Below are 57,671 nucleotides of genomic sequence, written 5' to 3' on the forward strand. Positions count from 1 at the left end.
GCTTCGCCGTGCGAGCGCGGTCATGGTTCCGTGAGTTCCGCGAAATCGCGCTGATGTGTGTCGTCTATAACATCAAACGCCTCGTCAAACAGTGAATTCCAACGCCTTACAGCGATTCAACACGGCCCAATTAATCGAACGGCAGAAGAACTCATCAAGGGTGTTCGAGGGCGAATTTTTATCTTACCAAGTTAACCACGCAAAGGCGGTGTTTTCTGATCTGTTGGTTACCTTTTTCTGCGTCCGCAGGGAGCATTCTGACCTTCGTCGAACATTAGCTCGTCATATTAGAGTCCAGGATATTATCGTTCAGACTATTATAGTTTTGCCTCTAAAACTCGAAACACGTATGTATCTCCCACCACGACTGGGTGTATGGACCAGTTCGTCAATCGGCTCGATGAACTCGATCGGTTGCAGGCCCTCTACGAGAGTGAGGCTGCAGAGCTCGCCATTATCTATGGGCGCCGTCAAATCGGCAAGAGCGAACTTGTCCGCCAATCGATTGCCGACCGCGACAATGCTGTGTACTATCAGGCAGTCCAGGGAACAGCGACGACACAGCTCAGGCGATTCGTCGAAGCAGCAGCGACGACCTATCCAGACATCACGGCCGTCAAAGAGGAATGGGAACCGCTCTTGACGTACCTCACCGACAGAGACGCTATCATCGTCATCGACGAATTCCCGTACCTCATCGAATCGAACGAGGGACTTCCGTCGGTCATTCAACACCTGTGGGATACGGCTGTCGACGAGAGTCAGGCAACGCTCGTACTCACAGGCTCTGCAATCGGTATGATTCATACGCACGTCCTCGATGTCGGTGCGCCACTCTACGGCCGGGTATCCCAGACACCGAATGGCCGCCTCGAACTCACCCAGCTGCCGTTTCGCTCCATCCAGGAGTTCGTGCCGACGTACGATCCCGAAGAACGGGTGTTCGTCCATGGCGTCTTCGGCGGCACACCCCGATATCTCAGCCCACTCGATTCATCACAGAACCTCGGAGAGAACATCACACGGCTGCTGTGCGACCCGGATGGCCCACTCCACGACGAGCCCGAAACCGTCCTCCAGATGGAACTCAACGAGGTGAACACGTATTTTTCTGTTCTAGAGTCGATGGCCAGCGGGAACCGCAGTCGGAATGAAATCGCTCAGGGAGCCGGCATCGAGAGCACCAACACGTCGTACTACTTCGACCGGCTGGAAACGCTCCAGATCATCGAGAAACACCATCCAGCACTCGCCGACCCGGCACGCAGCAAGCGGACGCGATACCAGATTCGGGACCCCGTGTTCCGGTTTTACTTCCGGTATCTCTACGGCCGCGGGGGACAGTACGAACTCTACGGCGAGAACGCCTACGCGGATCTTATCGAACCGGAATTGCCCGACTTCGTCAGCGAAACGTTCGAATCGCTCTGTCACCAGGCGGTGCCGGCGCTCTATGCAGACTATCAGCTCACGCAGGTGCCACGCCAGTGGTGGTACAAGGGCCGAGAGGTAGATGTCGTCGCCCCAACTGACGAGTCAACGCTGATCGTTGGCGAAGCGAAGTTCACCAGTACACCCCTCGGCTATGATGTGCTTTCGAATCTCGAAGATGACGTGGAGCACATCGACTGGACACCCAAGGGAGGTGATGAGCCGACCTATGAATTCGCCCTGTTCAGTCGTTCTGGCTTCAAACGCTCCGTTGAGGAAGCTGCAGACGAACGTGATGACCTCCGTCTCTTCGATCTCTCCGATATTGTTGCCATCCTCGAGGGTGACTGATTCGAATCTTGAATCGAAAGGGCATATCATTTAGGCCGCTCTCGAGATAGCGTTCGCAGACGATTTGTTGGAGGATGAAGTCCAATTAAACGTCGAGCCGTTCGTTGATCGCGCCCAAGAGAACGGTCTCGGTATCGACGAACAGGAGGTGTGGGATGTGATCGACGAGCGGGCAGATGAGGACGAAGAGCCGGCAACGTACAGTTGGGTCCATCTCAACAAGTTCCGCAAATTCGAACGCCACGATCGATGCTTCCCGTGGACAACTGAGGACGAGCTTCGAACTGAGGTTGACGAACTCCCGGCCCCGACGCCACGTCCGGAATGGGAAGAGCGTGAGGACCAGTAAATTATCCAGTCCTACTCGCTTGGCGGTACAGCGGTAGCGATGCGAAAGCCCCCCTAAGGGTGTCTGGACACTGAAATACGAAATCGGTAGAAGCTGTAAGTTAACCCACAGCTAACCGGTTCCGGAGTGCTTAATCCGAAACGATGAGTAGCCCTCAGCATGACGCCCACGCCATCTGATGCCGACGACCCGCTATCCTGGGCGCGCGAGCACACCCCCATCCTCCGGTCGTTCCAGGATGAGTACGGCGAGACACGACCGCTCGAGGATTACACCGTGGCGTTCGCCTCCCACCTCGAACCGAAGTCCGGCGTCGCCATCGAGACGCTCCGGGCCGCCGGCGCGGAGGTCCTCTTCACGCCGAGTGAACCACAGAGTACTCACGGGCCGGTCGTCAAGGAACTCGACGCTCGCGACGGCATCACTGCCTTCGCGTGGGAGGGGATGACCGACGAGGAGTTCGACGCGGCCCAGCACGACCTGCTCGAACGCGAACCCGACTTCATCCTTGATGACGGCTGTGAGCTCATCGCCAAGGTCCACGCCGACCACCGCGACGTGGCCGCCGACGTGATCGGCGGTGGCGAGCAGACCACCGCCGGCATCACCCGTCTTGAGGCGATGGAGGACGAAGGCGTCCTCGAGTTCCCGGTCTACGGTGTCAACGACACCCCGATGAAGCATTTCTTCGACAACGTCCACGGGACGGGCGAGTCTTCGCTCACGAATATCGCCATCACGACCAACGCCATCATCTCGGGCAAAGACGTCGTGGTCTGTGGCTACGGCTACTGTGGCCGCGGCATCGCCCGGAAGGCCCGTGGAATGGGTGCCCAGACAATCGTCACCGAGGTCGACCCACGGAAGGCACTCCAGGCCCACATGGACGGCCACCGCGTTATGTCGATGGCCGAGGCAACCGAGGTAGGCGACTTGTTCATCACCGCGACGGGTAACCGTGAGGTGATGCGGAAAGAGCACTTCGAGGCTATGCAAGACGGCGCGACGCTGGCGAACTCCGGGCACTTCGACGTGGAGATCGCCCTCGACGACCTCGAAGCGATGGCCGAGGAGGTAACCACGCCGAAGGAGGGCGTCACGCAGTATCAGATGTCCGACGGCCGCCGACTGAACCTGCTGGCGGAGGGTCGGCTGGTCAACCTCACCGGCCCGTACAGCCAGGGGCACCCGGCAGAGGTCATCGACACCACCCATGCCATGATGTTCATCGCGGCCCACGACATGCTCGCGGGCGACGGCGATGCCCTGACGCCGGGACTGTACAACATCCCGGACCGGCTGGACCGCGCAGTCGCTGAGCGGAAGTTGGAGACGCTCGGCGTCAGCATCGACGAGATGACCGAGAGCCAGCGGGCGTACGGGAAAGAGTGGGAGCATCCGGACAGCAGTTTCTGACCGGCACGCCTTCAGACGGTCCCCTTGCCCAACACGTACCGCGCGAGGACCGAGCCGACGAGCATGAGGCTACCGACACCGACTGCGACCCAGTCGCTTCCGGCCAGCGACTGCCGACCGTAGAAGGTGCGCTCCGCCTGGGTGTCGAACCCGCGTGCCTCAAGCGCCATCGCCTGTGTTTGGACGTTCCGGATAGCGGTCATGAACACGGGAATGAGCAGTGGGATGTAGTTGCGGATGCGCTGGAGTGGCGACCCGGAGCTGAGGTCGTGGCCGCGTGCCTCCTGCGCTTGCCGGACCGTCCCGGTCGCACCGAGCAGGGTCGGGAACAACCGTAGAGCCGTCCCGACGGCGAAACAGAAGGCGAATGGGACACCCAAACTGCGGAGGCCGGCGACCAGCTCCTCGTTGGAGGTGACTGTCACGAACAGCAGACCGGTGACGATGAACGAGGCGAACCGCGTGCTCCGCCCGAGCGCGACGAGAAACTCGTTGCGGGTCAACTCAACCACAGGTGTTGAGAGCCAGATGGGCCCACCCGCAGGCGTGAACAGCGGCCAGACGACGAGGCCGACTACGAAGACGGCAACAACGATGAACCGCACGCGTCGGAAGTTGCTCCACCCACCGAGCGCGACGAGCGTCCCAAAGGCCACAACCAGTGGGATACCGACGAACGCGGGATGATCGAAGACGAGCGCGACGGCGAACAGCCCCGCCGCGAGGGCGATTTTGGCCCGCGGCGCGAGGCGGTGGAACACGGAGTCGCCGTGGACGTATAGCGAGGATGCAGCGCTCACGCCGATCCACCTCCCGGACCGGTCGTCGTCATCGGTTCGTCGGCGAGCCCCGCAACCAGTTCGTCAACCGACAGCGCCGGGAGGGCGTCAGTCTGGCCCGCATCGGCGGCCAGCCGGTTCGAGAGTGCCACCGGCTGAGGTGGCCGAAGATCCCACTCGGCCAGGGCATCCTCGTCGGCGAACAGTTCGCGGGTCGGTTCATCCGCAACCTTCCGACCGTCGCTCATCACAACGGTCCGGGGCGCATATGTCGCCACCGTCGACATGCTGTGGGTGACCATGACGACGGTGACGCCGTCCTCGCGGTTGAGGTCGGCCACAAGGTCCATGAACGTCGCCTGCTGTTCGGCGTCCAGCCCCGTCGTCGGCTCGTCGAAAATGATGGCGTCCGGGTCGGTGGCCAACACCGAGGCCAGCGCGACCCGCTGGCGCTGGCCCTTCGAGAGGGTGAACGGATCCGCGTCCTCTAGCCCATCGAGTTCGACCGTCTCGATGGCCCCAGCAACGCGGCGGTCAAGTTCGTCGCCCGTCAACTCGAAGTTCTCGGGGCCGAAGGCGACCTCTTCCTCGACTGTCGCGGCGAATATCTGGTGATCCGGGTTCTGGAAGACGTAGCCGACACTGCGGCCAACCTCGGACATGTCTAGCTCGCGGATGTCTCGCCCATTCCAGCGGGCTACCCCCTCGTCCGGGTCAAGCAGGCCATTGAGGTGCTTAGCGAGAGTGGTCTTACCGCTCCCGTTGTGGCCGACAATGGCGACGGCCTCTCCCTCTTTGACCGTGAGATCCACGCCGTCGACGGCCCGGACCGTCTCGCCATCAGCGTCGTACTCGTGGGCAACCTCCTCCAGTTCAAACAGCGGACGTCCGAGATCGGTGGCGGTGCCCGCAGGCACACCTGGATTGCGACCGCCACGCTTGCCGGGCGGCGTCCAGGTCAGGTCTGCCCTATTGACGGTCTCAACAGCCCCGTCAACGGCTAGCGGCAGGTCTTCCCCCTCGAAGCCGAGGCGGTCGAACGCCGCGACCAGCGGTGGAACGGCGACCCGGGACTCCCGGAGCGCCTCGACGTTTCGGAACACTTCCTCGGCCGGCCCGGCGTGGGCTGCCCGGCCGCCTTTGAGGAGGACCACGTGGTCGGCGAGGAGAGCCTCTTCGATCTTGTGTGTGACGAGGACGATGCTGTCGGGACCCTCCCAGTCGCCAACTGAGGTATCCGCCGTCGCCGCCTCGGCCAGCCGGCCCACAACCGAGAGTACGTCGCGGCTTCCGGCCGGATCGAGGTCGCTCGTCGGCTCATCCAGTATGAGCAGGTCCGGGTACATGGCGAGGACGCCAGCGAACACAAGCCGCTGTTTTTGTCCCCCGGAGAGCGAGTCCGGTTCCCGTGTGCGACCGAGGTCACCGAGCCCAGCGACCGACAGCGAGTCGTCGATTCGCCGGCCGATGTTCTCAGGCGGCACCGCGAGGTTCTCTGGCCCGAACGCGACTTCCGTCTCAACGCTCGTGCCGAACAGCTGTGACTCGTAGTCCTGGATGACCATCCCCACATCGCGGGCCATCTCGCTGACGCGGCTGGTGGTCGGATCGCGGTCGAGAACCCGGACGTCTCCGTCGAACGCACCATCAATGAAGTCGGGAATGATGCCGTTAAACGTGCGGAGCAGGGTCGACTTACCGCCGCCGCTCGCGCCCATGACGACCGTGAACGACTCGTCGGGCACCTCGAGATCCACCCCACGCAGGACGAACCCCTCGCGGGCGTCAGGGTCGGCATGGTCGTCGCCGACGGCGTCAGTGTCGTCCTGTCTGTCATACGAGAAGACGACCTCTCTGAGACGGGCGACGAGGCCGTCGTCAGACTGGGGGGAGTCCATTCAAGATAGAGTTGATGGGCTGGTGATTTCGGCGTTTCGACTCGACTATCTGATGTCGGCACCCTTCAGCTGAGCTGGCAGTCCCTGGTTGCCGATGACGACGAAGACGACGAGCAACAGGAGGCCGACGCCGCCTAGCGCCATCTGCATGGTCGACTGCGGCGAGAAGACATAGATGCCCAGCGCCAGCCATGTCAGCGAAACCACAAGGATGCCCAAAGCCGCGACGACCGGCTGTGAGAAGCTCGTTTCCTCCAAGTCTTCCTCGCGCATCACGTCGGGATACAGCAGTCCCATATCCTTGATGCGCGGATACGTCAGGTACAGTAGCGGGGGGCCGAGCACCGCAGCGGCGAGGCTGTTGTTGATCATGATCGTCGGCCCGAGGACGGTGAAGGGCACCAGGCCGAGCAGGTCGACGCCCCAAGCGATGATAACTGCACACGCCGCCGAGGCGGCGACGGCAGTGACGACGTATTCGATGACCTGCTGGACTGAGCGCATATTCGGCTCCTCGCCGCTGGAGAGCGGACCCAGGTTGCCCCACAGCTTGTAGCCCACGAGGCCGAAGAAGAAGTTCCCGAGGAAGCCAAAGACACTCCCCGGTCCCAGCGTGCCACCGAAGACATCGCCGATGAGGTTCCCGATGGCCGCACCCCAGGCCGCCGCCGGGCCGAACATAATACCGAAAATAACCGGGAACACGTTCGCCGGCCGGATGCTCGTGATGCCCGGGATGACCGTGAATAGTTTGAACGGGAGCAGGACTGCTGCGTATATCGCCGCAACTACCGCAACGAGCAGTATCATCCGCGTGTCACGCCACATCGCGAACAGTTCACGCATATCGATAGAATCCTTATCAGGTATATATAAAACTGACTCCATTCACCACGACAGACGGGCTGAGCCTCGCACTGTTCGTTAGCCGGGTGTGCCGGTGCCGCTTCCGACGGATGTCCCCGAGGGCTGGCGATTGGTTGGGGGTAACATGTCGTCATCGCTGAGCTCCTCCCAATCGAAGGCGGGGACAAGGATGTCGAATTTGGGGGAGACGACGACGGGCTCAATAGCAGTAGTCGTTTGGTGGTCGAGGTCGATTCGATGTGGCTCGGCGACGTAGAGCTCCGGTGGCGCCGCGAGTCCAAGTCTCTGTGGTGGCTCATACGTGAGCTCGGTGCCAGCCGCAAGATAGAGCTCGTGCCGACCGTAATCGATGACAACCACACGCTCCTCGCCGTCGGCTCGTCGCACCGCCGCGACCAACGTCTCACCCGACCACGGCCCGACCGCGTCAAGATCCGCCGCGCGGGTGACGTGAATGTTGTGCCGCGAGCGGGGATCAAGGATGTCGTCGCTTTTCCTGAGCCGTCTCAGATGGCTACCTACCCGGCTCATATCCCCATGTATTGGTGTCGATTCGCATATATTCTCTCCCCGTGTGTTGGGCCGGAATGCGTAAGATGGAGAAACAGCGATCCAACTTAACCAACATACAGAGCTAGTTACTATCATATGTTGGTTAACAACAGGCGTTCTGTTTCCTATAAACAACAAGGAGAATACCTGCGCCTTTAGGCGCGGGATGAATCCGACACTCCGACTGACAACCCCACGACGACACTCCAACCGGATATTCAACGTCCTGTCGCCGATTTTAATACTCAAAAACTCATAATGGCTTATGAACACAGTACGATGATGGAGACGACCCGCACCTACGTCGCCCGAATCACGAACCACCAACAGGTTCGTGGCGACCTCGACCAGTGCGGGTTCGCAGCATCCAAACTGTGGAACGTCGGACGCTACTACGCCCACCAGCGGTGGGACGAAGACGACGAGATACCCGACGAGGCCGAGTTGAAATCGGAGTTGAAAGACCACGAACGCTACAGTGACCTGCATTCGCAGTCAAGTCAGCGAGTTCTCGAAGAACTTGCTGAAGCGTTCACCGGCTGGTACAACTCCAACGACGGCAACAATCCACCCGGCTACCGGAAACACGGCGACGACCACCCGCGCTCCACCGTCACGTGGAAGAAACGAGCAATCAAGCACGACGACAAACACGGCCAACTCCGCCTCTCGAAAGGTTTCAACCTGAAAGAATCGCGGTCTGACTTCATCCTCGCCGAATATGAAACCCGCCCCGACGTCGAAGTCGAAAACATCCAGCAGGTGCGTGCCGTCTGGAACGGTGACGAGTGGGAACTCCACCTCGTCTGCAAAAAAGAGATTTCAGTCGAAGATGCACCGGGTGACAACACGGCGGGGATCGATCTCGGAATCAGCAACTACCTCGCCATCGACTACGAAGACGGCCCCTCGGAGCTGTATCCGGGGAACGTGCTGAAAGAGGACAAACACTACTTCACCCGCGAGGAGTACCAGACCGAGGGCGAGAATGGCCTGTCACGGCGTGCACGGAAGGCCCGACAGAAACTCTCCCGACGCAAGGACCACTTCCTCCACACCCTCTCGAAGCACATCGTCCAGCGGTGTGTGGAAGAAGGCGTGGAGAAGATAGCGGTTGGCGACCTCAGCGACATCCGCGAAGACGAGAACGGTGACTCGCGGAACTGGGGTGCGTCGGGGAACAAGAAACTCCACGGCTGGGAGTGTGACCGGTTCACTCGCTTGCTCGAATACAAGGCAGAGGAACACGGCATCATCGTCGATCGTGTGGACGAGGAGAACACGAGTAAGACGTGTTCGTGTTGCGGGCAGATTCGTGACTCGAATCGCGTGGAACGCGGTCTGTACGTCTGTTCGTCATGCGGGACGACGATGAACGCGGACGTGAACGGTGCGGTGAACATCCGCCGAAGGATAACTCAGAGTCCCCCGACGGGGGATATGAGTAACGGCTGGTTGGCACAGCCCGGAGTCTTCCTGTTCGACCGCGAGAGCGGGTCGTTCAACACGAGAGAACAGGGAGACTGCAAACCATAATATCCCAACGCTCGGGATTCCTCCGGCTTCAGCCGGAGGAGGATGTCAATCGTACTCTTTAGTCCGTGACGATGCGATATCTTATTAACCAACAAATCCATGCTAGTTCGGACACTGTTGGTTAACACGAGGCTGACCCCAAATGACTCCCAAACCACCGACACCGCCGGCAGATCTCTCGACGGAGATGGTTGACACCCTCAACAGCTACTCGCCTGAACAGCTCCGGTACGTCGCCCGCTATGCCGAGGCGTTAGCAGCGCACAAAGCTCGCGGCGGCCGTCCCGATGAAGAATCAACTGCCGACGAGAACGATGCCCAATCTGATGATCTTCCAGACGAAGTTCCGTCGAAAGCGACGATCACGATCAAGGAGATCAATGACAACCGCTACTACTACTGGCAGTGGAGGGATGGTGACAAAGTGAGGTCAAAGTACAAAGCTCCAGTAAGTCCCGATGACTGACATCCTCTCCCGGCCAAAGCGCGGGTACTCTTCTCGTTGGCTCTGTTGGCATCCTATCCTTCAGACATTTCTCCCGTGAAACAACCGGTCGCTGAAAGGTGCTTGAGACACGCTGTTTCCACACGGGGTTTGACGGCAAAATACACATATCTAATGATCACCTATCGCGTTCGTATGTCAGAGCCGTGGGAACGGAAGGGTGTCGTAGAGACATACACCGGCGGCGGATTCGATCTGTACGCACCGGACCCTACTGATGTTCAGTTAGAAGATATCGCCGCCGGATTGGCCCATACCTGCCGGTTTGGCGGTCACTGTCGTGACTTTTACAGCGTGGCTCACCATTCGCTTCACGTGAGTTCCGAACTTTCGGACGCGACTCCTCGTCTTCAATTACTCGGACTGCTACACGACGCCGGTGAGGCGTATCTGGGCGATATTCCTCGTCCGTTGAAAGTCGAACATGACGTGTTCGAACGGATCGAATCTGAGATTCTAGATGCCGTGTGGACGTCGCTCGACATCGCTCCGCCGACTGAGGAGGAGTGGGAACAAGTTATGGCCGCCGATGACCGCCTTCTCGCGTACGAAGCCACTCACCTTCTTCGAGGCGGGGAATGGGCCGATAATCCACCGGATCGGACGTACGAGTTACAATCGAACCATACCAACGAGATTCGAGAACAGTACACCTCCCGAGCCGATTCACTGCTGGATCTGGTCTAGCGACGCTCTCAGCAGTCTGACCGATAGATGAGTTAACCACACTGAGCGGTCCATGAGTCTCTTGTATAGACCAGAACCCAGTTCGGATATAGCACTGTCTGAGGATTTCATCAAAGCCAATGACGTTGTAGTGAGCGCCCGCAGATTGGGATGACAGACAGCACGCAGTGTAAATGAGGACACTACTGGCAGTCGGGTTGGTAAGGGGAAAGACCCGGTTCTACCGGTCGGTGGACGTTGAAGCAAACCACCGCTGCGAGCGATCACTCCGCCCCGACGAGGAACTGTCGCAGCACGCGCGCAGTGCCCCGTCGGATCGTTTCACTGGCCGTCGATTTGTCGATATTGAGCCCAGCGGCGACCTCCGCTAGTGTGCAGTCTCGTGGTACCTCGAAGTACCCACGACTAAGTGCGACGGTCATACACTCACGCTGTCGAGAAGTAAGAATCGGGTCCTCATCCTCGGTATGCACCACTGAGAGAAGCTGATAGTGCTGTTTGGTCTCATTGAGCGCCTCGCAGAAAGCTTCGAACTGCTCACGGCTCGTTGTCAGGTCGAACTCCATCGTGCCATTCTCGACGACGACCGGAAATTCCGGTGGTAATGATGATTGCCACAAGAACTCATACAATCCCTGATCAGCCACCTTGTACTGGCCAACAGCGCGGGTCTCGTCCTGATGGACTGGCTCATAGGCGGTGATATCCGGGTGGTCTCTGATCGCAGTGACGACCGTCTCGGCATCCGCCGCTTGGACTTCACCCAGCTCCAAGGCGTGATCGTCTTTCGGAACCCCGGTAAGCAAGCGGAACGTCGCTTCTGAGAAGGCCGACGACAGCTCGTTGACCCATAGGTCCTCCCGCAGCGGCATACGAAACCGAGCGCGGATCATCCACGTCGCCCCCTCTGTGCGTGTCGACGTTGGAACCGTTTCATCGGTGTTCAGCATCGTATTGAAATCAATAAAAACGTCGGGTAGCAATGTATGAGCGGTGTTTTCGCATTCCGGGTTTGTGTCGAGATCGGGAGTGGGATTATCCCTCGGCTGACCGTTGCTTCCCCTTTCGCCGACCGAGTGCGATCGCGTACACAGCACTGAGCGACACAGCTGCGATCAGACCGATCAGAATGACGAACGCGAAGTAGCCAAGTATCGGATTGGAGTACGGGAGAATCACGTCACTCGGGGGCTCGACCGCCCACGGACTAACGTGAAAGTACGCTAGCATGAACGCGCTGAGCGTGAACACGCCAGCCCAATATCGAGTCCCAACGCGATCAGTTAGCGTGAGATAGAGCCCGACAGCGACGAGAGGGTAGATTGCCAGACTATACGTGAACGGATTCACGTGGTGAGCAATCGGCCACCCGACGTGGTTTCCGCGAATGATGTGGTCAATATGGTGGGCGGCACCCAGCGTGGTCGTGATGGCCAACAGCAGGTACAGTACCCGTGACGCGTTGCAGTCGGCGTTTGATACCTCGATGGAAAGGCTGTCTTCGAACGTCATATGAGATTGATGTTCGAATATATCAATCAACTTTTGACCAACATGTTGAGGTTGTGAGTTAGAGTATGTCGGGCATGGCAATCCGGCCGGTGGATCGGAATTGGTTGTTTCGAAAGGACCAGTTCTTACTGACTCCACAGGTCCGTCCGAGTACTCCGGCTTAGTGACCCTCTCCAATAGCGTGGTTAAGTCGCTGTTTGACCCTCCACGAGAGATTTACCCGATGGCTCACTTGGATCAGTCGATCATGAACCGGCGGACATTCGTGACGGGAACGGCGCTCGCAGTTCCCAGTGGATTCGCTGGCTGTATTGAAGAAACGTTTAGCACTGATGACACCCGCCCGGACCCGGGTGACATCTCCGTCGACGGGCGACTACACAACGAGACGGATGATCCTCACGTGTTCGAAGTGAAGGCGGAAACCGACGACGGATACGACCTCGTCAGTGACTCTTTTGAGGTCCCCGGCGGTGGGACGGAAACGATTCCGGGGATCGGAGTTCCGGGGGCCACCCACACGTTCACTATAGCCGTTAACGAGACGGAACGCTCCGAGACGCTCACGCTTGATATCGAACCGGCGGACCACGTCGTGGATGGCTACGTTGATATCCGATACGGGACAACCGGTGAGATCGAACTATCGGTCACGCCACGAAGCGAGTCCACAGATCCTGATTCGGTCCCGAACCTGAGCGGATACACCGTGAGTGACGTCGCTATCACGCCGAATGTGGAGCGGGAATCAGATCAGGACTCATGGGGGATTTTTGTTGCCAGTCGGAGTGTCGCCGCCGAGTACTTCGATATCGATGATAATAGATCCGGCGAAGTAGGGGGGTTTGTCGCCGAGACGGCCTTTGAGGACGGCGAGCGCCTCGTGTACGTACAGGCATATGCGCCACAGACGTGTTATGAGCTGGTACTAGGAGACGAACCGTCCATCGACGCGAATGGGCTGCCGGTTGTCGATACGGAGTTAACCCGAACGAAACCGATCGGTGAACCATGCGAAGATGCTATCACGCCTGTTGATCTATTGGTGCGGCTTTCGTTCGATCCCGATGGCCCACCGGCTGATGTCATCGTTATTCAGATCGCTGATTCGGCCGGGACGGAGCAGGAAGGCTTCCAACTCGAGGCCGAACAGTGACCACCGGGCACCGGTTGAATTAGGTATCAATGTGACCGATGACTCTCTGTCTGAAGATAGACTCGGGACGCAAAGGATATCGACTAGCTGGTTCCGAACTCACCAACCTATTAGGGAAAATTTCAACGTGGTCTCGGTGGCAGGACAGCGTGTACTGTCACCCCGACCACCGTTCGTGATAGAACCAGTCGGACAACATCGTCACGAAAGCATCTGGGAGCCCGAAAAAAGGAAATCTCAAACACACAGCACACACGGCAATGACAGACAATTCGACGAACGACACCGAGCAGCAGAGAACCCTCCCCCCGAAGCGGTCGGGCGTTCCGTTTTTGGGAAGTGCAGTCTCGTTTGCGCGTGACCCGTATACGTTCTATGAGGACCTCGCAACGCGGGGCGACATTGTACGGTTCTCGATGGGGAGTACAGAACTGGCAGCCGTGTTTCATCCGTCCGATATCAAGCAGGTATTGGTAGAGGAAGTCGAGAGATACCGAAAGCCAGCTGACGCCAGAGGCGTTGATATCCTCTCTGAAGGGTTGTTACTGAGCGATGGCGAGCGGTGGCGACAGCAGCGGAAACGACTTCAGCCACTGTTCTATCAGGACCGCATCGAGGCCTACGCCGAGACGATGGGAACGTACGCGGCTGCCTCTGCAGACGAGTGGGCAGCGTCTGACGGGGCGGTGGACCTGACCGAGGTAACTTCAGCGTATACGCTTCGAGTGCTCGGGAAAACGTTGTTTGGCATCGAAGCTGAGAAGCATCGTCAAGCGATACGCGCAGGAGCCGAAGCGATCCGTGAGCGGAGTAGTGAAAGCCCAGTCGCCGTCGACGTTCCGAAGTGGGTCCCCACGCCTAGCAACCGTCGGTACCAACGAGGTATCGCTGAACTTGAAACTGTGATCAATGATCTTCTCGCGGACCGCTCCGCCGATACAGATGGGAATGACCTCTTGTCACTACTCATCGCGGCGACGGACGACGATGGGAACGGCCCCACGGCGGGTGAGATTCGCAGCCAGCTTGCGACATTCCTGTTTGCCGGTCATGAGACCAGTGCGAGTGCGTTGACGTGGGCGCTATACGAACTCGGGCGGAGTCCTGACGTGGCCGACCGGCTCAGGAATGAGGTTGACGAGGTTGTCGACGGTCCTTACGCGAGAGTTCCGGATCTGCCGGCGTTGGAGTACACCGAACAAGTGATTCAGGAGACATTACGTCGGTATCCGCCCGCAGCGGCGATCTTTCGAGAGACGGACACCGGTGTTTCACTCGGTGGGTATCGGTTGCCAAAAGACACGTACATCGTCCTTCCACAATTTTACGTTCACACAGACGAGCGCTGGTGGGACGACCCATTGGAGTTCGATCCATCGAGGTGGGACAGGATCTCAGATCCGCCGGGCAATCGTCCAGAGTATGCGTATTTCCCGTTCGGTGGTGGCCCTCGACATTGCATCGGAATGCGGTTCGCACGGATGGAACTCAAACTGGCACTCGCAACGATCGCACGCCACTGTCACGTCGATCACCGGTATGAGACGATAGACGTTGATATCGGGTCAACAGTGTCACCAGCCGAACCGATCGAGGTACGATTCGAACAGCGAGACACGACCGGAAAGTAACAATATCAAATGACGGCGTTGACTGTAAGTCATTTCTCTGAATAACAGGTTATCCCTCCGTTCATACGTTATTTTCTCAATTTCGCCCAACATGTTGGGCAAATTCTCATCACGCTTTCCGGCACACTACGGACTGCGATGTCACTGAGACAGCAGTTGTCGACGCAAAGCGAACAACGAACGACTGTACTAGTCGTCGCCCGTGCAGACCATCTACGTGAGGCTAACCGGGAGCAGGTATGTGCACGGTCCACGGAGGGTCACCAATGAGATCCGTGAACGCTCTCGATAAGCGGTTCCGGCGGCTCCTGCCGGTCATTTTACGCGTGCTCGCCGTCACGATAACGCTGTATCCGGCCGTCCGGAAGTTCTCCGAGTACTCGTACCGTGTGACTCAATTCGAGGCGTACGGGATCCCCCTGCCCGGACTCGCCGTTCTGGTGACGGGCGTCGTTGAATTCGTCGCCATCGTTTTGATCGGGTTCGGAGTCGGCGGTCGAATTGGGGGGAGCGCCCTTGCATTCGGCATGATCGTTGCCATCGTCGCTGCGGGGCCGAATCCGTTTAGCGTACTGGTGCTGTTCGCGTCGCTCGGAATCGTGCTGCTCGGAACGGGGCCCTACTCCTACTGGGACCCCACCGTCGGCGAATTACTCGCCGGTCTGACAACTGGCTTACCCACCGCAACTGTCGGGAGTGATAGTAAATGAACGCGAACCCGTTCCGCTCAGCCTATCGGACCGGCGTTACCGTCCTGATGGAGCTCTACGCCCGCAATCGAATTCTGTGTCTCGTTGCGGTAGCCAATCTGAGTTTAGCGGTGGTGTTCACGGCTCTGATGGCACTTGACGGTCGGACGGTCCTCGGTCGAAACGTCTGGACTAAACCGTGGAAGTTCGCTACCTCCATCGCCGTCTTCACAGGGACAATGGGCTGGATACTGCCGTCATTATCGCTATCCATCCGAGTTGAGCGGCTGGCGACGACGGTCATTGGGGGCGCAATGACGATCGAAATCGTGCTGATATCGACGCAGGCCGCCCGTGGCGTCGCCTCACACTTCAACGATACGACACTACTGAATACGGTAGTCTATGCCGTCATGGGAATCACGATCACGATCAGTTCACTCGTCGTCGCCTACGTCCTTTGGCGCGTCGTCAGGAATCCACCGGACCTCGCGCCCGCGTATCTGTGGGGGGTCGCAATCGGAATGTTCGTGTTCGTCATTGCGAGTTTCGAGGGATGGCTCATGGTTTCGGAAGGCGGTCACGGCGTCGGTGTTGCTAACGACGCTCGCGGACTTCCACTATTAAATTGGAGTGTCACCGGGGGTGACCTCCGGGTGGCTCACTTTGTCGGGCTTCACGCATTACAGGTGGTGCCGCTGGCGGGCTACGTGTTGTCCGGCTGGGAGACACTCGCTCCACGTGAATCAGTTATTGCTGTCAGTAGTATCGGTATACTCTACGGTGGGATTACGCTCGTAACATTCATTCAAGCGGTACTGGGCCATTCACTCATCAGTTCGCTGATTATTCCGTGGCTGCCGCCGAGCTTCGGCGCAGGAATTGTTCTAGTCGGAGTCATATGTGGAACGGTGTTGCTTGCAGCGACGTGGCAGCGAGCAGAGCGAACCGACGAAACTAGTCCACCCAAGACGGGGTTTTGAGCTATCAGTAGAGTGGCTTTGATAACGGCGGTCTAACTATACAGAATTACGAGTAGGCAAGCCGGGTGCTTCGAGGCGTTACCCCGTGGCGATTCAGCAATTGCTTCATCTTGGGAGCCGGTTCGTTCAGGCTACTAGATACTGTCGAGGAAGGCGTCCACTTCTGCTGCGGTTCGCTCTGGCGCTTCGCTCGGACCGCTGTGACTCACGCCGTCGAACTCCACAAGTCGGCTGTGCGGCAGCGCGTTGTGTACGGCACGGGCGCTCTTTCGGAGGAACGCCGGCCCGTCGGTTCCGGTCATCACGAGCACTGGCGCTGCAACGTCAAGACTGTCCGGTAGCTGATACTGCTCGACGGAACGATTCATCCGGACGACCTCTTCGGCGAGGTCCACGCAGTCGGGCCACACCGGCCAGTCCGCCAACCACGCGTCGAGATCCTCAATACCGTCCGGATGGAGGACGTGCTCGATATAGCGTTTCACTGCTTCGTCACGTTCACCGTCTGCGACGAGCGCCGCCATTCGATCGGCGAGGTCGGCTTCACGTCGGTAATCGTCCGGGAGGACGGCCGGCTCGTATACGATGACCGCTTCGACTGCTGCGTCCGTTGCGGCCTCAATTGCCGTCAGCCCACCGTAAGAGTGTCCAAAAAGGATCGGCTCACCGTCGACGGCGTCGACGAGCGTGCGGACGTACTGGGCCTCTCGAGTCAGTATCTCAGCGGCGCTCGTTTCGGCCGGATCGTCGAGACACGTCCCAAAGCCGGGGCGCTCCGGAATCACGGCCGCGTGCTCCTCGACGTACGGCAAAACCGCATTCCAGTACTGGCGGGGCGCCATCCCGCCGTGAAGACAAATAACCGGCTCGCCGTTTCCGTGCTGTTCGTACGCGATTTCACTCTCGGCGACGTGCTGTGACGACATCGGGCGACTCCGGGTTCGGGACTGACGCGAGTAAGCGATTCTCTCAGTGATACGGGCGTTTTAATACTATTAAATGGGTCCGACATCTCCATTACGAGCGATTAGATCAATAACATATGGGACTCGTCGCCGAGTTTGACATCGATTGCCAAGCGTTACCGCTTACAGGAGTGGCTACGAGCACTACCGAAGCAACGTTTGAGCTTGAGATGCAGTACAACCACGGGAAGAGACCCGTATTCCTTGTCACCGTGCAGGGCGGCTCGCAGACAGATATCGAGGCTGCCCTCACGGAGGCGCACGACGTCGCAGAGTGGGCGCTCGTCGGACAGGCCGGTGACACGCGCCGATACCAAGCGTTTCCGGCGCTCAGTTTCGAAGAGCAGCTCGGCGATCATATCGACGACCTCACGGGACTCGAAACACTCGCAACGGTCGACGCGATCATCGAGCAGATAGACGTGGTATCACGCGGCTGGCGACAGACTGGGTGGTTCGCTGACCGCGCTGCGTTCACGGAATTCTCCTCGTTCTGGCAGCGGAACGCCGATTTTCGATTACACCGTCTCACGCGAGACGGCGAGTCCGAGCCGGCCGGTGACGGACTGACGGATCGCCAAGATGAGGCACTGCGAATCGCCTACGAACGAGGGTACTTCGACATTCCTCGACAGGCGTCTCTCGAGGATATCGCCGTGGAACTAGATATCTCCCCATCGTCGCTTTCCGAACGGCTCCGCCGAGCCCAGACTCGACTCATAGAAGAGACGGTTGCGACGACGTGGCCGCCGCTCCCTGATTGAGCGGAAATAAAGCAGTCGCAAGCGAGACTGAGATCACAAGCACTCACCCGTTTAGCATCGGTGGCCCTCTGGACGTCCCTGTTGTCAAATACAGGAGAGGATCAACAGTGAGTAAATACTTCATCGATCCTTTGGATCTCACATGCTGTTTCTGACACAGTGTGAGTGGGACAGTGACGTGTGTCGGTTTGTGGATCGCCTGAATCAACCGCAACCGGGGAGAGCGATCACCCGCTGCGGGTCTCAGTAAAGCCTTTGTGATCTATTAGTCGAAGTCGAGTTTCAGTGGGATATGTCGTCATGGCCACCATAGACAAGTAACCTGTTGACGGGTATAGGCCTGCGATTCCTATTTTGAATCGCGATCTCCAAAGATCCCGTAAAACTGTGCTACACGATACACAGCGAAGGCAGTAAACACGAGAGGCATCCCTGTAAAGAAGATCAGGATTAGCTCTTCGCGAGTGAGTAGACCGGTGATGGCCGTCCGAGCGACTCCGGGTAGTCCTGCGAGGACAATAGGGATGAACAGGAGGATACTGAACAGTAAAGCGGCTGTGAGTTGCGTGTACGGCCACGCGTTGTCACCAACTTCTCGCGATGACATCAGATCTCCACCTCACTAGGAGTCTTGCGCTCTGCAGGTGGTTGCTCAACCATCTTCCAGTCCTGTTTCGCCCATTCTTGCGAGCGGAGCACGCGATTGTACGCAGATTGGAATTGGTCTGGATCACCGTGCGCTTCGACGTAGCGAAGGCGGTGTAGCAAGCCGTCCATATTCGCGTTCTGGATGCCGAGACCGGGACGTCGATTCACTTCAAGCACCATTGGACCATCGTGTTTATCGAAGACAACATCTACGCCAGTGAACCCTAGGCCGCTCGAGATGGCTGCCTGAGAAGCCATTGTGAGGACGTCTTCCCAGTCAGGAATGCTGAATTCGAGATCGGCTCCCGAATCAGGGTGAGAGTCAATGAATTCATTGTGAGTCTGCTGGTACCCACCGGACGCTTCACCAGTTGCAATATCGATAGCGACGGCGACAGCACCCGTGTGGATATTCGCAGTTCCGTTTGATTCCTCGGTCGGGAGTCGAACCATCGACATCACCGGAAAGCCGAGGAGAGTAATGACTCGAAGGTCGGGGACTCCACCTGTTGTTCGGTCCGCTAGCAATCCATCAGGTGTGATGAACCCCTCGACGAGGGCCTCTCTTCGAGCACCATAATCACTGACACCACCGACACAGATATTTCGAGTATGAGCCACGATTTCATCAGCTGTTAGCCGCCCACGGTTCGTGAGAAATTCGTTGGTCTCCTCGTCGCGACCACGAACAGCGAGTACGTCACGGCCACCGGAGCCATCAATCGGCTTGATGGCGAACTTGCCCTGTGTCTCGAGAAACGTTTGAAGTTCCTGGAAATCGGACTCATCCTCAGCGATGAGATAGGTGGCAGGCGTGGGAATCGAAAGCCCGTGAAGAGTTTTCTTCATCTTGCCTTTATTGAACGCCGCCATGACCGACGTGGGGTTGTATTTGCTGATGAACTCTCGATTTCTGATGCGCATCGTGAGAATGTTACCGGCATTTTCTGCCCCAAGAGAGCGCCGTAATGTTCTGAATCGGAGATATTCGCCGAGACGAGTATCAGTGGCCGTCCCGAGGAAAATGTTGATAGCTACAAGTGCAACCCACAGCTCCGGAGAACGGATAACGAATCCGACGAGTGGCTCGGAGGTGATAATAAAGAACGCTGCAGCGATACTGATAATTGTCGCAGCGAGGCGGCGTGTCGCAGGCGGCCACCCGGTTTCGGTGAGACTCCCGACGAATCGTTCAGCGTACCAAGTGGTCAACACCACTGGGAAGAGAATAATCGCTTGAAGCGATGAGAGATCCTGGAGTTGACCAGCGGCTTCGATTACAAACAGGCCAATAGCTGCGACGACGAGGAGTGACGCCACACGGTGGGCGGTTCCGAGGTCCAAGTCACTGATTGCGACACGGGCGAGTGACGTGATAATGAAAATGTAGGCGATTACAATAAACCCCCAAAACGGTCCAATAACCACCCACGAAAAGGAGAGAATTACTGGCCCGAACACGCCGAAGGTGCTCATACCCAGTTCATTCCGAAGGATCGCGATAACCGTCCCCGCGATCATCAGCTGGAAGGCAAAGTCAATATCCTGAGCTACCGGTACAAACAAATCAGAATTTGCCCGAAAAAACACGGCAACGACTGCAAGCCCAAACAGAAGCACCAAACTGGGGAGATGCTGTCTGAGATCTAGATCCACGAGTTACCTACGAATATGTCGCAAAGTATGGTCTGACTACTCTCTTCATTCTGGGATGAGATGATCCTCTCACACCCATTCACGAGAACGCATCTGAAGCACATTGTCTGTCTATCAATTCGCGTATGAATATTTAAACTAATCTCTCCCTTGCTATTGTCACTGGAGTAAAATCACCATATGCTAGTCGAGATACCAATCCGGTAGTCACTCTGAGTACCTTTCAGTTGCAGAAAATAAATCCCTGCGCTGAGCGATTCGTGAGTTCCCTGTATAGACCAGAACCCAGTTCGGATATATCACTGTCTGAGGATTTCAACGAAGCCTTCTCGTTCTGTATGTTCTCCAATTGATACGATTTGCTCACAGCTTATTTTCCCAAACAGGTCATTCGGCGTGGGGTCAGTTCCGTCGGTAGTCCTGAATGCTAGAATCTGGAGCTGGAGCCGTTGTAAATGCTGATTTCATATCGATAGAGGTGTGTGAGCGAATGTGGTATAGAACACATCGATAGAGGGGTGTGGTCAGCGACGAAACACAGAACACATCGATAGAGGGGTGTGTGAAATCCGATACGTGTTAATCTAGCTGCACATGAGAGGTGGTAACAGCCAGAATAGACACTTCGATAGAGGGGTGTCTTCCGACGGGACTCGCAATGTCATCGAAAAGCATCCGGGCCGAATTGAGGAGCAAGCTCTACGCTTCAGCGCAAGGGGGATTCACGTCTGGTTTCGGATCTGTGCTTTGACCACTGACTCAACCTCGCTTTCAGAGACCATCTCTATCCGGGAGTCTTCACGAAGGGTTTCGAGTATTGTGGCCGGCCGTTCACCGAACTGAAATTCGAGGAACATACCGGAACTCGGCCCGTGACTCCGCCGTTCGAAATCGACGAGTGAGTACGTCGTGAGCTCTTTCATTTTGTTCACGTAGGTTTCTTGATGATACTGGTCAGCGTCGATTGCTTCGGTTAGATACTGATACACACGGTAGCCGGTTGTGCTTCGAGCTGTCCCAGCCTCGGTTTGAGCTGCAACGGCTGCGGTTGCGTACAGACACAGCTTCTTTTGGGTGCTGATCCCACGGACAACCTCTAACACGCGGTTTTTTTCGACTTTCTGCTGTGCAGCCCGGACGTGTTTCTCTCGAACGCGGCCATCGCCTTCGCGCTCAGCGAGCTCGCCGGCGACACGCATGAGGTCGATTGCCTTCCGGGCGTCACCGTGCGTTTGGGCGGCAAACGCCGCAGCAAGCGGAATCACGTCATCATCAACGACATCATCGTGAAACGCGTCTTGTCGACGGCGGAGAATCGCTTTGAGCTCGTCAGCGTCGTAATCATCGAAGTGGACGTCTTCAGGGGTAAACGAACTAATCGCTCGGCTCCCGACTGAGTCCATCATTTTAGTATCATTCGAGATAGCAACGACAGAAATAAACGCATCAAGTTCGTCGTCTGCCCCGGCACGTGAGAGTTGATATAATAACCGTGAGAACGCAGGATCCTGCTTATCTCGCCGACCGACAAGCATATCCAACTCGTCTAAGACGAACACGGCAGAGTCGAAATTCTCGTTGACAATCCGATACAGCTCATCCCACTTTTCTTTCGTCGCAACACCGTGTTTTGGAACTTGAACATCAACGCCCGCCTCAGCAGCTGCCTGCTGGGCGAGTTCATACACTGCCACACCAAGGGTATCGAGATCCTGGCAGTTCACCTCGATTGTCCCGAAGCTGATGTCGCGGGACTCACAGATGCGGCTAATGTTGTTACAGACTGCCTTGGTGATGAGCGATTTACCTGTCCCCGATGGCCCATACAAAAACAGATTCGGTGGGCGGTTGTCACCAAGCGCAACACGGAGCATCTTCGTCACCTCCTGTAGCTGCTCGTCACGTCCCACAATACGGTCTTCTTCGACCACAAAATTGGGATCCAGAAGCGACCGATCACGAATAAGTCCCTGTTGTTCATCAAATTCTAAAAGCATATCCTCAATTGATTGTGGCGCGTCTCCCGTCGTCTCATCCGCTACTTGCTCCTCAGCACCTGTCGGTGAATCCTCAGCTCCCGACCGTGAGTCAGCGGCACGTGACAAATCTGCCTGTGCCGGTGTCTCATCGTTATGTGACTCCGGTGTAGACGGTGGATCCTCGGAGTCGTCAATACCCATACTCATCGTGACATCGGCTGGTCTGAAAAAGGTTCCCCACCTCTATCGAAGTGTGATTCCCTGTTATGTGCGACAAAAGGAGGAAATTCAGACTAGAGTGTCGTTTGAAGTGTGTCGAAACAGTATCCAGTAACGATGTGTTTCTCGATGTTGTGAACACACACACCCCTCTATCGATGTGTTCGACGTACTCCAAGGCAGCGAGTAGTTGTCGACCGAAATCCCGAGTAGCCGCCACTACGGATAGAAACCGGAGTATAGCCTATCTCGATTGGTGTGAACGGCTCATAAAGCGGTCGTTCGTGTCTTCTTCTTCTTTCTATAACAAGAACAAACACACACCCCTCTATCGATGTGTTCGATGTGTTGAGTCAGCATAATTTCTGTGGGTATTCAGACAACGTGATCCGTGGCAGACGAAGAAGCTACAGACGGCCTAGAGAGCCTTTCTCAACGGTAGTCGGCCGGCTTGAAGGCCAAACCGAGGTTGATTCGATGATATTGCCAGCGTGATGCTCTTGGTTGAAACACATCGATAGAGGGGTGTGTGTCCATACGGATGCCTTTCGACTATTGTCCTCGACCTTCAGGAGTCCGAGATTTCCCTCGATTTGTTGTGTGTCATCTCGATAGACCCGAACAGGCACGACCACTATATTCACTCAACGTATTCTGATCGCGAACACATCGATAGAGGGGTGTCTCCGTATGTAGGATAGCCTTCGCACCCACTTTTTGTGGAAGATAAACACGATACAGAGATATGATGGCCGCGTGAAATATGCTACAGTCGAAAAAATCCCCGCAATGGTCAGCCGATTACGATTCGATGACGCGTTCGATATCGTCGTCGATATCGTCACGAGCCTTGCTGTTCGTGACGAGGCTCACAGCGATCATTACGACTATGGCCACGAGAAGTGTAAGCGCTTCAGCCGCGGAGCCATGTGGTAGCGAGAAGCCGTAGAACTGGACAGCAATAGCCAGACTAAGATTTCCAAACAATGCAACCACACCAGCGGCTATCGCACCTTCTGTGGTCGCCCCTTTCCAATTCAAACCGATTCCGAGCAGGGGAACGATGGCAGCGGCGAACAATCCCCATCCGACAACGCCGAGGAGACCGACTAAGATCTCAACGTAGTAGACGAGTAGCACCGACACTAGGATGATCAAGGCGGTCGCCACGCGGTGGGCGCGTAACTCCTGTCGGTCTGAGTCGTACTCGAACCCTAGGCTTTCCGGGATGTCTCGTGCAAGATTCGCAGCGCCGATGTTGATGAACGCGTCGCTGGTGCTCATCACTGCGCCGACAGCAGCGGCTAACACGACGCCTGCCACGATCGCTGGCGTGAATTCGACGAGAAAGATTGGAGCGGCATTGTCTGGGTTTGAGAGTTCAGCGAACTGTCCAGTTTCCACGAGCGATCGCATGCCGACACCAAGTGCGAGCATCATGAGAGACGCCGCGAAGTAGGATAGCGCGGCGATAGGCGCTCCCCACTTCAGTAGCTTCGGGTCACGCAGCATATACAGTTTGTGTGCCATGTGTGGCTGCCCGGAGTTCCCAACGAGGAACAAGAAGTACCAGGTAAGTCCGAGCATAATCGGGAACGCGCCGAATGCGCCGGCGAGTTCTGGAATTTGACTGCTTAGCTCACTGTTCATTGTGCTGAAGCCGTTGACTGTGTTCAACGCTAGGAAAAAGACAACAACACTGCCGACCACCATGATCCCACCCTGGATGAGATCAGTAAACACCCCAGCAACCATGCCGCCACCAATTGTGTACACCGAGATGACAGCGAGTCCGATCACGAGTGCAACGACTTCGCTCACTCCAAGCACTGTTTGGAGTACAAACGCGATAGCGAGAAACTGAACACCGAGATACGAAATGACACCTAGCAGTACTGAAAGAGATACTAATAGTCGGACTGCCTGGCTGTCGAATCGGGCAACAGCGGCGTCGGGGATCGTGAATATCTCACGGGCCTCAGCCATCAACCGCATTTTTTTGCCGAGTACGAACCATGACACTGGGAACGCAAGCGGTGCAACGATAGCGATCCACAGGAACCCGTACCCGCCGTCGTAGAACAGTCCGGGGCCGCCGATGAAGCCGAACCCGCTCATGATCGAGGCGAAGGCAGCAAACGCAACTGCCCAGATACCGAATCGCTTCCCGGCGATCAGGAAGTCTGACGTCGATTTTGTCTGACCAGTTGCCCAGATACCGATCACTGCAATCCCGACTAAGTACACCGCAACGATACCGACGATGACTGGGTTCATCGTCTCTGTCGTCGAGACTTGCGTCAAGGCGGCTGCAAGGGTGTCAATCATTTATTTCCCTCCTCGTCGGACCCCATCGTGCGGAACTCCGCTACTTGATCTTTGTCCCAAATGTACTTACTGAAGAGATACGGATACGCGAACATCAGGTATAACGCGGGTGGCATCCACAACACATAGACGACGACTGCTGTCGCCCGAGGGAATCCGAGCCAGTACGTCGGATCAGTGTATGCGGGATTCTGGAAGTGAAAATGCCATAACAACGCAAACGCAACACCGAGGATTAGCCACAACCCAGCTACCATTAGTTTGAACACCTTCGTGTCGTGACGCTGCTCGGACGATTGTACGCCTAACAGCACGTACAACCCAATAAACGCCACTGCACTCCCTGAGAACACGATCTGTCCAACCTGCCCGCCGAAGTACATCGCCACGAGCATTATCACCGCAGCTAGCAATCCTCCGACGACATACTTGTCTTCGCTGGGATTGAAGTTGAGTGCCATACGTGACAGCCAATAACATGAATAAACGCTATATAAAAATAATGGAATATATTAACCTGAGTAACGTACTACATTATCTCCATACGTACCGCGTGCCCATTCGGCGAAGTCGCTGGCATCGTACGTTCGGGAAAAATGATAGAACTCTAATTGTGTTTTTTCTGTGTCAACACTAAGTCTCGGCTTGCGGATCCACGATCCCTCTCGGATTCGGATCTCACACACTTCAGACAACGAAATCACGTCATTATGCTCATCGGCAAGAATCACAGACTCTGGTTCCATCGCGTTTTCCCGACCAATCTCCGTTGCACGCCGCTCACGACCGTCCTGCCGGAGAAGAAACGACTTGTATGACTCTCCTGCGAACACCATCAGCAACTGATCTGGCTCAAACAACAATTCATAGTGTTGGAACGACCGTGGTGACACTTGATACCACTGCGATTCCCACCATCGGGACGTTTCGAACCCTGTAACCCGGCCGGGGTCAACATCACTCATCGCGCTCCTCATCAGACTCCGGCGGCAGCTCAAGTCGGAGCACTGCGGCCGCATACGTTTTCCCTTGACTGTCATACCGGAGACTGAACTGTCCGCCACCGTCAAGTGCCTCACTAGCTACGAAATTGAACCCCGGTAGATTCGGCAGTCGATACCGAGTTACCGATCCGTCGATAAGCTCCCCAAACAGATCAGCGACGCGATCAGCGGTCAACTGCCTGTCCAGCCGACGGTATGCGGCATCGGACTCCGCAATAATTCCAATATTAACTGTATTTGCCTTATCACCAGATCGGCCGTACGCAATCTCGTCGACTCGGACTGCTTGCCCCAGCGACACCCCTGATCCGTCCCCGTCATCACTCATCGACACACACCTCAGGTTTAACCACTGATTTCGGCACCAGCGTCGGCCACACATCAATAATCGGGCGGGGACGCGGTCGCCCGCTGTCAGTGAGCCCGGTTACGCTTGGCGGACCGGCTAGTGACAGAGGAGCAAACTCAGTGCCTAACCGTCGAAGATCCTCGCGGTCCGGACCGCGGGCAGCAAACCGGAGTAACACCTCGTTGTGATCATCGCGGGCAGGCGCAGCCGGACCATGTGCGGCGTTATGTCCAACAAACTCCGCACGTGTGTCCCAAACTGTGAGACCCCGATCCTCGATCCGGGATTCGATCACCGACGCCGCGCGCTTCGCCTTCGCTAACGCATCCGGTCGAGAGTACAGCATATTCCCCGCGACACGGTACCCGTTTTCAAAATGTACACTCACTTTATATGAGTCCGGTGGCGCTGTCCCTTCACATCCTGTAACCGCCACCGTGTCTTCCCCGACATCCGTAATCTCAGGGGCAGTAAAATCTGCAGCAACATCTGGTGTCAGATACGCTCGTGGGTCACCGATCTCGTACACTAACTGCTGAGCGACCGTCGCCCGTGACACCTCTCCACCAGTACCGTCCGGTTTGGTGAGCTGTATCTCGCCGTCGGGCTCAACTGCCACGATCGGGTATCCAACGTCGTCGTACTCGATCATTTCCCACTCTCGCGTCGAGTTCCCACCTGTCACTTGCGTCCCGCACTCGATGAGATGTCCTGCAACGATTCCAGCTGCCAGCCGGTCGTACTGCTCTCGGCCCCACTCGTACTCATGGATCAGCGGGCCGAGCGCTAACGCCGGGTCAACCACACGCCCAGTAATGACCACGTCGGCACCCGAATCGAGCGCCGCCGCAACCGGGAACGCACCCAAATACGCCGCCGCGGTCACGACATCATCGGCCACGTCCTCATACCGTGTGTCGTCCTCGAAGGGCTCTAACTCGTGTCGAGTATGCAGCCGATCCAGCTGGTCAGTAATATCATCGCCGGTAACGGTAGCAACAGTCACATCCACTCCCTGCTCGGCGGCATGCTCACGGACCTGAGTTGCACACGACGACGGATTCAGCCCACCAGCGTTCGTCACTATGCGCACCTCACGGTCAACCAGCTCTGCCAGATGCTCAGCAATGACGTACTCAACGAAATCTGTCGCGTATCCCTTCTCCGGATCACGGTCGCGGAGCCGGTCGAGGATTCCCATCGTCACCTCTGCAAGATACTCCAACTGCAAGTATTCGAACTCAGCACCCGATGCTAACAGTCGTTCAGTCGCATCCGGGTAATCACCCCAGAACCCGGCAGCGTTGGCGATCCGAACTGTCATTCGGTTAACTCATCGATTAGTTCCTCTGCACGGTCCTGCCGTACCGCCTCCTCGGCAACCATCCGCGCCGCCACTTCGTCGACAAGATCATCCGGTGCACCCGCCTGTACCGCAATATTCTTCGCATGCAGACTCATATGACCGCGTTGAATCCCCTCACTCACGAGCGCACGAAGCCCCGCGAAATTCTGTGCGAGTCCGACGGCTGCAAACACCCCTGCGAGCTCGTCCGCAGAGTCCACGTCAAGCAACTCAAGTGCAGCCTCCGCCGTTGGTTGCAGCCGCGTCGCACCGCCGACAGTTCCGACTTGAATTGGGAGTTCAATACTACATGCGAGACGCCCGTCAGCATCGACTTCGTACGTTGTCAGCGGCCCGTATCCGTCCTGTGCCGCGTACGCATGTGCACCCGCCTCGATAGCCCGCCAGTCGTTGAATGTCGCCGTTGCGACTGCGTCAATTCCGTTCATGATCCCCTTGTTATGAGTTGCCGCACGGTATGGGTCACAAGCAGCGAACGCCCATGCATCCACGATCCGATCTCGGATTTCCTCACCAGACAGTGCCACGTCCTCTGTCTCTAGTGCATCCGGTTCGATCGTACACGTCGCACGAGCAAGTCGTCTGTCCGCGAGATTCGATAAAATCCGGAGTGATACGTCTCCCCCGGTCAATTCCTCGATCTCCGGTGCAAGTGCCTCCGCCATCGTGTTGACCGCGTTCCCACCCATCGCATCACGGACGTCAACGATCAAGTGTGTGATGAGCATCTCACCGCGTGGCGTGTCGATTACCCGGACTTGCACGTCCTCACACCCACCCCCGTGTTCGACTAACACCGGATCTTGCTCGTTAGCCAGCTCGATCAGGTCATCTGCCGCATCGAGTACCGTGGACTTCGCGTGATGTGGTGCCGGGACGTCTGTCGCTTGAATCTGCGCAATCATGATGGGTCCCGACACGTCGGTCGTGAACCCACCAGTCCCGCGAGCCATACGCGCGCCGAACGACGCAGCAGCGACGACACTTGTCTCTTCAACCGCCATAGGCACCAGCGTATCTTCGCTATCAATCTGGAAATTCGTCGCAATCCCGATTGGATACTCAAGCGTTCCGACAACGTTCTCGCTCACGGCGTCCGCACCGTCCACACCCAATTTTCCTCCCCGCAGTGATTCGACGGTCTCAGGGTCAACACCGGCGTCAATTAGCGCCTGTCGGCGCTCTGCGGGCGACCCTTTGTAGAAACCAGAGAGACGTGAATCCATGCAGGTGGGTCCGCTACTATCATCATTAATTTTGGGGGGACAGAACCACCACGACGAACCCGCCTCAGACTCCCACCGACACAGCCCGATTAACCGTTTCACGCCACAAAATACAGCCTCAACATTCCGCTCGGCAGGCAAACCAAAATCACTCGCTGACGGTCCCCTGGGTGGATTTTCCTGGATCTACTGCGTTCCTTCAGCTCCGATCTCATCATGGAACCGGGCGAGAAACTCATCCATGTACTCGGATCGTGACGCCCCAAGGTCCCGAGCCGGCTCCGTGTGCAGCGCCTCTAGGCGCTCGTCTGCCCACTTTCGAAGCACAGATACATCGTCTTGATCGGCCGTCACGGCTCTATTAGCTGTGAAATCATCAATAACAGCGTGCCGTTCGTCGCTCCGCCCAGATCGCTCTCCAATAATGCATGCAAGACGCGTCAGCCCGACGGCACCTGTCGCATCCAACTTATCAGCGTCAAACAACAGCTTCGCCTCAATCGTTTCCGCATCAGGAGAACTCGCTCGAATGCTGTGCGTTCGAATGCAGTGCTGTATTGCTTTGATATCTGCTTCAGGAACCCCTTCTGCAGCAAGTAACTCCCCAGCCTCATGCGTCGCCCACACAGCATGATCGTCGATATCATCAGTCCGCTCACGGGGACGACCAATATCGTGTAACCACGCCGCCGCAGCGAGTACATCCGTCTCGACACGCCGATCAACATCAGATGCGAGACGAAGAGCAACATCGTGGACCCGGTTTGCATGAAATTCATCATGTGCGGGCAGCGCATCATCATAATACGGGACCGCAAGCGTTCGCGCAAGTGAACCCAGATCGTCAGACACAGCTACGTGTACTCTGAACGACCGCATATTCGTTATGGTACGATACACTGTCCGCCACATCAGAACACCGTACATTAGCTAGTCGCTTCGCTATCGGGATCACGACGCGTGAAGGCCATCTCGTGGGCTTTCGCTGTTGCATCAAACACCTCGCCGACAACATATCTCGGAACCCGAACTGCAGCGCTTCCAAAGTGGCAGTATTAGGTTGGGCAACAGACCACGTTGGTTCGTCTCTTTCCATGTGCCCAGTTGTGCTATCATCGTTGATCCTCTCAAATGACAATCGACACTCACTGAACACCGGTGTCAGAGTAGCTAGCGCTCCGACAGGTCCGCACCCAGATGTTGCTCCCTCGTGTACTTTTTTGAGAAGCGCGTACGCAGTAAGATCATGGCGACGCCAGACGAGTTTGGCGAGTTTGGTGGGAGACACGTTCCAGAACCACTCGAAGAACCCTTAGCAGAACTAGCAGCTGCGTACGAGGACGCGATCGCGGACGAGGAATTCATGGATGAATTCCGTTACCTGTTGAACCATTTTGCTGGACGTCCAACACCTGTCTTCTATGCGGAGACACTGAGCGAGCGGTATGGAGCAGATATCTATCTCAAACATGAGGATCTCCTCCATGGTGGGGCACACAAACTCAACAATACGCTGGGCCAAACGCTGTTGGCAAAACGGGCAGGGAAAGACCGTTTGATCGCAGAGACGGGGGCTGGACAACACGGGACCGCGACGGCGATGGTTGGCGCGCTGTTGGATCTTGATACAACCGTGTATATGGGACGGCACGACATGCAACGGCAGGAGATGAACGTCTTCCGCATGCGTCTCATGGGTGCCGATGTCGAGCCGGTCGATCGCGGCAACGAGGGGCTTGCGGAGGCGGTCGATGCCGCACTAGAAGATTTCGCTGACAACGTCGAATCCACGCATTATCTCGTTGGGAGCGTCGTTGGTCCGGACCCGTTCCCGCGGATGGTTCGTGAGTTCCAGTCTGTCATCGGGACGGAGGCTCGCGAACAAATTCAGGAACTCCACGGCGAGCTTCCTGACGCGTGTGTTGCCTGCGTTGGCGGCGGGTCGAACTCAATCGGCCTCTGGCACGCATTCAAAGATGACGATGTGATGTTTTACGGCGCTGAACCGGGCGGGACCGATGATGCGAATCACTCCGCCCCACTGTCGAAGACGAGACAGGAGGAGCCACAGATTTTCCAGGGGATGAAAACGAAGACGATTGGAGACGACACTGAGAACCACTCAATTTCAGCTGGGCTTGATTATCCAGCGATTGGACCGGAACATGCTGCGCTCCAAGAGATGGGGCGAGCGGAGTATCATGCGATTTCCGACGACGAAGCCTTAGCCGCGTTCCGAGAACTGAGTGAAGCAGAGGGCATCATCCCCGCGTTAGAACCAGCCCACGCACTTGCGTTGGCCGCTAAATTGGCTGAAGAGGACCAACATGACACCCTGTTAGTCAACCTCTGTGGTCGCGGCGATAAGGATATGCAGACAGCTGCCGAACACTTCGACCTCTCAGACTGAGTCGCTCTCTCCGGAGACACCTTCTTTGGATCGGCCACTACAGCTCCTTTTCGAAGTGGACGAGCTCGTACGCCCCAGCTGTCGATGTCGCTGTTTGGTCGTACCCTTGGTTATGATAGAACTCGAGTGCTGCCGTCTGGCGGGTTGCTGTCGTTGCGAGTAGCGTCTCAAACCCGCCGGCAGCCGCCCGGCGCTCAAGTTCATCGAGAATTTGGCGGCCGTATCCACGCCGCTGGTGTGTCGGTGCGACACGCATCCGATGGAGTTCCGCGGCTCCGGGCCGGTTGCGTTCGTCGCTACGGCCGACTTCGGTTGGGATGAATCCACCCATCGCGACAAGGATTCCATCGTGGGTGGTCAGCTTGGCTACCTGCTGTGGTGATGCATCAAAATCCTCTGTTTGACCGGTCTGTGGGTGGTCAGTGTCGACAATGCCGACGACGAACGCGCCTCCGGTCTCAAGATACGATGTCGCTATCGTTCGCAGATCGTCTGTCCCGGGGATGTCTGATGGATCGACTCCTGTCTCCTGTATTGCCCATCGGTGAAGCGCCCACACAGCTGTGTCGTCCCGCGGATCGTATGGTCGGAGCGACAATCCGTGCGAGTTCACACCAGACGATGGTACTGATCGGGCTTGAAAAACCGGATCACTGTAGCCACCACCTCTCATCAGCCTCACTGACCGGAAGTTCGAACACACTCATTACGCCGATATCGATGCTGAACGAGGAATTATACTCTTGAGGGCTAATCCAAAGGTATGGCGACGACTTGTGCGCTCTGTCGCCGTGTCGTTCCTGACGAACGAATTGACGATCCTCAGGTCGTTCAGGAGCATCATCTGCGGCCGGAGGAGCGCGCTACCAGTCCCACGGTACTGCTTTGTCGGCCCTGCCATGACCAAATCCACGCGCAGTTCGCCAACACCGAGTTGCGGGACACGTACGACAGTATCGAGTCGCTCAGGTCAGCTGATCGACTCACCGGGTATATTGACTGGATTCGGGGAACGGACAAACTCAATATCAATGTCACCACCAGCAACCACATTCGCGAACGCTCATGAGTTGGTTTTCGTAGGTTTCCGAAGAAGCTAGCCTGCCGGCTGGACCAATCTCCAGACATAATCAACTGGAGCGAAACCGACTTGTCTGAAATTCCCCGAGTGATAGATGATATGTCTACTCGTGACGCGGAATTAGTAATCGAGACCTGGCGCATCCGCGAGCGGGATCTTCCTCGCGTTCCACCCGAGGGTTGGGAGACTGTGGACCGACTCCGCGAAGCTGTGTGTCTGGTCGTGACATGTCGCGTCGACGGTGTCGAATACGTCGAACCATTCGCGGGGTCGGCTACCAAGCGCGAACGATTCCATGCGGAGGTGACGACCGACGCGATTGGTGACGACCACATTCATATACAGGACGATATCTCAACGGATTCGTCTTCAACCGACTCTGGCCCATCGACCACAGCCAACGAGCGTGGGGATTCGTTTGATGAAACAACCAAGCAGTTCGATCTCGACGAGGCCCTCGACCGACTGTAGTGACGCTTCGGTTACCGGGCACGTAGCCCTCACGGTCCGAGCGCTGCGATGTCAGCCCCAACTGCTGCCCGGGCGTCTGCGGGGTTGGGATCGCTGTCAGCGAGGTGAGTCCACTCGCACGTAGGAAGCGACGCAATTCGCTCTGTGATGTCGTTTTTGTACGGCGCCGCAGACGGGATGCCGTCGCTTTGCCCCCAGATATCGTCAATGACGGTTGTCGAATCGATACGCACCTCTACAGTCGCCGGGACGCAGCAGGCGACCAGTGCTTCGAGCCCAAGATGTAGCGCGGCATACTCTGCGGTATTGTTTTCGGCGTTTGAGCCGACCGGTCGTCCGAGACAAGCAATTGTCGTGGCGTCGGCCTGAAGCACGGCCCCAGCTCCTGCCGGTCCCGGGTTTCCCCGAGAGCTCCCATCGACGTAGAGGACGATATCACTGCTGATGTCATTCAACGGGCCCTCGGTTACCGTCGACGGATCAGTAGTGAGTACCTCCCCGATTGCGGTTCGGATCTCATCGTCCGTCGTCCCCGGATCGAACAGTCCTCCGTACCCGGCGACGGCGGCATCGATGGCGTCGATAGCTGACTGTATCTCGTAATCATACAGTGCGAGCACGTCATCGACTCGACTCGCAAGCGGGGATAACGTCGCTGTGGGCAACCGATCCATGGCTACAGCCTACGCGCCAGTTGTGTGTCGGGTGAATCCATTATCCGTGCTTGGCGGAGAGCGGACAAAAACACGACGCCATTGAGGGACCTTCTTGATCGAGTCACCAGAGGAAGCACAGCGAGTGGCTTGGGGTCTGACCCGGAAGCGGTTCATTCTGAACGAATCGAACAGGACAAATATCCGATACGGCGTCGGTATTCCCGACTCTATGACGAGTTGTGCCCCCGGTTCGCGCCGAGAAATGTCGCCCACGACGGACGTGGAGTCACTCGGTGTTCCTCCCCCCAACACACCCACCAGTCGGTGGTTGGTAAAAGCAAGTGTCGGCTTCCTCTCCGCCTCCGGTGGGATGGAAAATCCGCCTCGCCCCTTGATTTGAAACGGGATTAGCGAACACAATTATGCAGTTTGGCCCGTATATCCACATATGAGTGATTCCGTTCACACCCCGCCTGGGCCGCCGTTGATCGGAAACGTCTCTCGATTTGCCGATGATCCGTTGCGGGTTCTCACCGGTGTTCAAGAGGCATACGGTGGGCAGTATCCCGTCGTTCGTCTCGATCCCTCGGTCGGTCCGCGGTTCAATATCGTTCTTGACTCGGACCTCGTTCACGACGTTCTCGCCGACAGAGACCGGTTTCGACGGCCGGCGGTGGGACCCGAAGAACAGCAACGACAGGGCCTCCTGTCGAGTGACGGAATCCTTTGGGAGCAACAACGGTCTGTGCTCCAACCATCCTTTGTTGGCGGAAAACTGGCCGAATACGCCGCTATCTCTAGTGATACGGTCGACGCAATGATCGCTGAGTGGCCAGCGGAAGGCACCGTTGACCTTCACGAGGAGCTCTCAGTCCTGACCCTCCGTGTTATTACACAGTCGTTGTTCAGTCGGGATACTGACGATGACCGTGCCAGAGCGGTCCATGACGCGATGGCTACGCTAAGCGCAGAAGTTGAGCCGAGCCTCGCCGATTTCGTCTTGCCCGAACAGGTCCAGTCAGAGCCCTCAGACGCATTTGAAGCCGCCGATCAGACTATCGAGGGGGTTGCACAGGAGTTTGTTGATTGGCATCAATCACAGGCCGACCCCCCAGATGATATGATCACCGCACTCATTGAAGCTAAGTCGGATCCGTCTGTCGAGTTATCTGACGACGAGCTCATCGACGAGGCAGTGCTCTTCATGACCGGTGGGCAAGAAACAACAGCGCTGACAATCACATACGCGTTCTATTGGCTCTCACAACATCCTGAGATGCGTGAGCGTGTTGCCGCCGAAGCACAATCAGTCCTCGACGGTGACCTACCCACCTGGGATGATTTATCAGATTTAACTTACACGGAGCGTGTCGTCCGAGAAACGCTTCGCTTGACCCCGGCCGTCTGGAACATCGCCCGCGAAGTTCGTCACGATACAACGCTCGCCGGGGCGGATTTTGAGAGTGATGAGGTGGTGCTCATGTCGCCGTATGCACATCATCGCGATAGCCGAACGTGGACCGATCCGCTGTCGTTCCGTCCAGACCGGTGGGCTGGTGAGGCCTCGCGCGGTCACAACTCGTATTTCCCATTCGGAAGTGGACCGCGAGTGTGTATCGGCAAACAGATCGCATTGACCGAAGCACAATTTACCCTCGCCCACGTCCTCCAAGAGTTCGACGTCGTAGTGGAGCAAGATGAATTATCTCTTCAACCTAGCGTGACGCTGCGACCGAGGAATACAGTTCGAGCATCTGTGACGGCCCGTTGACTGGTCTGCCAGTGAACGCGTTGACATTACGAATTCGAGGCGCCGGCCGACTCTTCGACGGTCCGACGGACATGCTGTAATTCCCGTTCGACAGTTCGGACCGCGGTATCAACCGAGTCAAACCGATCGCTTCCTGCGTCGGTGCATCCACGTTTCCGTGTGAGACGGATCGCTGCGTCGCTCAGTATCTCCGGACGCACAGCCAGTTTTGCTGCTGTACAAGGCGAAACGTCGCTGGGGAGTCGATACTCAACGATTCTGCCGGACTCGTCGCTTCGCTCCCAGCGTCCCGGTGCCGTGGGCAACCGCTCGATTAACACATCCGGATTGACCGCTGTCTCAGTGTGTTCACTCGCCATAGTGTGTGTAGTGGGCTCACGCAAACGGATTTTGCCGTTGCTGATCACACACCGGCCACATACCGTATCCTCGGAGTTTCCATTCCGTACCGGGAGTCACGCGGCCGTCGTCACACGATGTCAGTGAAAAACAGTGCCGCGACGACGACTGTCACCACGGGGATCAGCACCAGAGACGCCCGTTGTTGCCACCACTGTATCGGGGCCTGAAACCGGCCCGCTTCACGAACCGCCGCTGGGTTCGTTGCCACCGCGATATCACCTCCGGAGAGTGTAGCCCAATACGTGACTACCGGGAACAATACCATCCTAAGCGGTGACTCAGCAGACAGGATTGTTCCCAGCACAGCCGCGATAGCAAGGAACAACGGCAACGGCGCTAGTGCACGTGTTCGGATCACAGCTGGCGGCGTTGACCCCGTCACACTAGCGTCGAATTGGCCTAACGGGGTTGCTCCATCCCACGCTGGAAGGATGGTTATTTTCGGGGACAGTCCAGCCATTGCCGCTGGGATCGCGTGGCCGAGTTCATGTGGTCCAACAAGCAGCCCCACCAGAATTTTTGCCACCCGAACACCCATTGGATCAGTTGTCTGTAATGCTCTGAATCCACTTTACCAATCGGCTTGGGCCGTCCACTAACTCTCTCCGAGGGCCTCGCTGACGCATATCTCCCCACACTGGGGTTACTGACAGCGCTGACGATGTCAACACCCGGTGCGGTCCAAGTGCGACCCACCCCAAATCGGAGCTCCGGAAACCGATTCAGAATCCCCGGGCTAGGTACTCTGTCTGCTGTTCGCCATCTTCGATAGATTGGTTCCACTCGCTCCGCTTGACTTCGAGACACGACTGGTGTAATGCGTCACCTAGTGCCTCTGCCAACACCTCGTTGGTTTCGAACGCATCGAGGGCCGCCTCCAGCGAGGTTGGGAGCCGCGAAATGTCTCGGTCGGCGAGCTCATCCTCGGCAACCGTCTCTGGATCCGCATTGAGCGACGGTCCGGGATCGAGTTCACGTTCGATGCCGTCGAACCCTGCCGCTAGAAGGCCAACTTGGGCGAGATACGGGTTGTTCGTGTTATCAGAGGGTTTGAACTCAATACGGGTCCCAGCCTCTGGGTTGTCCGTGTTGACGGAGGGAATTCGAACCATCGCCTCCCGGTTGTCATGCCCCCAGCAGGTGTACGCTGACGCCCACATGCCCAGGGCCAGTCGGTCGTAGGATTCGACCGTCGGGGCGGTCAACGCCACGAGCGCCGGCGCGTGGTCGAGTAAGCCGCCCACGAAGTGCCGGCCCCGTTCGCTCAATGGGTACCGACTGTCAGATCCGGATCGTACAACACGTTCTCGTCGTCCTGCCACACCGAGAGATGGATATGACAGTCGGTGCCGGGAAGCTCAGGGAATGGATGTGGACGAAACGTTGCACCGATATCGTGCGCCTCTGCAACGGCTTTCACCGTCTCTTTGTACACAACGATCGCAATTTCGGCTTCCAACCGAGAACATCTTCAACTCCGATCAGTATACTGTGCTTCCCACCCCGCTCGTGCCTCGATCTCTCTGCTCCCCCGACGTGTAGTGGCATACTCATTGGTTCGTTTATCGCGTTGACTTTTTTCAACGAGCCCTTTCTCAACGAGCGTATCAAGATTCGGATATAGGCGGCCGTGGTGAATCTCGCTTTCATAATACTCCTCAAGTTCGTCTTTGATCGCGAGCCCATGCGGATCATCAAGCCCTTCAACTATGTACAGTAAATCTCGCTGGAACCCGGTCAAATCGTGCATACTGCTAATTCTGTCGCCTCTCTTGAAATATTAACGATCCTCACATGACATTTTACGAACTGTTTTCACGACCAGCCCCCGATACATCACATCGTCTGTATTGAATTCAACCTCTGGTCGCACTGTAGTGATCGGACTACTCGTAGTAGCTCACACGCTCGACAACTTCCGCGAAGGCGACATTTTCACGCACATCGGTGATCTCGATGGTGACACGCTCACCCTGTTTGGTGTCAGGAACGATAACGACGAACCCATGCTCGACACGCGTAATTCCGTCGCCTTGATCCCCAATATCCTCAATTTCAACAGTGCGCTGATCGCCTTCCGCAACGGGCGGCGTCGCTAGCGTGTCTTCGGGATGAGGATCGGTGTCAGCATCGGTGGCCTCGTTGGTCGTCGGAACTGACAACATCGCGATACGGTACGTTTCATCTGTTTGGATGCTGTCACGCTGGATCTCTTGTTCGGGTACCTCAACGACGTACGACCCATTCCGTTCCTCAATCTTGCCTGAGAACAGACACCGCAGTTGATCTGTGATCTCCATTTGTGGACGATACCCCTGATATGCGACGAACCACATTTCATTCTACTGGCTGTAGACCACGCTAGCGGGACCACGCCCTCACAGGGAACTGCTCATGACAGAAACCCAAACACAGCACAAGTGCAAAGATACCACGGCACAAACTCACAGTATCCCGTGGCGATCCACTGGTGACCGCGCCTAATCACATTCCCTACGATACGTTCGCAGAGGCGATTGCGTCGCTCGATAGAGAGTCACTCGCGGCGCTTGTCGGCGAGACGTATGCAGTGACCGCTGACGAGGTGCGCGTTGATGGCCCACGTCTCACCGTCGTGGAGCATGATCGGCGGACAGAACTGCTCGTCGTGTCGGGCCCGGACGACCTTGACAGCAGTGAGGGGTATGACACCGTTGTCACGGCACGTGACTCACTCCTTGCTGATCATCCCCTTCCTGCCGACACCGCGGTTATGACGCCTGCTGACCTCCGACAGCGACTCCTCTATGCGATCGCCCCGGACGACGCAGATACAATTACCACGGAGTTTCTCGACGCGCCGATGCGGTCGCCGGCGTACGACACTTCGAGTGCGGCTGACACCCCCACCGATCACGACCCGCCATCAAATGATGATGACACACCCGTAGCTACTGAGACCGGTCCACAGAACACCCCGCGTTCAACTCCGGGTGATCCGCTCGGCGAATCGCCCCCGATCGGCACCGCCAGCACAGCCCAGCGCGCAGACGCATCACCTGATGATTCCCCCTCACAACCATCCCGTTCGCAGTCGAGCGACGCGCCTTCATCCGAGGTATTGCCCAACGGAAACCGGCGGTGGATTCTGGTTGGGGTGATCGGTCTCGGCGTTCTGCTAGGGCTGGCCGCCGTCGGGGCCGGGATCGCTGGAGACGCTTTCATCACTGGTGGGGACGGCGTCGCCGGCGTCGATGACGGGACACCGACCGATCCCGACTCGTCGGAGTCAGGGCCGCCCGACAGCAACACAACCAACGACGGCGGCGACACAGCTGCTCTTGACCGACCTGCTGATCGCAATCTAACAACCGCGACCGCGAGAACCACGTCGGTTGCGCCCACCTGCGAACGGTCTGCGATCCACGTGGTGCAGCTCCAGATGAACGCGTTCCGCTACAACAACAACACGACAAACACCGGCATTCTCACCGCACGCCAGTTCGCGTCGCCGTCGAACAGAGCTGCAGTCGGCTCCGCCGACCAGTTCATCTCGCTTTTCGACATGCCACAGTACGCTCCGCTGCTCACGTACGACTCCGTGGAGTACTCGGTTCCCAGCGCGGACGGTGACATCACGACCATCGACGTCGTCACACGGGAGAACGGCACCGTGACCGGCCGCTACGACTTTCGGCTCAAGAAAGTCCCGAGCGACGAAACGGGCCTCAATACGACACGGGCCGATACAGAGTGTTGGATGACTAGCGGTGTGAGAGCGTCCCCACTGTGATCGGATCCTCAACGAAGCGGATCAGATGAACTCTATTTGGCTGAACTGAGGGTGCTACGGGTGGCAGCGGTTTGTGATGAACGACGAGACAACTTCATTGAATGCTTCGGGTTCTTCAAGGAACGGACAGTGACCGCTATTAGAGAACCGTTCCACTTCGGCATCAGGCGTCTTCTCGCCGACGTACTCGACTCCAGCATTCTCTAGCATCGTTTCATCTTCACCAAGACACACAAGAGTGGGTACATCAACCTCAGGGACTATCCTCCGGTAATCCCGCACTGATTGATCAAACAGAATCGCGCTCGTAATTGACGGTGGCACTCGCGTGATCTCATCGAAGAACCGCTGTTCGACAGCCGCAGATTCGTCCACCAGCATCTGCTCGATCAACGACCACGCCAGCTCGTGTGGACTCGTCTGTGCGAGCTCCATGAGGCCACGGAGTTCATCAAAGTCGAACACACCGTGATCGTACCCCTCTTGTTCAAGATCGAGTGGCTGTTGTTCGACACTTACGAACCCCCGGAATCGGTCTGTCCCAAACTGGCTGACGTATTCCCACGCGACAAGCGATCCCATTGACCACCCGACAAGAACAACATCAGAGAGGCCCTGAGCGTCAAGGAATGCTTCTAGGTCACGGGCGTACTGTGGAAGTGTGTGCCCAGTTTCAGTCTTTTCAGAGCGGCCATGGCCTCGGAAATCGAGTGTGATTATTTGACACCCCTCTGCGAGCGGTTGTTGTTCGTTGAAGAAGCGGCTGCTCATTAATACACCGTGGAGGAACACAACCGGCACCCCGTCTCCACTCGATTCGTAGTACAGTTCGGCCCCGTTGACCGATTCAGTTGACATACGTGAGAATATGTGTGATTGCTGTTAGTTGTTGTGACGGGTCACCCGGTAGCGTCGCCTTCCGTTTGTTTAATCCGCTGCTACGGGGCCACTCGCAACTCGGTCGTCGCTCCACGTGAAGTAGCTCGCGAGCGCAGGGCCGCTGACGTTGTGCCAGACGCTGAATAGTGCAGGGATGAGAGCGGCCGCCGGGTCAAACAGCGACGCTGCAAGCGCCACCGCAAGCCCACTGTTCTGAAGGCCGACCTCGAACGTGGTCGTCCGCACCCGGTCCGTGGTCATGCCAAACGCACGGCCGACGCCGTACCCCGCGCCGAGGCCGATACCGTTGTGGAGTACGACTGCGGCCAGCACAAGCGCGCCTGCCGTGAGGATGTTGTCGACGTTCGCCCCAACGACGCCCGCGACGATGGCAACGATGGCGGCAACGCTGATCACGGGGAAGACATCGACACCGATCTCTGCGGCCGTCGGCGAGTAGCGGTCGAGGATGTAGCGAATCCCGAACCCAAGCACGACCGGGATAATGACAATCTGGACGATGCTGGTGAACATCTCCATGAATGTCACATCGATGGCCTCCCCGAGGATGAACAGCGTCCAGGCGGGCATCACGATGGGGGCCGCAAGTGTCGTCACCGTCGTGATAGCCACGGAGAGAGCGACATCGCCACGGCCGAGGTACGTCATCACGTTCGACGCTGTGCCCCCCGGCGCTGCGCCGACAAGAATCAGCCCAACGCCGACCGCGTCCGGCAGATCAAAGAGCAAGTACAGTGCGTACGCTGCTAGCGGCATCACGAGCCACTGTGTGATCGCACCGATACCGACATCGACGGGGCGTTCGACGAGCCGCTGAAAGTCTGCGGGCTGGAGGGTCAGCCCCATCCCGAGCATGATGAGACCGAGCAGGGGGTTGACGTAGTCGAGCACCGGAACGAACGTCGTCGGGTAGACGAGTGCGAACCCCGCTGCCGCAATCACCCAGACAACGAAGTACTTGCTCGCGACCTGTGCCGTCCGGGAAATTCCATCAGCAATACCCATACGACCACGGCATCAGTCCGTGGAAAGAAAGCTTCGCTTTCTGGCAGTATTGTGGGTGTCTTTCGTCTCGCGCGACCGATAAAATCCAGCAGTGAAGCTAACGAACTTAGTGTTCCACACCGGCGAACTCGGGGGATCGATCCAAGTTATCGACAATGGCCTTCACGATCGCTGTCGTATCCTCGATATCCTTCGTAGAGACCTGATCGAGGTCGTCAGATGGCTGATGGTATTGGTCGTACGGCCAGAAAATCAGCATTGCGACTGGAATTCCTTCCTGGTAGTATGGCCAGTGGTCCGAACCGCTAATCACTCCTTGGTAGTGCCGGTCTTCGTCATCGTCAAGGACTTGTTGGACAGCATCCCCTGCAATCGTCTTAATATCGCCATCGCCCGCCCACACATTGAGCAGTTCGCCGCCGCCGGCCATATCGATATTCACCTTAGCAACAATATCATCAAGAGTGCCGTTGGCTTTCCGCTCATTGACGTAGTACCGTGACCCGACAAGCCACCACTCTTCGCTGCCGTACGCAACGAACGTCACTGTTCGATCTGGTGGGTGCTCGGCGTAATACTCCGCAACATTCACCAGCGCTTCCACTCCTGAGGCGTTGTCTGCGGCACCAGTCGCCTCATATGCGGAGTCATAATGTGCCCCAATGACAACCTCTTCATCTGGCTTGTCGGTTCCCTCAATAGTCGCAATGACGTTGTGATCGACGTAGTTCGGAACGCGCTTCCCCCCACACTCAAACGCTACGCGTACCTCGTCACCTGCCTCAAGACGTTCATCGACCCACTCCATCCCATCACTGCTAATCAGTCCATAGGTATCGACGAACTGTGGCTCAGTCGACGGGATCGGGAAAGCAGCCCCGTCGACATTCCCGAGTAGATACGCAAGGTGCTCACCATCGTCGTCGACGATCTCGTACCGTGGCAGTTCAAACAGGTCCTCAACCAAGTATGCGGTGCCAGCCTCACGGAGCGTGCCTTCGACGCCTCCTTCTGGTGTACTCTCTGAGTACAGGACGGGGGCGACGTCTAACTCAATGTCGTGAGAAAGAACGTCAAGCTCCCAGTCGCGAGTGACCTCATATCCCTCAAATTTGAATGATTGGAGCTCAGCGTCGTATCCCAACTCGGAGAACGTGTCTTGGAGGTAATTCGCAGCCTCGTGTGCTGCGTTGGTTCCACCGACTCGAACGCCGATCTCAGAGGCGAGATGCTCCATGACGTTCATGGTAGTACTCATTTTTAAACTGATAGTGTTTCATCATAATTTTTTGGATGGCACCTCTATTTCATCGAAACCACTGCACCGGCTCAGGGATGACATTCGAGATAATTCCGATTAACAATCCGAAGTATCCGGCGAGTCCACCGAGCGTCGCTGCGAACGGTACAGTACTATTGTAACGATTCCCGGCGTATATCGTCGTGGCCATGAGTCCAAGCGGTGCCGCAACCCTAACTCGTGGCTGCTTCCAGAAACGGGCGGCACGATCCGGCCATCGGGCGAATACAATTTCAATGAGAATCGAAACGACGGCACCACCAACAAATGGGATCGGATGGAGTAGTTCAGTTGGTGTCAGTCCACGTCGCCGTCCGACTACCCATACGACGAGTGCAACGAATGCAGCCGAGACAGCGTCAGTATGCCGTGTCGACATACGATCTAGTTTTTAGCCTACGAAAATACGGGTGTTGGCTATGAGTCCGGCTTCATCTTTTATTTATTATCAAACCTAGTGGGTAGACACACCAGCCTGTTAATCCAATTGCAACCTGATCCCCCGGTTCCCTAGATTGTTTGCATAGTGGGAGTTCACTGGCATACGTCGTCCAAATTTATTATACTGGATAGACATGTACCCGTATGGAGCAGGTCCTCGCGTCCTTCCTCAGCGGCTACAGTGTCATGACCACAACTGGCGCTGAACTTGGTGTACTAAGCAACGTCACTGCCGACCTCCAAACCGGAGAACTCGAACACTTCCGTGTCGATCCAAACGGGAACAACACCGGTGGATTCCAAGAGACAGATGCCGGTCACATACTCGTGCCTGCTGACGCCGTCTCTGAAAAAAGCGATTACCTCCTTGTAGAGCCGGCAACAGAGTAGTTCACTACGTGAACTAGCCTACCCTACTCGCTCACCGCTTGCGCGGTTCGCTCCTTGAGGGTAGGGCCTCCTGCTTCCACGACGCGCTTTGCAGATACGGACGTATCCACAGCGAGTGCAGTCTCCACAGGCGTTGTTTCGGAGTATCCCACTCCTTACATCTTCGAGGCCGCGAGAGAGAATGTTCCACGTCGCGTTCGCGTCCCTGTCCGCCTCAAACCCGCAGGCGGGACAGGAGTGTTCACGGACCCACAACGGCTTGTCGGTTGAAATGCCGCACGACGCGCACTCCTTGGTCGTCCCTCTCGGGTTCACCGCGACGAAGTGCGTCCCCTCGTGTTCACACTTGTATTCAAGCAACGAGAGGAACGTTTGCCACGCGGCAGACGCCGTGTTGCGGCTGTTCGACGGACTTTCCATCATCCCCTTCACGTTCAGGTCTTCGACCGCCACGAGGTCGTATTCCCGAGCGTGGTACGCTGAAAGCTTGTGCAAGAAGTCGCGACGCTTCCGTCGGAGATCGGCGTGACACTCCGCGACTCGACGCCGTTGCTTCTCGTAGTTGTTCGACCCGTGCTGTTTGCGCGAGAGCCTCCGCTGCTCGCGCTCCAAGCGGTCGCGTTCGTCTGAGAGGTCAAGCGACCCGACCGCCGTGTCGTCGGTGTCGTGGGCGTACGTGAGAATCCCAACGTCGATACCGACGCACTTCTCGGGATTCTCAGGCGGTTCGGGCGGTTCGCGGTCCATTTCGACGCCGAACGTGGCGAACCACTCGCCCGTCGGTTCCTTCTTCAACGTGACCTGTTTGAGCGTCGCGTCGTCGGGGATGGCGCGGTGAAGCCGTATCGGTATATCCGCGAGTTTCGAGAGAGACAGCACAGTGTGACCGCCCTTCTTGTCGAGCTTGAAGCCAGACTGACTGTACGTGAAACTGCGGAACTTCCGTGGCGGCTTCCACTTGAGTTGCCCGACGCCGTAGCCGTTCTCTTTGAGTTTAGAGAGGCTGTTGAGGTTGTCGAACAGGCGTTCCACGACGGTCTGGAGCACCTTCGAGTACACGTCCGAGAGGTCGTCCCACCACTGTTTGAGGTCGGGGAGTTCCGACCGTAGCGTGGTCATAGACGGGAGCTCGCCGTGTTCGTCTTGGTACTCGTTGAGGCGGTAGAGCGTGTGGTTGTACAGTTGCCGACAAATGTCTCGGTGGCGGTCCAACTCCTCGCGGTGGGCGTCGGACGGCTTGAGACGATAATTGTAGGCGTAGTACATGGCGCTACTCGCGTTGGTCTTCTACGTACTGTTTCAGCACATCCAACGACACCTGCCCCGTCGAGATGAGGCAGTACGAGTCGTTCCAGAACGAGTCGCCCCACAGTTCGGTCTTCAGTTCATCCTCGTATTCGTTCCGAATACGTCGGGCAGTAGCGCCCTTGACCGTGTTGATGAACTTCACGAGGTCCGTGGTTGGTTTCGCTCGGAACAGGATGTGAACGTGGTCGTCCTCGCCGTCGAGGTTCGTCAGTTCGACACCGTAGTTATCCGTGAACCCGCTGATGACCCCTCGAATGAATTGGGTTCGCTCCTCGGTTAGCACTCCGCGCCGATACTTCGTAGTGAGTATCAGGTGGTAATGCAGGGAATACGTCGAATGCGCTCCCGAATCGAGGTCGTATTCCATTGGGTTCATACTATTATACGGTACCCCAATGCAAAGCCGTTGCGACTACGTGGGCCTGTGGGCCTGCAACCGTATCGCTGTATGAACAGATGATGACGGCGCTGTATCCCCGCCCTACTCCGCTCCCTTCGGTCGCTCCGTCAAGGGTGGGGGCTTAGCGCCTATATCCAGCTAAACCACGGGAAGCCTCGGGGCTTGACCCCGAGGCGGTTCACGAGACTGTTGATGCGCGGAAATAAACACCGAGGGTGCGGCTTGGATCGCCGATCGCTGCGATCATAGCTTTTTCTTAACAGGATAAACAAATATTAGCCAGATGCATTCGCCCCTCCACTCCAGTAGACGGTTGGTCCCCCGCTACGAGTCCCTCCAGTCAAGCCGGATTCACGACATGCGGGTCACAATCAAATGACCGCTAGTCGCTTGATCCGTGGGTTTGTCGCACTGGTCGTAGTAACCAGCGCGATGGTCAGCGGTGTCACGGTGGTTGCTGCGAATGGCCCTGCAGTCAACGTGTCATCAGTGAACGTCACGCCCACAGACCCAACAGTCGGTGAGACGGTCACAGTTGAGGTGACGATCTCGAATCAAGAAGGGAGCAATTCGATCGTTGATGTCTCAAGCATTATGCTGCGAACAACCAGCGAGCACTACGAGCGCGTTGAGGACGTTGGCGCGATTGCTCCCGGCGGCAGTCTGACAATCCCGATTACAACCTCGTTCGACACTGCGGGTGAAAAGGAACTGCTGGCGCATGTTTCTGCGGCGTCACAATCAAACGGAAGTGAGACATCCCACCTGCGGGCGTACTACCGCCCGATTACGATCGATGTGGAGGCCCCTGAGATAGACGCCGGCATCGCAGCGAGCACAAACAGCTCCGGAGAGACCACGGTCACGCTCACCAACTACGGGAACGTTGAGCTAACTGACGCCGAAATACGGACCTCAGTCAACGGAACCCAACGCGACCAGCGGGATATGTTCGACATTACACCCAACCAGAGTGAATCAGTTACATTTGACACCGCCAACTACGACTCGGATATTGTCACACTCACCGGAGCGTATACTGCCCGCGGTGAGCGTCATGAGGTTACTCGTACAGTCGATCTCAATCAGCAGGTACAAGGCGAAATTCGATTAACCAGCGTTGAAATCACAGAGAGAGGAACAACCATCTCAGTTGACGGCGAAGCTGCAAATATCGGTGGAACAGATGTCGAATCTGTCCTCGTACGTGTCCCGGACAGTGACACTGTGTCGCCGGCTGGCGGATCTGGGGAGTTCTTTGTCGGCTCCGTCGACGCGAGTGAGTTCGCAACGTTTGAACTCAGTTCATCTGTCTCAAACGGGACAGACACGCTTCCAATTGAACTCACCTATATTGTCGACGATGAGCGGATCACAACCACACAGACAATCGACATCTCAACGGCCGGCTCTAGTAGTCCCGAACCGAGTCAAGATCAGCCAGCTGCATCCTCAACCGGCGATGGTAGTTCTGGTTCGCTGGGACTCCCGCTGATTCCACTCATCCTTGGGCTGTTTGTGGTAGTCGGTGGAAGCGGTGTGCTCTATTGGCTCTGGAATCGCGAATGAGCGTTATTCGACTCATCGGCGTGACCAAGCGCTATGACACTGAGGCTGAGATAATCGAGGCGCTGAAAGCCGTTGACTTTCGTGCCGAACGTGGTGAGATGGTCGTGGTTACAGGTCCGTCAGGAAGCGGTAAGAGCACGATGCTAAACATGATCGGGTTACTTGACAGCCCGACCGAAGGGACAGTCCATCTTGATGGACGGAATGTTACTGATCTCAGCGAAGACGAGCGGACCGAAGAACGTCGCTCACAGCTAGGATTCGTCTTTCAGGATTTTCATCTGCTGCCGATGCTCACCGCAGTGGAAAATGTCGAACTCCCCTCGATGTGGGACACCGATGTTGACCGTCGGGACCGCGCTATTGATCTGTTGCGACGGGTTAGCCTTGGCGACCGACTGTCACATACCCCCGACGAACTCTCCGGTGGGCAACAGCAACGAGTTGCGATTGCGCGAGCACTCATCAACGAACCGGACATCCTCCTCGCAGACGAGCCGACCGGGAATCTCGACCAAGAGACGGGCAAAACAGTGCTTGACGAAATCACGCGTCTCAAAAATGAAGAGAATATTGCTGTCGTCGCAATCACACACGATGAGCAGCTGGTGGGATACGCTGATCGTGTTGTGCGACTCGTCGACGGGGTCGTCCAATAATGACTGTGGCGTCGTCCCTTCGTCGATTCCCAAGCGTGCTCATGGCATGGCGAAATCTCGGCCGAAACCGAACACGAACCGCCCTGGCGATGCTTGGTATCGTCATCGGTGTGATGGCAATCGCGTCGCTTGGGATGACTGGTGTCGCACTTGAACAGCAGGCGACGTCCAACCTCGGGAACCTCGCGAATGAAGTAAGCGTCTCCCCCGGCGAGGATATCGAGACTGACGGGATCACCAACGATCAAGTAGCAACGATACGAGACGTTGCACCCGCCACAACGGTCATTCCACAGAAATCGAATGCGACCGAGCTCACGGCGCGGAACGGAGCAGAAGCGAATGTGCAAGTCACCGGCGTAACGAATCCGGCCCCACTGTACGATATTGCGTCTGGTGATGAACCCACCCGTCTCCAAACAGGGGCGCTGATCTCAGCATCGACGGCTGAGCAATTAGGGTTGGAACTCGGTGACCCAGTCGAATATGAGGGGCAAATATATCGCATTCGTGGTTTTATCGCCGCTGAAAGTGGGTTTGGACCGAGTGGTGTTGGTGAGCTTGTGCTCCCAGAATCAGCGCTTAGCGAGCAAGAATACTACAATTCAGTGACGGTCATTGCCGCGAATGGAGAGGCGAGTACTGCAACTGCAAACGCCATCGAGACAGAGTTCAACGATGCCGACGAGGAGATTTTGACCGCGACGAGCTTCGCAAGCGTTCAAGAAAATATCTCCTCGTTCACTAACACACTTGAACTCGCCCTCCTTGGTATCGGTTCGATATCGTTGTTCGTTGCGAGCGTCGCTATTCTGAACGTCATGTTGATGAGCACCATTGAGCGTCGCGGCGAGATCGGTGTTCTACGTGCCGTCGGCGTGCGCCGGGGCGAGGTGCTTAGAATGATTCTCACTGAAGCAGCCTTTCTTGGAGCGGTTGGTGGCCTTGTTGGCAGCGCTGGATCGCTTGTGGTCGGACTCGCACTCTTCCAGGTTCTTACGGGGGACGCGACACTCGCATTGGAGTGGTCAAGTTCACGCTATCTTCTCTATGGGATGTTATTCGCTCTGATTGCGAGCGTTCTAAGCGGAATTTACCCCGCATGGACTGCTGCCAACGAGTCCCCGGTTGATGCACTTCGTGGCTGAGTTGTTATCAACCACGGTGATAATATACAGAGTTTGGTTACTGAATTTTAGCACCTGCTAAATCCGAGCGAGCATCGCATACAAGAGAACCCCGATCAGAATTGCGAAAAACGGTGCGAGCAAGACGAAGATACCGGCCGCCTCTGCTTCGCTCACCCGTGAAGAGCCAAGCATCACAAGCGGAACTCCGGCAAAAAATAATGCTAACACGAGCGCAGCACCCACGACGGCAGGATCTTGATCGGGACGTCCGTCATGTCGGACCGGCAAGCCAAGCGTTTCAATCGCTTGGTCTAGGTCTGTGACGGGGCCAAACTGGACTGTGTTTGTTGGCGTTGCCTCGACATTCGAGATGCTTAGTGTGCCGGTGTCAAACAAGCGGTCGGGAATTGCGTTTTTGATTTCAAATCGTGCTCGTGAGTGAACAGGCACAGTCCACTGTGGCGCATCAAGCACGGTATCGTACGCGACCAGTGCGTCTCCGCGTCGTTGGTATTCGATGGTGCCGTATCGGAGATAGTAGCTTCCAACACGGACTCCGAAGACACACACCAGCACGCCGAAGCCAACGCCGCCCCACACGAGATTTCCTGTAACGATAGCGGCTACAACTCCAAGCAGTAGCAGCGCTACGCCACGATTGACTACTGTGAGTAGTATCGTACTGATGCTTCCAAGTAGTACTGACTTCGGGCTAACTGTCACTCGTGCCTGAACCGCCTCATCAGGAAGCTCTGGCTCAGGCTGTGGACGGCTGAGTTCACGGTCGTCGCAAACCCGATCGAAAAGTGCTTGCAGGGAGCTTGCAATCGGTCCAGTCGATTCCCATGACACCGAGAGTATCGTCTTCATAATCACAAACCCTCCAAGCACAGCCACACCGGCTAACTGGCCCGCTGTCAGTCCAATTCCACCGAGTATCATCACCGCCATCGTCAGCTGTGTCGGTCGCTGCAGAATCTCACGAGCGGATACCTCCTCGTATTGTTTGGTTCCAATGTAATCAACGCTGAATTCAATCACCTGTGCGATCAATAACGCACTAATGCTCAGACCAACCTCCCACGACAACACTATCGATGTCTCGATTGCAATCCACGACAGCACTGTAATTGGCATAATCGTAGATCCCCAAATTCCGAGGATTGAGAGCGCAAACGGTATGTTTCGTGGATACACCGGCGGAAGCGTTGATAATGGACGCCAGCCACCTCGCTTGTGTCGTAGTTCATGGAGAGGTTCTCGCTGTCCAACCACATCAGGCGATCCCCGCTTTGCAAACAACGACTTCACCGCACCAAGAAGGACCGTACTAAACGCCTCAACCCAGTAAAGTACCAAAAGCGTCCAGACGTTCCAGTCTCCGAAGAGTACTCCGATTAGGGGGACCATGTTCGCTGTGATAATCACCAGATCGGTAGCTGACTGGTGCGGTACCGTGGAGGGCAGACCGCGCATGTTATCATTAATGCAGACGGCTGTAAAAAAACACTCTCAATGAACTCTGTTGGAATCCTTAGCCTGTTAAAATTTTTAATAACTGACAGGATCGGTGTCCGAGATACAGAGACTGCAGTCAGCACAACGACTCATTAATGGCACCTGCTGACTCGGATCGGCTACCCCGGCATGCCGGGAGCCGTGTTCGATCTCTCGGTAGTGATTCACGGAAGTGATTGTACTCGATATAGCGGGAACCATGAACCGACGAACACTTTCACTTCCGGTCCGGTTGACTCAGATATTTTTCGCTTACTGAGGAAGTTCTCATCGTGCCCTCCGATACCCTCATCGACGAATTGAGAGACCGTGTCAAGACCGCCGCACACAGTGAGACGAACGTATTCGGTCCAGGTATCTGGAAACACCACGTGGTACGAGTCGTCGAGAATGCCCAGCAACTTGCTGTTGAACTTGATGCCGACTACGATACGGTGACTATCGCCGCTCTGTTACACGATTATGCATCGCTAATTGATCCAGATTACATCGACGAACACCACCACCACAGCGCTCGGATCGCAGAGGAGATAATCCGGGGCCGAATCACGGAGACACGCCTAGCGACGGTGAAGCGGTGTATCAAAGCCCACCGCGCAAGCTGTGGCCCGGATCCAGTCACTCCGGCGGCACACTGTGTCGCAAGTGGTGACGGGATGGCACACATTCATGCAGTCCCGTCATTACTGCATGCGGCATACGTCACCCGGGAGATGACCGTCGAAGACGGAGCTGGCTGGGTCCGCACCAAGCTCGAACGCAGCTGGGAGAAACTCCATCCAGTGGCGGCCGACGCTGTTCGCGACGAGTATCACGCCGCACTGACGGTTTTAGACAGCAATCGGACATTTGATGGGAGCAGTGCAGTTGCCTTTCGTGATCACTGACGTGAGTACCGCCAACTGGTCGTCCGAAAACAAGCCCCAGACTGCGGTGCAATCGACCCGACTATCGTTGCTGACTATGCACTCTATATTCAGCAGGGTTCGGCGGTACTCCCAATCTGCCAGCATGAGAACGGTTAGGCATGTCTCATCACAAGCAACCTGGAACTGAATGGGCTGACCGGCATCGGCAAGCACTCACGACTCGACATACTCACGAAGATGCCCTTACTGACCGCCAGTTCGAGCTCCTGTTGGAAGCATATACAGCCCTTCCGGCACCACACGATTTTGAAGCACGATTCATCTGTCTCATCGCAGGCTGACTCGGGCTTTGTGCTGGGGAGATTGCATACTTCCAGACTGCGTGGGTGAACTGGAACCGCCGCAAGATTCGTATCCCACAACATGAACCCTGCCAGTGCGGGTACTGCCGATGTCAAGCCCAACAGGAAATTACCCACAACGACGACCTATCTACTGCGGATGCGCTTACATCTCGATGGCATCCGAAGACTGTCGCTTCGGCGCAGCTCATTCCATCTGATCTCTCGCTTCCACTTGAACTGTGTGCCGAACGTTTCGCTAACCGGTACGATGCGTTTCCCCACTCGCGGTCAACAATCAACAGGCGGGTGCAGGCCACAGCTGACGAAGCCGACCCTTCGGGACGTGTCTATCCACACTGTCTACGAGCGAATGCCGCCAGCTACCACGCTTACAAAGGCGTTGCCCCCGTGCCGCTCCAAGCTCTAATGGGTTGGAGCGATCTGGCGACTGCAGAAAAACACATCCGTATTTCCGGGACAGCAACGGCTGATGCACTACGTCGTGTCCATCACGGGTAGGAACTTCCTAAACGTCGTTGAGTAGCGAACTGACCGATACAGAGGGTATACTCAGCAAGATCTTGCCCAATATCTCCATATATACAACAAAGAGTGGTGCTTCCACCGGAGATGACGCACGATTTTAATATGCTTACATGTGTACTGGACTCATCATAATCAATGGATGACGATACAACCCACCGAGAGAACAATAAACACAAGCCTGTGTGGTATCAGACGCTCGTTGAGGAGGTAAATGATCTCGCGACAGTCATCGATACCGACGGGACGATAACCTACGTTAGTCCGGCCATCAAGCGGGTTCTTGGCTACGACCCCGGCGAATTGGTTGGCCACGAGGGATTCGAATTCGTTCATCCCGAAGACCGAGAGCAAAACGCCGACGCGCTAGAGACAGTTCTCTCAAACCCTTCCGAATCCGAGACTGTTGAAGTTCGATTCCGCCACGCCGACGGCTCGTGGCGCTGGATTGAGGCCACAATGCGGAATCGAGTTGACGACGATATCATCGATGGGATTCTGCTTAGCAGCCGGGATATCACCGAGCGAAAGGAGTACGAACGCGAAGCGCGAGAGCTTGCCGAAGAGTACGAAGCCGTTTTGAACAGCGTGGAGGACGCCATCTTTCTGATGAATGTTGAGGAAGATGGAGATGATGTCCGATTCGAGTTTGAGCGCCTCAGTCCCTCCTACGAGCGCCAGACTGGGATTACTACTGAGGAGGTACAGGGGCAGACACCACAGGCCGTGTTCGGTGAAGAACAGGGCGCTGAGTTAGCGGCGAACTATCACCGCTGTGTCAAGGCCGGCGAACCGATCTCGTATCAGGAGGAACTCCGGGTCAGCGAAGGAGCACGATTCTGGCAGACGAAACTTGCGCCGGTGGTCTCCGATGGTGAGATAACTCGCCTCGTTGGGGTCACTCGGAACGTGACTGAACGCGTCGAACGTGAGCGACAACTACGTCAGCAGAACGAGCGGCTCGGAGAGTTTGCGAGTGTTATCTCCCACGATTTGCGCAGTCCGCTCAACGTCGCACAGGGTCGCGCTGCACTCCTTGCTGAGCAGGGAGAAAGCGAGCATCTTGATCCACTACTACAGGCGCTTGACCGGATGGAGGCGATCGTCGAGGATACGTTGACACTTGCTCGCCAAGGCGATACAATAAGCGAAACAGAGTCGGTCAGTTTGACTAACCTCGTCGGGAAATGCTGGGCGACAGTAGACACGGATGACGCAACTATCGAAATTATAGATGAGATGACCTTTCAAGCTGACCCTGACCGGTTACGCCATGTGTTCGAGAACCTGTTCCGAAACGCCGTTGAACACGGTGGATCCGACGTGACCGTTCGTGTCGGCTGTCACAACGAACTTGGGATCTACGTCGAAGACAATGGACCAGGAATTCCAGTCGAAAAACGTGATGAGGTGCTCAAACCAGGACACACGTCGGCACAGGGGGGCACTGGTTTCGGGTTGACTATTGTAAAACGAATCGTAGAAGCCCACGGCTGGGAGTTGTCTGTAGCCGATGGAACCGATGGTGGTGCACGGTTTGAGTTCGAGATGTCTGAACAGGGAGAGCTCGTGTGAGTATTTAGGCAATGCCCGACCCATGGCTGAGAAGTGTGACCACACCTACTGAGCGCGGCGTGTACTAGATAAGCGCTCTGTATTCACGATGGCAAATCTGTCAATTGTTGAGTATTTTAACAGAGCTAAATCCTTCGCAATATATCTTGACTCGATTATAGCCGACACTTTGACTCTACTTCGTATCTCAGTACTGTTCCGGCGCTGAATTTATGATTTCTTTTAGCGCAATTGGGACCATAAAAAATCCAAGGTACAGGTGATTATCACTACGATTTGGTCTATTCTCGGCAGGTCACCAGCCACGATTAAAAGAAACAACGACGTCACGAGATAGAGACACGCAATCGCCCATCGAATGATGGGATTCTCTAGTATTCGAATGTAGTTCACGGTAAGGATTTGTTGTGTTCTCTGTGTTGAAGATTCTGGAGTAATCAAGCATAAAATAGTATAGCAGCACCATTTGGATCCAAGTGAATATGACCCGGCGAAAATTCCTCACTGCAATTGGTATGCTGGTGTGGAGTGGATGCGTATCACCTTCCAGTCCGAGTTCTCGAACCGATTCTACAATCACTGTTACTAATCGTCGCAACAGGCAAGTGGAACTCTCTGTTCGGCTCATGGACGGAAAGTCCGCGTTCGCCGTGGAGGGTTTCGAACTTGACGCCGGTGAGACGAGCCAATTTGACCAGGCAGTGCCGGAGACCCCACCAACGATGAACGTCGTCGTCAAGATACTCGAACCCGTTGAAAAAACGTACAAACAAAGAATCCGTGCGGGTGTCTCCGAATATGCCGTTCAAATCCGATCAGACGGCATTGAGGTGATCTGGGAGTGAAACTGGATTCCGTGTAGGTACTGCCAACCCAGCGACCTGATACCAGCGCGTCAGATACGCCTCTATTTAGTACGGTTTCAACAAACTGGCCGACAACCGTCAGTAGCGCTTTGACCGATACAGCCGATGCAGCCTTCACGGAAACTGCGTTATTTCCCCCAGCCAAATCCTGAACCAACCGACAGAACGTGCCTGCGCATTGAGTGTCGAGGATTCTGCCAGATCTGGGAGATATTCTAACAGCTGTGCGAGATACAGGGCGCGGGCCGTGTTTAGACGCTAGGAATATTGCCTGAACGGCGGGATTTCGAGGAAGTGAAGCGAGCAGAGTTCGATGTGCCCTCGAAACTCGCTCGCTTCACCGACCGATGTGTGGCATTATCTCAAAAAGCTGTCGGGAGTGACGGCAATCAGCCTGTCAGGAAAGGGGAAGGTGGCTACGCTGATTGGGTAATCGTCGCTCTTCATGGACTCCGCGAGTACCTCGACCTTCCATACCGACGACTCCTCGATATCCTCCGTGAAATGCCTGATATCGTGGAGAAACTCGGATTGACGGTCGATGAACTCCCGGATTTTACCACGGTCTGTGCCCGGAAGCAGGCGCTGAAGATGCGGATCTGGCGAGTGCTGTTGCGGCTGTCGGTGAATCTATTTGATACTGGAGAGATTCAGGCGATTGACTCCACCAGCCTCGCCCATCGTTCGTCTAGCCACAACTACGCAAAACGTGTCAAAGGAACGTTTGAGTCGGTCAAGACGACGCTTCTCGTGGATTGCTCGACAAGGGTAATCCTCGACGTACACTGCTCGATGAACCTTCCACACGACACACAGATCGCGTGGCAAGTCCTCTCGAGAAATCTCGACCGCTTGGGAACTGTGGTCGCCGACAAAGGTTTCGACTGGGACAAACTTCGGCATATGCTGCGGGACGAAGGCATCAGAACGGTGATCAAGCACCGAGAATTCTATGGGCTTGATGCCGCCCACAATGCTCGGATAGATGATGAAACGTACCATCGGAGGTCTATCGTCGAATCGATATTTTTCGCGCTTCGCAAGCGATTCGGCTCGACGGTTAAAGCCAGAACGTGGTTCGGTCAGTTTCGAGAGATCGTCCTAAAAGCCGCTGTCAGAAACATCGAGCAGTCTCTCACCACCTGAACCGCGCGAATTCGAGCGTCTAAACAAGGCCCAGGGCGCGTATTCAAGACGTTATGTGCTCAACACCAGTAATCTCGAACCGCGCCCCACCGTCCTTGCTTTCGGTCAGGGCAACCTCCCACATGTGCGCATTAGCAATTTGCTTAACAATCCGCAAGCCGAATCCGGTACCCTTCTCTCTGGTCGAATACCCCGCCTCAAACACAGCCGTGCGCTCTGTCTTATGAATCCCAGGACCGTCATCAGCGAAATAGAATCCGTCCTCATCTGAAAGATCGCCGACCGTGATGGTTACGTCCTCACCGCCGTGTTCAACCGCGTTACGATAGAGATTCTCAAAAAGTTGCTGGAGCCTGTTACTATCAGCTTGGATGTGTTGCTGGGTTTCAATTTTTAAATCCGCCGGTTTGGTCGTAGGGAACTGCCAACTCTGTTCGGCGATATCTGCCAGTGCGACTGTAGTTGTCTGTTCAATATGACTGTCCTCACGGGCTAATGTCAGTAAGTCATCAATCAATGCTTGGCACCGACCGACTGCCTCAGTTGCGTCGGCTAGGTGGTCACTTTCACAGTCATCACGAGCTAGTTCTAATTTCCCATCAACGACATTTAATGGATTCCGGAGTTCGTGGCTAATAACACTAGTAAATTCGTCAAGACGTTCGTTCCGACGCTTGAGTTCCTGTTCGCGACGTTTCTGTTGATTAATGTCGCGGGTGGCACCAACGATCCAGTCCACGTCGCCGTCCATCTCAACCGGCGTGATATGTGTCCTCCAATAGACAAGTCCATCGTCAACCGGTGACCCCTTGTTCGGAACCTGTTCCTCAGCGAGTGTCTCCTCATAACTAAGTGACTGTCCGGTTTCGAGACACTGACGATACTTGTGGACAATATCTTGCCCACGCGTCTCGCCGAAGAGTTCCTGCGGCGTCTTCCCCCGGATATCATCATTCGAGAGCCCAGTTGCCGACTCAAACGCGTGGTTCACTCGCTTGATCACAAACTCATCATCTGAGTGTTCAATAATAAACAGCATATCCTGCGCATTTTTAAATAGTGTTTCAATTTGTTTAAGAGCGTTAATTCGTTCTTTCTGTGCTGTGACATCTCGCGCAACGATAGCCACGGCTTTACTCACGTCCTCGTCCCCAAATTTCGGACGCGTAGACACGGGCGAGAATCGGTGCTCGTAGACTGATGCCGACTCGCCAGCAGTCACGGTCAGTTCCACTGGACCGGGGTTCTCATCTTCGCAGTCGTTTAGTGCCGTCCTAAGCGCCTGTTTGAATTCCACAACCCCCGAGCGGGTATCAGAATACTGCTCAACAAGTGGCATAATGGGTTCACTGTCAATCTCTTGGGCTGTGAGGCCAACGTTGGCAAGCGATTGCTCATTCGCATACACGACTCTCTGGTTCTGATCTACCACAAAGACTGCATCATTGATACTCTCAAGTAGATCCTTGTACTGTCTGAGTTGGTGCTCCCGTTGTTTACGTTTAGTGATATCACGGGCGAACGCGACGAATCGGTCCTCTCCTTCCAAGCGGAAGCTGCTAATGTGGATCTCAACGGGAAAGTACGATCCATCACGCCGCTGGTAAGCGCCCTCCAATCGATGTCTCTCACCCACATCTATCTGATTCCACAGCGCGTGCGCCTCGCTGTGGTCGATAGACTGGTCCAACTCCCAGACTTTCATTCCGGCGAGTTCTGAAGCATCGTAGCCGGTCCTCTCACAGAGCCGTGGGTTCGGACTAAGGATGTTGCCGTCAGCATCGTGAAGGTTGATCATGTCCGGCGAGTTCTCAAACAGCGCCTCCAGCCTACTCGTTTTCCGCCGGAGTTCCTGTTCACGCTGTTTCCGGTCAGAGACATCCCGCACCGTACAGACGAGTTCACCGCGTTCGGTTGTCGCCAGCGTGTGATCCACAACGACTGTACTCCCGTCCGAACGGATGCTCGTTGTTTCCCCGTGCCAATATCCTTCTTGCTCAACTGCCGGAAGAATTTCCTGTTTTACCTCCGATATATCCTCGTCCGGATAAGCTAGTTCCCAGTGTTCGCCGATCATCTCGCTTGGATCGTGGCCGTGGAGGTCGGCGAACCGCTGGTTGACGTAGATATAGTGGTGGTCGTTATCAAGGATACTGATACCTTCCTGAGCTCTTTCAATCGCTTCAAGTTGACGGGTTCGTTCTCGCTCAGCTTCCCGCCGGTCAACGGCTTTTTTAATTCGGTTTGCGAGCACTGGATACTGTCCGGTCCCGCTCTCTTTCTGCATATACTCCGTGAC

The 57,671-nt window shown here is 56.2% G+C and carries 53 protein-coding genes and 2 pseudogenes (1 of these 55 running past the window's edge); 25 read left to right on the forward strand and 30 right to left on the reverse strand.

What is annotated here, in order from left to right; all coding sequences use genetic code 11:
• From NO900_RS12965 to NO900_RS12980, 4 genes and pseudogenes are all read left to right on the forward strand, one after another.
• Positions 1-95: pseudogene (locus NO900_RS12965) on the forward strand (IS5/IS1182 family transposase); the annotation flags it as partial.
• 280 nt (positions 96-375) lie between these two features.
• Positions 376-1,782, forward strand: a complete 1,407-nt coding sequence (locus tag NO900_RS12970; protein WP_256409643.1) for an ATP-binding protein — start codon at positions 376-378, stop codon at positions 1,780-1,782.
• A gap of 46 nt (positions 1,783-1,828) precedes the next feature.
• Positions 1,829-2,131: a DUF8170 family protein gene (locus NO900_RS12975; RefSeq protein WP_465261788.1), complete on the forward strand. Its 303-nt coding sequence runs from the start codon at positions 1,829-1,831 to the stop codon at positions 2,129-2,131.
• Between the two features lie 159 nt (positions 2,132-2,290).
• Positions 2,291-3,547, forward strand: a complete 1,257-nt coding sequence (locus tag NO900_RS12980; protein ID WP_256409645.1) for an adenosylhomocysteinase — start codon at positions 2,291-2,293, stop codon at positions 3,545-3,547.
• Between the two features lie 11 nt (positions 3,548-3,558).
• On the opposite strand, the gene NO900_RS12985 is transcribed toward NO900_RS12980, so the two are convergent.
• From NO900_RS12985 to NO900_RS13000, 4 genes are all read right to left on the reverse strand, one after another.
• Positions 3,559-4,347, reverse strand: a complete 789-nt coding sequence (locus NO900_RS12985; protein ID WP_256409646.1) for an energy-coupling factor transporter transmembrane component T family protein — start codon at positions 4,345-4,347, stop codon at positions 3,559-3,561.
• Positions 4,344-6,224: an ABC transporter ATP-binding protein gene (locus NO900_RS12990; RefSeq protein WP_256409647.1), complete on the reverse strand. Its 1,881-nt coding sequence runs from the start codon at positions 6,222-6,224 to the stop codon at positions 4,344-4,346. The genes NO900_RS12985 and NO900_RS12990 overlap by 4 nt, the downstream gene beginning before the upstream one ends.
• Before the next feature lie 45 nt (positions 6,225-6,269).
• The gene (locus NO900_RS12995) at positions 6,270-7,070 is read right to left on the reverse strand and encodes a QueT transporter family protein (RefSeq protein WP_256409648.1); all 801 of its coding nucleotides are present in this window, start codon (positions 7,068-7,070) and stop codon (positions 6,270-6,272) included.
• A 78-nt stretch (positions 7,071-7,148) separates the two neighbouring features.
• Entirely contained in the window at positions 7,149-7,622 is a 474-nt protein-coding gene (locus NO900_RS13000) for a hypothetical protein (RefSeq protein WP_256409649.1), read from the reverse strand.
• Between the two features lie 300 nt (positions 7,623-7,922).
• Here NO900_RS13000 and NO900_RS13005 point away from each other — a divergent pair, with 300 nt between their 5' ends.
• From NO900_RS13005 to NO900_RS13015, 3 genes are all read left to right on the forward strand, one after another.
• Positions 7,923-9,179, forward strand: coding sequence for an RNA-guided endonuclease InsQ/TnpB family protein (locus NO900_RS13005; RefSeq protein WP_256409650.1), 1,257 nt, complete (start codon positions 7,923-7,925; stop codon positions 9,177-9,179).
• A 142-nt stretch (positions 9,180-9,321) separates the two neighbouring features.
• The gene (locus tag NO900_RS13010) at positions 9,322-9,645 is read left to right on the forward strand and encodes a DUF6788 family protein (protein WP_256409651.1); all 324 of its coding nucleotides are present in this window, start codon (positions 9,322-9,324) and stop codon (positions 9,643-9,645) included.
• Positions 9,646-9,819: 174 nt separating this feature from the next.
• Complete coding sequence (locus NO900_RS13015; protein ID WP_256409652.1) at positions 9,820-10,371, forward strand: hypothetical protein; 552 nt, start codon at positions 9,820-9,822, stop codon at positions 10,369-10,371.
• 263 nt (positions 10,372-10,634) lie between these two features.
• Here the strand turns inward: NO900_RS13015 and NO900_RS13020 are convergent, their stop codons facing one another.
• Positions 10,635-11,321, reverse strand: a complete 687-nt coding sequence (locus NO900_RS13020) for a helix-turn-helix domain-containing protein (protein ID WP_256409653.1) — start codon at positions 11,319-11,321, stop codon at positions 10,635-10,637.
• Between the two features lie 85 nt (positions 11,322-11,406).
• Positions 11,407-11,883 carry a hypothetical protein gene (locus NO900_RS13025; RefSeq protein ID WP_256409654.1) on the reverse strand — a complete coding sequence of 159 codons (477 nt, stop codon included), beginning with the start codon at positions 11,881-11,883 and terminating at the stop codon, positions 11,407-11,409.
• A 247-nt stretch (positions 11,884-12,130) separates the two neighbouring features.
• Between NO900_RS13025 and NO900_RS13030 the strand changes: the two genes are divergently transcribed.
• From NO900_RS13030 to NO900_RS13045, 4 genes are all read left to right on the forward strand, one after another.
• Positions 12,131-13,039: a hypothetical protein gene (locus NO900_RS13030; RefSeq protein ID WP_256409655.1), complete on the forward strand. Its 909-nt coding sequence runs from the start codon at positions 12,131-12,133 to the stop codon at positions 13,037-13,039.
• A gap of 260 nt (positions 13,040-13,299) precedes the next feature.
• Positions 13,300-14,670 carry a cytochrome P450 gene (locus NO900_RS13035; RefSeq protein ID WP_256409656.1) on the forward strand — a complete coding sequence of 457 codons (1,371 nt, stop codon included), beginning with the start codon at positions 13,300-13,302 and terminating at the stop codon, positions 14,668-14,670.
• Positions 14,671-14,936: 266 nt separating this feature from the next.
• On the forward strand, positions 14,937-15,380 hold the full coding sequence (locus NO900_RS13040) for a DoxX family protein (protein ID WP_256409657.1): 444 nt from the start codon (positions 14,937-14,939) through the stop codon (positions 15,378-15,380).
• On the forward strand, positions 15,377-16,342 hold the full coding sequence (locus tag NO900_RS13045) for a hypothetical protein (RefSeq protein ID WP_256409658.1): 966 nt from the start codon (positions 15,377-15,379) through the stop codon (positions 16,340-16,342). The genes NO900_RS13040 and NO900_RS13045 overlap by 4 nt, the downstream gene beginning before the upstream one ends.
• Before the next feature lie 134 nt (positions 16,343-16,476).
• On the opposite strand, the gene NO900_RS13050 is transcribed toward NO900_RS13045, so the two are convergent.
• A complete protein-coding gene (locus tag NO900_RS13050) occupies positions 16,477-17,268 on the reverse strand; it encodes an alpha/beta fold hydrolase (RefSeq protein WP_256409659.1) in 792 nt (263 codons plus the stop codon).
• A 116-nt stretch (positions 17,269-17,384) separates the two neighbouring features.
• Here NO900_RS13050 and NO900_RS13055 point away from each other — a divergent pair, with 116 nt between their 5' ends.
• On the forward strand, positions 17,385-18,071 hold the full coding sequence (locus tag NO900_RS13055; protein WP_256409660.1) for a helix-turn-helix domain-containing protein: 687 nt from the start codon (positions 17,385-17,387) through the stop codon (positions 18,069-18,071).
• A gap of 606 nt (positions 18,072-18,677) precedes the next feature.
• On the opposite strand, the gene NO900_RS13060 is transcribed toward NO900_RS13055, so the two are convergent.
• From NO900_RS13060 to NO900_RS13100, 9 genes are all read right to left on the reverse strand, one after another.
• Positions 18,678-20,375: a sugar-transfer associated ATP-grasp domain-containing protein gene (locus NO900_RS13060; RefSeq protein ID WP_256409661.1), complete on the reverse strand. Its 1,698-nt coding sequence runs from the start codon at positions 20,373-20,375 to the stop codon at positions 18,678-18,680.
• A gap of 722 nt (positions 20,376-21,097) precedes the next feature.
• Complete coding sequence (locus NO900_RS13065; RefSeq protein WP_256409834.1) at positions 21,098-22,372, reverse strand: orc1/cdc6 family replication initiation protein; 1,275 nt, start codon at positions 22,370-22,372, stop codon at positions 21,098-21,100.
• A gap of 1,002 nt (positions 22,373-23,374) precedes the next feature.
• Entirely contained in the window at positions 23,375-24,901 is a 1,527-nt protein-coding gene (locus tag NO900_RS13070; protein WP_256409662.1) for a sodium:solute symporter family transporter, read from the reverse strand.
• Positions 24,898-25,362 (reverse strand): hypothetical protein, encoded by a 465-nt coding sequence (locus NO900_RS13075; RefSeq protein ID WP_256409663.1) that lies wholly within the window; start codon positions 25,360-25,362, stop codon positions 24,898-24,900. The genes NO900_RS13070 and NO900_RS13075 overlap by 4 nt, the downstream gene beginning before the upstream one ends.
• Before the next feature lie 51 nt (positions 25,363-25,413).
• A complete protein-coding gene (locus NO900_RS13080) occupies positions 25,414-25,866 on the reverse strand; it encodes a hypothetical protein (RefSeq protein WP_256409664.1) in 453 nt (150 codons plus the stop codon).
• Entirely contained in the window at positions 25,859-26,233 is a 375-nt protein-coding gene (locus NO900_RS13085) for an AtuA-related protein (RefSeq protein WP_256409665.1), read from the reverse strand. The genes NO900_RS13080 and NO900_RS13085 overlap by 8 nt, the downstream gene beginning before the upstream one ends.
• A complete protein-coding gene (locus NO900_RS13090) occupies positions 26,226-27,578 on the reverse strand; it encodes an acyclic terpene utilization AtuA family protein (RefSeq protein ID WP_256409666.1) in 1,353 nt (450 codons plus the stop codon). Before NO900_RS13090 ends, NO900_RS13085 begins: the two co-directional genes overlap by 8 nt.
• Positions 27,575-28,948, reverse strand: coding sequence for a hydroxymethylglutaryl-CoA reductase, degradative (locus tag NO900_RS13095; RefSeq protein WP_256409835.1), 1,374 nt, complete (start codon positions 28,946-28,948; stop codon positions 27,575-27,577). The genes NO900_RS13090 and NO900_RS13095 overlap by 4 nt, the downstream gene beginning before the upstream one ends.
• 84 nt (positions 28,949-29,032) lie before the next feature.
• Complete coding sequence (locus NO900_RS13100; protein WP_256409667.1) at positions 29,033-29,698, reverse strand: HD domain-containing protein; 666 nt, start codon at positions 29,696-29,698, stop codon at positions 29,033-29,035.
• Positions 29,699-30,092: 394 nt separating this feature from the next.
• Here NO900_RS13100 and trpB point away from each other — a divergent pair, with 394 nt between their 5' ends.
• The gene (trpB, locus tag NO900_RS13105; protein WP_256409668.1) at positions 30,093-31,256 is read left to right on the forward strand and encodes a tryptophan synthase subunit beta; all 1,164 of its coding nucleotides are present in this window, start codon (positions 30,093-30,095) and stop codon (positions 31,254-31,256) included.
• 37 nt (positions 31,257-31,293) lie between these two features.
• Here trpB and NO900_RS13110 read toward each other — a convergent pair whose 3' ends face one another.
• A complete protein-coding gene (locus NO900_RS13110) occupies positions 31,294-31,869 on the reverse strand; it encodes a GNAT family N-acetyltransferase (protein WP_256409669.1) in 576 nt (191 codons plus the stop codon).
• A 150-nt stretch (positions 31,870-32,019) separates the two neighbouring features.
• On the opposite strand from NO900_RS13110, the gene NO900_RS13115 reads away from it, so the two are divergent.
• Positions 32,020-32,325 carry a hypothetical protein gene (locus NO900_RS13115; protein ID WP_256409670.1) on the forward strand — a complete coding sequence of 102 codons (306 nt, stop codon included), beginning with the start codon at positions 32,020-32,022 and terminating at the stop codon, positions 32,323-32,325.
• Between the two features lie 111 nt (positions 32,326-32,436).
• On the forward strand, positions 32,437-32,808 hold the full coding sequence (locus NO900_RS13120) for a hypothetical protein (protein WP_256409671.1): 372 nt from the start codon (positions 32,437-32,439) through the stop codon (positions 32,806-32,808).
• Positions 32,809-32,837: 29 nt separating this feature from the next.
• Here NO900_RS13120 and NO900_RS13125 read toward each other — a convergent pair whose 3' ends face one another.
• Complete coding sequence (locus NO900_RS13125) at positions 32,838-33,482, reverse strand: ribonuclease HI family protein (RefSeq protein WP_256409672.1); 645 nt, start codon at positions 33,480-33,482, stop codon at positions 32,838-32,840.
• Positions 33,483-33,912: 430 nt separating this feature from the next.
• Between NO900_RS13125 and NO900_RS13130 the strand changes: the two genes are divergently transcribed.
• A complete protein-coding gene (locus tag NO900_RS13130; RefSeq protein ID WP_256409673.1) occupies positions 33,913-35,235 on the forward strand; it encodes a cytochrome P450 in 1,323 nt (440 codons plus the stop codon).
• A gap of 469 nt (positions 35,236-35,704) precedes the next feature.
• Here the strand turns inward: NO900_RS13130 and NO900_RS13135 are convergent, their stop codons facing one another.
• The 5 genes from NO900_RS13135 to NO900_RS13150 form a co-directional block, all read right to left on the reverse strand.
• Complete coding sequence (locus NO900_RS13135; protein ID WP_256409674.1) at positions 35,705-35,845, reverse strand: hypothetical protein; 141 nt, start codon at positions 35,843-35,845, stop codon at positions 35,705-35,707.
• Positions 35,846-36,359: 514 nt separating this feature from the next.
• Positions 36,360-36,905 (reverse strand): type I glutamate--ammonia ligase, encoded by a 546-nt coding sequence (locus NO900_RS13140; protein ID WP_379792272.1) that lies wholly within the window; start codon positions 36,903-36,905, stop codon positions 36,360-36,362.
• A complete protein-coding gene (locus NO900_RS17615) occupies positions 36,902-37,072 on the reverse strand; it encodes a hypothetical protein (protein WP_379792274.1) in 171 nt (56 codons plus the stop codon). Before NO900_RS17615 ends, NO900_RS13140 begins: the two co-directional genes overlap by 4 nt.
• A gap of 36 nt (positions 37,073-37,108) precedes the next feature.
• Complete coding sequence (locus NO900_RS13145; protein ID WP_256409676.1) at positions 37,109-37,387, reverse strand: helix-turn-helix transcriptional regulator; 279 nt, start codon at positions 37,385-37,387, stop codon at positions 37,109-37,111.
• Between the two features lie 136 nt (positions 37,388-37,523).
• Positions 37,524-37,937 carry a TRAM domain-containing protein gene (locus NO900_RS13150; RefSeq protein WP_256409677.1) on the reverse strand — a complete coding sequence of 138 codons (414 nt, stop codon included), beginning with the start codon at positions 37,935-37,937 and terminating at the stop codon, positions 37,524-37,526.
• A gap of 170 nt (positions 37,938-38,107) precedes the next feature.
• Here NO900_RS13150 and NO900_RS13155 point away from each other — a divergent pair, with 170 nt between their 5' ends.
• Positions 38,108-39,409 carry a DUF4864 domain-containing protein gene (locus NO900_RS13155; RefSeq protein WP_256409678.1) on the forward strand — a complete coding sequence of 434 codons (1,302 nt, stop codon included), beginning with the start codon at positions 38,108-38,110 and terminating at the stop codon, positions 39,407-39,409.
• A gap of 54 nt (positions 39,410-39,463) precedes the next feature.
• On the opposite strand, the gene NO900_RS13160 is transcribed toward NO900_RS13155, so the two are convergent.
• From NO900_RS13160 to NO900_RS13170, 3 genes are all read right to left on the reverse strand, one after another.
• The gene (locus tag NO900_RS13160; RefSeq protein WP_256409679.1) at positions 39,464-40,267 is read right to left on the reverse strand and encodes an alpha/beta fold hydrolase; all 804 of its coding nucleotides are present in this window, start codon (positions 40,265-40,267) and stop codon (positions 39,464-39,466) included.
• A gap of 69 nt (positions 40,268-40,336) precedes the next feature.
• A complete protein-coding gene (locus tag NO900_RS13165) occupies positions 40,337-41,314 on the reverse strand; it encodes a bile acid:sodium symporter family protein (RefSeq protein WP_256409680.1) in 978 nt (325 codons plus the stop codon).
• 106 nt (positions 41,315-41,420) lie between these two features.
• Complete coding sequence (locus NO900_RS13170) at positions 41,421-42,572, reverse strand: M28 family metallopeptidase (RefSeq protein ID WP_256409681.1); 1,152 nt, start codon at positions 42,570-42,572, stop codon at positions 41,421-41,423.
• A 627-nt stretch (positions 42,573-43,199) separates the two neighbouring features.
• On the opposite strand from NO900_RS13170, the gene NO900_RS13175 reads away from it, so the two are divergent.
• A complete protein-coding gene (locus NO900_RS13175; RefSeq protein ID WP_256409682.1) occupies positions 43,200-43,445 on the forward strand; it encodes a PRC-barrel domain-containing protein in 246 nt (81 codons plus the stop codon).
• Between the two features lie 23 nt (positions 43,446-43,468).
• On the opposite strand, the pseudogene NO900_RS13180 reads toward NO900_RS13175, so the two are convergent.
• Both NO900_RS13180 and tnpA read right to left on the reverse strand, forming a co-directional pair.
• A pseudogene (locus tag NO900_RS13180) lies at positions 43,469-44,711 on the reverse strand (RNA-guided endonuclease InsQ/TnpB family protein).
• A 4-nt stretch (positions 44,712-44,715) separates the two neighbouring features.
• A complete protein-coding gene (tnpA, locus tag NO900_RS13185; protein ID WP_256409683.1) occupies positions 44,716-45,120 on the reverse strand; it encodes an IS200/IS605-like element ISHko3 family transposase in 405 nt (134 codons plus the stop codon).
• 465 nt (positions 45,121-45,585) lie between these two features.
• Here tnpA and NO900_RS13190 point away from each other — a divergent pair, with 465 nt between their 5' ends.
• From NO900_RS13190 to NO900_RS13200, 3 genes are read left to right on the forward strand one after another with little or no spacing between them, the layout of a single operon-like run.
• On the forward strand, positions 45,586-46,722 hold the full coding sequence (locus NO900_RS13190) for a COG1361 family protein (protein ID WP_256409684.1): 1,137 nt from the start codon (positions 45,586-45,588) through the stop codon (positions 46,720-46,722).
• On the forward strand, positions 46,719-47,381 hold the full coding sequence (locus NO900_RS13195; protein ID WP_256409685.1) for an ABC transporter ATP-binding protein: 663 nt from the start codon (positions 46,719-46,721) through the stop codon (positions 47,379-47,381). Before NO900_RS13190 ends, NO900_RS13195 begins: the two co-directional genes overlap by 4 nt.
• Positions 47,381-48,529: an ABC transporter permease gene (locus tag NO900_RS13200; RefSeq protein ID WP_256409686.1), complete on the forward strand. Its 1,149-nt coding sequence runs from the start codon at positions 47,381-47,383 to the stop codon at positions 48,527-48,529. Before NO900_RS13195 ends, NO900_RS13200 begins: the two co-directional genes overlap by 1 nt.
• A 57-nt stretch (positions 48,530-48,586) precedes the next feature.
• Here the strand turns inward: NO900_RS13200 and NO900_RS13205 are convergent, their stop codons facing one another.
• A complete protein-coding gene (locus NO900_RS13205) occupies positions 48,587-49,987 on the reverse strand; it encodes a DUF6498-containing protein (RefSeq protein ID WP_256409687.1) in 1,401 nt (466 codons plus the stop codon).
• A gap of 314 nt (positions 49,988-50,301) precedes the next feature.
• Between NO900_RS13205 and NO900_RS13210 the strand changes: the two genes are divergently transcribed.
• The 4 genes from NO900_RS13210 to NO900_RS13225 all read left to right on the forward strand — a co-directional run bounded on the left by NO900_RS13210 (position 50,302) and on the right by NO900_RS13225 (position 55,372).
• A complete protein-coding gene (locus NO900_RS13210) occupies positions 50,302-50,916 on the forward strand; it encodes an HD domain-containing protein (RefSeq protein ID WP_256409688.1) in 615 nt (204 codons plus the stop codon).
• A gap of 1,007 nt (positions 50,917-51,923) precedes the next feature.
• Positions 51,924-53,360, forward strand: a complete 1,437-nt coding sequence (locus NO900_RS13215; RefSeq protein WP_256409689.1) for a sensor histidine kinase — start codon at positions 51,924-51,926, stop codon at positions 53,358-53,360.
• A gap of 626 nt (positions 53,361-53,986) precedes the next feature.
• A complete protein-coding gene (locus NO900_RS13220; RefSeq protein ID WP_256409690.1) occupies positions 53,987-54,205 on the forward strand; it encodes a hypothetical protein in 219 nt (72 codons plus the stop codon).
• Positions 54,206-54,541: 336 nt separating this feature from the next.
• The gene (locus NO900_RS13225) at positions 54,542-55,372 is read left to right on the forward strand and encodes an IS5 family transposase (RefSeq protein ID WP_256409836.1); all 831 of its coding nucleotides are present in this window, start codon (positions 54,542-54,544) and stop codon (positions 55,370-55,372) included.
• Positions 55,373-55,415: 43 nt separating this feature from the next.
• Here NO900_RS13225 and NO900_RS13230 read toward each other — a convergent pair whose 3' ends face one another.
• Positions 55,416-57,671 carry the 3' portion of a PAS domain S-box protein gene (locus NO900_RS13230; RefSeq protein WP_256409691.1) on the reverse strand. 300 nt of this gene lie beyond the right edge of the window, so 2,256 of the gene's 2,556 nt are visible here — the last part of the coding sequence; its start codon lies off the right edge, out of view; its stop codon occupies positions 55,416-55,418.

This window comes from Halorubrum rutilum (assembly GCF_024494565.1).

Bases quoted from the DNA above. Each gene is read 5' to 3' on its own strand.
- NO900_RS13200 (WP_256409686.1), top strand. From the start codon at position 47,381: ATGACTGTGGCGTCGTCCCTTCGTCGATTCCCAAGCGTGCTCATGGCA.
- NO900_RS13020 (WP_256409653.1), bottom strand. From the start codon at position 11,321: ATGCTGAACACCGATGAAACGGTTCCAACGTCGACACGCACAGAGGGG.
- NO900_RS13205 (WP_256409687.1), bottom strand. From the start codon at position 49,987: ATGCGCGGTCTGCCCTCCACGGTACCGCACCAGTCAGCTACCGATCTG.
- NO900_RS13175 (WP_256409682.1), top strand. From the start codon at position 43,200: ATGGAGCAGGTCCTCGCGTCCTTCCTCAGCGGCTACAGTGTCATGACC.
- NO900_RS12980 (WP_256409645.1), top strand. From the start codon at position 2,291: ATGACGCCCACGCCATCTGATGCCGACGACCCGCTATCCTGGGCGCGC.
- NO900_RS13215 (WP_256409689.1), top strand. From the start codon at position 51,924: ATGGATGACGATACAACCCACCGAGAGAACAATAAACACAAGCCTGTG.
- NO900_RS13090 (WP_256409666.1), bottom strand. From the start codon at position 27,578: ATGACAGTTCGGATCGCCAACGCTGCCGGGTTCTGGGGTGATTACCCG.
- NO900_RS13015 (WP_256409652.1), top strand. From the start codon at position 9,820: ATGTCAGAGCCGTGGGAACGGAAGGGTGTCGTAGAGACATACACCGGC.
- NO900_RS12970 (WP_256409643.1), top strand. From the start codon at position 376: ATGGACCAGTTCGTCAATCGGCTCGATGAACTCGATCGGTTGCAGGCC.
- NO900_RS13080 (WP_256409664.1), bottom strand. From the start codon at position 25,866: ATGAGTGATGTTGACCCCGGCCGGGTTACAGGGTTCGAAACGTCCCGA.
- NO900_RS13010 (WP_256409651.1), top strand. From the start codon at position 9,322: ATGACTCCCAAACCACCGACACCGCCGGCAGATCTCTCGACGGAGATG.
- NO900_RS13220 (WP_256409690.1), top strand. From the start codon at position 53,987: ATGGACGGAAAGTCCGCGTTCGCCGTGGAGGGTTTCGAACTTGACGCC.
- NO900_RS13115 (WP_256409670.1), top strand. From the start codon at position 32,020: ATGGCGACGACTTGTGCGCTCTGTCGCCGTGTCGTTCCTGACGAACGA.
- NO900_RS13005 (WP_256409650.1), top strand. From the start codon at position 7,923: ATGATGGAGACGACCCGCACCTACGTCGCCCGAATCACGAACCACCAA.
- NO900_RS12990 (WP_256409647.1), bottom strand. From the start codon at position 6,224: ATGGACTCCCCCCAGTCTGACGACGGCCTCGTCGCCCGTCTCAGAGAG.
- NO900_RS13075 (WP_256409663.1), bottom strand. From the start codon at position 25,362: ATGGCACTCAACTTCAATCCCAGCGAAGACAAGTATGTCGTCGGAGGA.
- NO900_RS13050 (WP_256409659.1), bottom strand. From the start codon at position 17,268: ATGTCGTCACAGCACGTCGCCGAGAGTGAAATCGCGTACGAACAGCAC.
- NO900_RS13170 (WP_256409681.1), bottom strand. From the start codon at position 42,572: ATGAGTACTACCATGAACGTCATGGAGCATCTCGCCTCTGAGATCGGC.
- NO900_RS13030 (WP_256409655.1), top strand. From the start codon at position 12,131: ATGAACCGGCGGACATTCGTGACGGGAACGGCGCTCGCAGTTCCCAGT.
- NO900_RS13055 (WP_256409660.1), top strand. From the start codon at position 17,385: ATGGGACTCGTCGCCGAGTTTGACATCGATTGCCAAGCGTTACCGCTT.
- NO900_RS13035 (WP_256409656.1), top strand. From the start codon at position 13,300: ATGACAGACAATTCGACGAACGACACCGAGCAGCAGAGAACCCTCCCC.
- NO900_RS13130 (WP_256409673.1), top strand. From the start codon at position 33,913: ATGAGTGATTCCGTTCACACCCCGCCTGGGCCGCCGTTGATCGGAAAC.
- NO900_RS13065 (WP_256409834.1), bottom strand. From the start codon at position 22,372: ATGCTTTTAGAATTTGATGAACAACAGGGACTTATTCGTGATCGGTCG.
- NO900_RS13045 (WP_256409658.1), top strand. From the start codon at position 15,377: ATGAACGCGAACCCGTTCCGCTCAGCCTATCGGACCGGCGTTACCGTC.
- NO900_RS13040 (WP_256409657.1), top strand. From the start codon at position 14,937: ATGAGATCCGTGAACGCTCTCGATAAGCGGTTCCGGCGGCTCCTGCCG.
- NO900_RS13150 (WP_256409677.1), bottom strand. From the start codon at position 37,937: ATGGAGATCACAGATCAACTGCGGTGTCTGTTCTCAGGCAAGATTGAG.
- NO900_RS12995 (WP_256409648.1), bottom strand. From the start codon at position 7,070: ATGCGTGAACTGTTCGCGATGTGGCGTGACACGCGGATGATACTGCTC.
- NO900_RS13195 (WP_256409685.1), top strand. From the start codon at position 46,719: ATGAGCGTTATTCGACTCATCGGCGTGACCAAGCGCTATGACACTGAG.
- NO900_RS13160 (WP_256409679.1), bottom strand. From the start codon at position 40,267: ATGTCAACTGAATCGGTCAACGGGGCCGAACTGTACTACGAATCGAGT.
- NO900_RS13120 (WP_256409671.1), top strand. From the start codon at position 32,437: ATGTCTACTCGTGACGCGGAATTAGTAATCGAGACCTGGCGCATCCGC.
- NO900_RS13000 (WP_256409649.1), bottom strand. From the start codon at position 7,622: ATGAGCCGGGTAGGTAGCCATCTGAGACGGCTCAGGAAAAGCGACGAC.
- tnpA (WP_256409683.1), bottom strand. From the start codon at position 45,120: ATGGAATACGACCTCGATTCGGGAGCGCATTCGACGTATTCCCTGCAT.
- NO900_RS13145 (WP_256409676.1), bottom strand. From the start codon at position 37,387: ATGCACGATTTGACCGGGTTCCAGCGAGATTTACTGTACATAGTTGAA.
- NO900_RS13070 (WP_256409662.1), bottom strand. From the start codon at position 24,901: ATGATTGACACCCTTGCAGCCGCCTTGACGCAAGTCTCGACGACAGAG.
- NO900_RS13085 (WP_256409665.1), bottom strand. From the start codon at position 26,233: ATGAGTGATGACGGGGACGGATCAGGGGTGTCGCTGGGGCAAGCAGTC.
- NO900_RS13125 (WP_256409672.1), bottom strand. From the start codon at position 33,482: ATGGATCGGTTGCCCACAGCGACGTTATCCCCGCTTGCGAGTCGAGTC.
- NO900_RS13025 (WP_256409654.1), bottom strand. From the start codon at position 11,883: ATGACGTTCGAAGACAGCCTTTCCATCGAGGTATCAAACGCCGACTGC.
- trpB (WP_256409668.1), top strand. From the start codon at position 30,093: ATGGCGACGCCAGACGAGTTTGGCGAGTTTGGTGGGAGACACGTTCCA.
- NO900_RS13165 (WP_256409680.1), bottom strand. From the start codon at position 41,314: ATGGGTATTGCTGATGGAATTTCCCGGACGGCACAGGTCGCGAGCAAG.
- NO900_RS13190 (WP_256409684.1), top strand. From the start codon at position 45,586: ATGGTCAGCGGTGTCACGGTGGTTGCTGCGAATGGCCCTGCAGTCAAC.